Genomic DNA, 56,749 nt, shown 5'->3' with positions numbered 1-56,749 from the left:
CCGGTCCATCAGGAGCCCGTGCAGCCGGGCCGAGCGGTGCGCCAGCTTTTCGGTGTGCTCGTTCTGGCCCAGGCTGCGCGGGCGCGGCACGTCGATCGGCACGATCTCGGCGATCCGCCCCGGCCGCGGGCTCAGCACCACCACCCGGTCGGCCAGCAGCACCGCCTCGTCGATCGAGTGGGTCACGAACAGTGTGGTGGTGCCCTGTTCCATGTGGATCCGCTGCAGCTCGCCGGTCAGTTCCTCGCGGGTCAGCGCGTCCAGGGCGGAGAACGGCTCGTCCATCAGCATCACCCTCGGGCGCTGGATCAGCGACCGGCACAGCGACACCCGCTGCTGCATGCCACCGGAGAGCTCGTGCGGCATGGTCGTCTCGAAGCCCTCCAGGCCGGCCGTGGCCAGCAGCCGCCGGGCCCGCTCGACGTGCTCCTTGCGCTTCCATCCGAAGATCTCCACCGGGAACAGGACGTTGTTCAGCACGTTGCGCCACGGCAGCAGGGCCGGCCGCTGGAACTGCATGGCGATCTCGCGGCGCCGGGCGGTGTCCACCGTCACCGTGCCGCCGGTCGGCTCCAGCAGGCCGGCGACCAGGCGCAGCAGGGTGGACTTGCCGCAGCCGGAGCGGCCGACGATGGCCACGAACTCGCCCTCGGCCACCTCCAGATCGATGCCACGCAACGCCTCCACCATGCCCCGGCGGCCGGTGAAGGTGCGCGACACGCCATCGAGCCGGATCATCGTCCCGTTTAGACTCACGAGCTCAGCATAAGGATGGATCCATCGATGGTCAGACGTGCCACCGCTCTGCTGCTGCCCGTGGCGACCCTGTTCACCCTTCTCGCGGCCTGGTACGTGCTGGTCCGGGTCTACGACGTGCCGCCACAGGTGGTGCCGTCGCCGGAGACCATCGGCAGCGAGCTGGCACGCCTCCCGGACTACCTGGCGAAGCAATCGTGGTACACGTTTCGGGAGGTCTGGTTCGGCTTCGGCATCGCGGTCGTGATCGGTGTCCTGCTGGCCCTGGCGATCACCTCGTCGCCCTTCGTCGACCAGGCGGTCTCCCCGATCCTGATCGGCTTCAACGCCATTCCGAAGATCGCCATCGGCCCGATGCTGGTGATGTGGTTCGGCTTCGGCATGGCGCCCAAGATCTTCGTGGTGGTGCTGCTCTGCTTCTTCCCGATCGTGCTCTCCACCGCGGCCGGGCTGCGGGCGGTGCCGTCCGAGCTGATCGAGCTGACCCGGTCCCTGGAGGCCTCCCGGATCAAGACCTTCCTGAAGGTACGGGTCCCGTGGGCGCTCCCACAGTTCTTCACCGGTCTGAAACTGGCCATCTCGCTGGCCTTCGTCGGCGCGGTGGTCGGCGAGTTCATCGGCGGCGGGCGGGACGGCATCGGTTACGTGATCGTCTCCGCCAAGGCGCAGATCCAGACCGGCCTGGCCTTCGCCGGCATCTTCCTGCTCGCGTTGATGAGCATCTTCTCGTACTACCTGGTGGTCGCGCTGGAACGGGTGCTGCTGCCGTGGGCCCGGGAGACCACCTCCTAACTACAGTGGCGGCATGTTGAGCGAGGTCGAGCAGCGTGCCTATCGTCTGCTGGTGCGGCTCGGCCGGGCCGGGGCCGCCGACCTCGTCGCCCACGGCGCCGTCCCACCGGGCCAGGCCGAGACGGTCCTGGAGTCGTTGCGGGCCCACGGGCTGACCGGTGCCGGGCCGGTCCACCAGCCGCTGCCCGCCGACGTCGCCCTCGGTGACGCGCTGCTGCGCCGCCAGCAGGATCTGCGCAACGCCCAGCAGGTGGTGGCGGCACTGAGCGAGGAGTACCGCGCGCACACCCGCCGCCGCGACGCCGAGCACCTGGTCAGCCTGGTGGTCGGGGCCGGGCCGCTGCGGCAGCGGCTGCGCGAGATGCAGAACGACGCCCGCCGGGAGATCCTCTGGTTCTGCCGGGCCAACCCGCTCGCCATGGCCGGGACCGAGAACGACGAGGAGGGATCGGCGCTGGCCCGTGGTGTCCGGTACCGGGCGATCTACGAGCGGGAGCTGCTCGACAAGCCCGGTGAGCTGGACAGCATCCTGGAGTCGGTGGCCGCCGGCGAGGAGGCTCGGACACTGCCCACCCTCCCGGTCCGGCTGGCCATCGCGGACCGGGAGCTGGCCATCTGCCCGCTGGTGCCGGACGAGTCCCGGGGTGTGGGCGAGCCGACCGCCGCCCTGATCCGGTCCAGTGAGCTGCTCGACGCCCTGGTGGCGCTCTTCGAGAGCTATTGGGAGCGGGCCACCCCGCTCGGCGCCCCGGGCCCGCCGGCCGTCGACACGCTGCTGCTGTCGCTGGTGGTGGCCGGGATGCCGGACAAGTCGATCGCCACCCATCTCGGGGTGAGCAAACGGACCGTCCAGCGGCGGATCGATCGTCTGATGGACCAGGCCGGTGTGGACTCCCGCACCGGCCTGGCCTATCAGGCGGCCCGCCGTGACTGGCTCACCGATCAGCCGCGACCGTAGGCCCGGATCACCGTCTGCTTCAGGGTGTTCCCGGCGGTGTCGGTGGCGGTCACCCGCAGCGACACCGGGGTCCGGCCGGGTGTGACCAGCGCGGTGCCGGCGAGCACCACGGCCGGTCGCCACACCCGGCCGTCGTCGGAGGAGACCTCCACCTTCAGCGACTTCAGCTTGGCGCTGAAGTCCAGCCGGACCCCGAGCGGCAGCACCCGGTAGTCCACCCCGAGCAGCGGTAGCGCGCCCGCCTTCGCCGACGTGAACGTCCACTCGGTGTCGGTCGACGTGCCGTACACCCACTCCGCGTCCGACCGGCCGGTGGTGACCTTGAACCGGTAGGCCGCCCGGCCGGAGGTGGTCGTCACGTCGGCGGTGCCGGCCGCCCCCTCGTGGATCAGCGTGCCGTCCCGCCACAGCCTCGCGGTCACGCCGTCGGCCGGGTCGGCGGGCTGGGCATGGCCGTCGCCGTCGACGAATTCGGCCACCCGCAGCCGCAGCACGTCCCCGGCCCGGGTCGAGCCCAGGTCGGCCGGACGGACCACCGGGCCACCCCACGATTCGGTACGGCTACCCGCCCGGTAACTGACCGGCTCCTCGACAAAACCGCCCTTGAGCTGGCCGAAGCCGTTCCACGGGTAGGCGCTGTGCACCATGTGCTGCCACACCGTGTCGCCGGCCGACACCCACTCCTCACGGACCGACGGGGTACGAACCGACCGGGACGAGTCGTTCCAGCTGTACTCCTGCCACGGACGCCAGCCGAACCGCTGCTCCCGCACCCGTGGCTCACCGCCGTTGTGGGCGTACGACGTGCTGATCCGCATGCTGTTGGCAGCTGTCACCCTGTGCTTGACCTGAGCCGGGATCTGCCCCTGGACGGCCTGGAACACGTCGTACAGATAAGGGTCGTCGGTGGTCAGAGTCAGGGTCAGCGAGCCCTTCCGCCGAAGCTTCGGCCCGTCCTCGTACGGCACCTGCGCGGTCACGATCGGCAGCCGCTCGGTGAGCATCGGATTCCACGCCGACCAGGCGCTGTACCCGGCCGGCTGGACCAGCACCGCCACCGCCGCGCCCCCGGCGACGGCCCGCGCCACCTGGTCGGCCGGCGCCTGATCGGTCGCGTCGATCACCACCGCCTTGCCACGGAGGTTACCGGCGTTCTGCTCGGCCACCTCGTACCGCCGGGTGCCGGCCACCGCCGGTGAGTCGGACAGCAGATGGATGTCCAGGCCGTCGGCCCGCGCGGCCGGTGCGGACAGCTGCCACCGGGAGGAGAACTCGAACGATCCCTTCCGGACCTTCGCCGTCGGGGTGGTGTTGACCGCCCGCATTCCGGCGAAGTGCATCACCCCGTGCGAGATCGACCGGCCGCTGCCGGTCACCCGGTGCGCGTAGTAGCTGAGGATCGACCGCTGCTCGGCCGGTTTCGGTGTCTCGATGATGATCGGCTTCCCCTTGCGGGCGTCCAGCACCACCTCGGTGTCGCCCTTGATCTCCAGCTCCGGCAGGACCACGTAGGCCACCTCGTCGGCGCCCGGCCGCAGCTCGATCAGGCCGGTCAGGATGTAGGTGCCGTCCTGGAGCGCGAAGGTCTCGCCGTCCCGCGACAGCGAGCCGAGGACGTCGAACCGGCCGTCGTCCCCGAAGATCGTCAGCGCCGGTACGTGGATCGGGGCCCCGGCGGCGTCGACCGCGCGCACCCGCACCTCGCGGGACGGCCCGTCCACGATCCCGCCGACCGCCGTGGTCACCTGAACCCCGGCGGCGGTGCCGGTCAGCCAGCCGCTGATCTGCATCGGCCGGGCCTTCGCCAGATCGAGGGTGACGGTCACCGCGGCGACACCACCGGCCGGCACGGTCACCGACGCCGCGCTCACCGACACCGCCGACGGCCCGCGCAGGGCGAGGGTCACCGTGGAGGTTCCCGCGTTCCGATATTCGACGGTACGGGTGACCGGCCCGGTCCCCGCACCGAGCACGTGCCGGCCGAAGTCCGCGACCGGGGTGGCGGTGACCTGCTGGGTGGTCGCCCGGGTCAGGTCGACCCGTCCCGCGCCCTGGTCGTAGACGGTCGCGTCCGCGCCGGTGACCGCGGTGCTGACCAGGGTCTCCTTGAGGCGCGCGCCGGTCCAGTCCGGGTGCTGCTGGGCCAGGATCGCGGCCGCGCCGGCCACGTGCGGGGTGGCCATCGAGGTGCCGTCGGCGGCGGTGTACCGCGCGTCCACCGGCTCACCCATCGTGGTCCCGGCCGCGCGGGCCGCCACGATCCCCACTCCGGGGGCGGTGATCTCCGGCTTCAGGCCCAGGTCGCCGAGGCGCGGGCCACGGCTGGAGAACGGGGCCGTCCGGTTCTCCCGGTCCACCGCGCCGACGGTCAGCGCCCGGGCCGCCGCACCCGGGGTGCCCACACTGGACGCGGCGCCCTCGTTGCCGGCCGCCACCACGAACAGGGTTCCGGTCGACGCGGACAGCTCGTCCACCGCCAGGCTCATCGGGTCCAGCCCGTCGGTGGCCGACCCGCCCAGGCTCATGTTCACGATCCTCGCGCCCGAGTCGACCGCCCACTGCATGCCGGCGATGATCTCCGACTCGTAGCCGTACCCGTCGTCGCCGAGCACCTTGCCGATCAGCAGTTCGGCGCCGTGCGCGACACCCTTGCGGGTCCCGCCGGAGGCCGCGCCGCTGCCCGCGACGGTGGCCGCCACGTGCGTGCCGTGACCGAACCGGTCCACCACGTCGGCGCTGCTGCTGAAGTTCGCGGCCGCGGTGATCCGGCCGGCCAGGTCCGGGTGCCCGGCGTCGACGCCGGTGTCCAGCACCGCCACCTTCACCCCGCGCCCGTCCAGACCGGACTTCCAGGCGTCCGGGGCGCCGATCTGGGCGGTGCTGCGGTCCAGCACCGGCGCGACCCGCCCGTCCAGGAAGATCCGCTGCTCGCCGGCGGTCCGGGCGGTCTGCGTCCGGGTCCGCCAGAACTCCGCCAGCGAGTCCTTCGCCGGCCGGATCGCCACCGCGTCGATGCTGGTCAAGGCGGTTCCGGTGGTACGCATCCCGGCGCCGCCACCGGTGACGATCAGCGGGAGGGTGCCGGTCGTGGTGTCGCCGTAGCCGTCGGCGAGCAGCCGCTCGACGTCGAACAGGTCGGCGTCCACCCGGCCGGCCCGGATCAGCGGGATCGCGTCCGAGGGCACCACCCGCAGCCCGCCGCCGGTCTCCAGGGTGTGGAAGGTGACCCGCTCGCGGCCCGGCGCCGGGGTGACACTGGCGGCGCTCCGCCCGTCGACCCCGCGTCCTATTCGTACGGTGTCGCCGGTGACCAGGGTGAGCACCCGCTCCGGCGTTCGTTCAGTGGCCCGCGGGGGCGGGGATGGCGGGGATGGCGCGGCTGACGCCGGGGCCGGCATCGCCGCGACGCCGACCAGGACGCCGGCCAGCAGTCGACCGAACATGGGCACTCCTTAATGCGTTGTTCACTGCACGCATCATCGGATCCCTTTCTTGTCACGCATGTTTCGTCGCCCTGACGACCCCTGGCCATGGCGCGATGTGGACACGCGGTGTTCGGCTCACGGGCGTGGGGGGGGGGGGGGGGGGGGGGGGGGNNGGTGCGCTCCGCGCCGCAAGTCACCACACGCCGGCGGGTCACTCGGCGGCGAGGTTGCCGGTGATCGAGTTCCGGACCGCGCGCCGGGCCGGGATGATCGACGCGGTCAGGGCGGCCACCGTCGCGATGGCGAGCAGCACGGCCAGCCGGTCCCACGGGACGACCAGCTCCATGGCGTCGCCCTCGCCGGCCACCGAGCCCAGGGCGGACCGGGTGATCGCCATGCTGAGGAGCGTACCGATGATCGTCCCGGTCAAGGCCATCACCAGCGCCTCCGCCGACAGCGACAACCGCAGCTGCCGCCGGGTCAGCCCGATCGCCCGGAGCATGGCGTTCTCCCGGGTGCGCTCCACCACCGACAGGGTCAGCGTGTTCGCCACCCCGACCAGCGCGATGATCACCGCCAGGGACAGCAGCGCGGTGACGACCGCGAGGGCCTGGGCGAGCCGCTCGTTCAGCCGGTCCACATACCCCGCCTTGTCGTAGACGGTCGCCGACGGGAAACTGCTGACGGCCTGTTCCAGAGCGGCCTTGGCCACACCGTCCGGCAACCCCGGAGCCGGATCCACCTGTACGTCGATCAGGAACGGTTGCTCGTACACAGTGGTGAAGTCCTCGGCGGTGAGCCAGACCGTCCCGGTCCCGGCGCGTACCCCGGCCACCGCGAACGTCCGGCCCTCGACCGTGACCGAACCGCCCACGGCGAGCCCCAGATCCGCGGTGACCAGCGCCGAACCCGGTGGCGGCGCGTCCCGGCCGGCGGTCAGGATCTCGCGGCCGTTGTCGAAGTCGGAAGCCTGGTACGCCGGGTGGACCGCCCCGGCCGCCGGGCTCTCCCGCAGCGCGCCGACCAGCTCATCGGGCAGCAGGGTGGTGTCGGTGGAAGCGGCCACCAGGAACTTCGCGAACATCTTCGCGTCGGCCTGCCGCTGGTTCGGGGCCTCGGTGCTCTTCGCGATCAGGGTGAACGTGGCGATCAGGGTGACCCCGACGACCAGCGCGTTGGTGGTGGTGGCGATCCGGCGCGGGTTGCGCACCGCGTTGGCCAGCGCCAGCGACACGGTCGCCCCGCCCAGCAGGCCCAGCGGCCGGCTCAGCAGCCGGATCACCGCCGGCACCAGGATCGGGCTCAGCAGCAGGAACCCGATCACCGCGGCCAGCGCGCCGGCGACCACCAGCGCCACCTGGTTCGCCACCGACAGCAGCCCCGCGCCGGCGACGCCGGTGAGCACCCCGAAGACCGTCCGGACCCGGCCGACCGGGCGGGCCACCTGCACCGCCGCGTCACCGAGCGCGGCCACCGGCGGCACCGCGGTCCCGCGCCAGGCCGGCAGCATCGCCGACACCACCGTCACACCGACCCCGACGGCCAGCGCGATCAGCACCGTCCAGCCGGAGATCACCGGGGTGATCCCGGTGGGCGCGCCGACCGAGGCCAGCATCGACGGCAGCCCGGACGCCAGCAGCACACCGGCCGCCAGACCCAGCACCGAACCGCCGAGACCGACCACCGCCGCCTCCAGCACCACCGACCGGAACACCTGGCGACGGGTCGACCCGACCAGCCGCAGCAGCGCCGTCTCCCGGGTGCGCTGGGCCAGCACGATGGTGAACGTGTTGGCGATCACGAACGCCGCCATGCACACCGCGATCAGACCGAACCCGAGCAGGGCGTTGCGGAACTCGTCGGCGTTACCGACAGCCGCGTTCATCGCCGACCGTACGAGCTGGTCGTGGGTCCGGGCCTCGGCGCCGACGGCGGCGGTGATCCGGGACGCCAGCTCCTCGGGGGAGACCCCGGCGTCGGCCGAGACCACGATCGAGGGCGCCGGATAGCCGGTCATCGCCGCCATGTCCGGCGTAGCCATCACGATCAGCGCGCCCTGGGTGTCGAACCCGCCCTTGGTGCTGGCGGTGAGCCCGACCAGCCGGTACGAGCGGGCCTCGCTGCCGAAGTCGCTGACCCGGATCTCCGCGCCGACCCGGAAACCCTCCCGGTCCGCGGTACGCCGGTCCAGCACCACCTCACCGGCGGCGGCCGGCATCCGGCCCTCGACCGCCTCGATCGACTGCAGACCGGGGTCGAACGAGGTGTTGACCGCCCGATGATCGCCGCGCACCTTCCGGGAGCCGTCGCCGGACGACAGCCCGATGTTGTAGATCGACCACACCGGCTCGGCCGCCCGCACCCCGTCGATCGCGCGCACCCGCCGGACCAGCGCGTCCGGATCCTGATCGGAGGAGATCGACTCGACCGACACCCCGACGTCGACGTTGCGGTACTGGACGGCCGCCTGCCCGGTCAGCGAGGCGGCCAGCCCGTCGGTGAACATCAGACTGCCCGACACGAAGGCCACCCCGAGCACCACGGACAGGGACGAGAGCAGCGCGCGGGTGAGATTGGCCCGGGCGGTACGCAGCACCAGCGTCAGCATCGACGTCACCGCCCCGACCGCTCGGCGGACTCCAGCATGGCCATGATCTCGTCCGGGGACGGGCTGTCCAGGGCGGCGGCGTACCGGCCGTCCCGCAGGAACACCACCCGGTCACAGCGCGCCGCCGCGTGCATGTCGTGGGTCACCATCACCACGGTCTGGCCCAGCTGGGAGACCGCGTCCCGCAGCAGCCCCAGTACCTCGTGCCCGGACCGGGAGTCCAGGTTGCCGGTCGGCTCGTCGGCGAACACCACCCACGGCCGGGTGATCAGGGCCCGCGCCACGGCGACCCGCTGCTGCTGGCCACCGGACATCTCCGACGGCCGGTGGCTCAGCCGGTCGGTCAGGCCCACCGCCGCGACCACCTGGTCGAACCACCGCCGGTCCGGTCTCCGGCCGGCGATCGCCAGCGGCAGCAGGATGTTCTCCTGCGCGGTCAGCACCGGCAGCAGGTTGAACCGCTGGAACACGAACCCGACATGGTCCCGGCGCAGCAGGGTCAGCTTCTCGTCGTTCAGCGAACCCAGCTCGGTGTCACCGATCCGGACCGAGCCGCTGGTCGGCTGGTCCAGCCCGGCCAGGCAGTGCAGCAGGGTGGACTTGCCGGAACCGGAGGCGCCCATGATGGCGTGGAAGCGGCCGGCCTGGAACGAGACGTCCACCCGGTCCAGGGCGCTGACCGCGGTCTCCCCGGTGCCGTACACCTTGGACAGGCCGGTGGCTTGCAGAGCGGGCATCAGGTGCTCCCGTACGTCGATGATCAGTGACGTCGTCGACGCTATGGATCATTCGGGGGCACCGGATCCGACCTGGTGATGGTCTCCGGCGTACGACTCAGGTCGTACTTCTACGACTTGGGGATGACCAGGCCCGACTCGTACGCCCAGACCACCGCCTGAACCCGGTCCCGCAGCTGGAGCTTCGCCAGGATCCGGCCCATGTGCGTCTTCACCGTCGCCTCGGCCACCTGCAGCCGGGCGCCGATCTCGACGTTCGACAGGCCCTGCGCCACCAGCAGCAGCACCTCGGTCTCCCGCTCGGTCAGATCCTCCGGCGCGGTCCGGGCCAGCGACTCCGGGCCCAGCTGCCCGGCGAACCGGTCCAGCAGACTCCGGGTCACCCGCGGCGCCACCACCGCCTCACCACCGGCCACCACCCGGATCGCGGACAGCAGCTCGTCCGGCGGCACACTCTTCAACAGGAACCCGCTCGCCCCCGCCCGCAACGCGGCGAACGCCTCCTCGTCGGTGTCGAACGTGGTCAGCACCAGCACCCGCGGCCCCGGGCCGGCCGCACAGATCCGCCGGGTCGCCGCCACCCCGTCCAGCACCGGCATCCGCAGATCCATCACCACCACATCCGCTTCGGTGGTCTGCAGCAGCCGCAACGCCTCCGCCCCGTCCCCGGCCTCACCGACCACCGTGATGTCCGGCTGGTAGTCCAGCACCAGCCGGAACCCGGCCCGCACCAACTGCTGGTCGTCCACCAGCACCACCCGGATCACACCGTCACCGCCCGAACCACCCGTTCCGTCTCACCGGACAGCGGGATACGGGCACGCACCCGCCAGCCACCACCCAGCAGCGGCCCGGCGTCGAACGTCCCACCGTAGAGCAGCGCCCGCTCCCGCATGCCGACCAGCCCGTGCCCACCGGAGACCGGCGCGCGACCGGCCCCGTCGTCGGACACCTCCACATCCACCGCCCCCGCCGAATACCGCACCCGCACGATCGCCGTGGACCCCGGCCCACCGTGTTTCAGCGTGTTCGTCAGCGACTCCTGCACGATCCGGAACAACGCCAGCGCCACCCCGTCCGGCATCCGCGGCGCCGTCCCCTCCTGCCGCAGATCCACGGCCAGCCCCGACGCCCGGGCCCGCTCCACCGCCGCGGCCACCCCACCCGGCGTCGACGACCCGGTCTCCAGCCCGTCGTCGGTGGCCCCACGCAGCATCCGCACCAGCTGCCGGATCTCCTCCAGCGCGTCCCCACCGGTGGCACTGATGATCCGCAACGCCTGCCGGGTCCGCTCCGGATCACGATCCAGGGCGTACTCCCCACCGTTCGCCTGAAGAACCATCACCGACAGCGAATGCGCCACGATGTCATGCAACTCCCGGGCGATCGCGGCCCGCTCCTCAGCCACCGCCAGCCGCGCCGACTGCGCCCGCTCCCGCTCCACAGTCAGCCGCCGGTCCTCGGCCGTGGCCCGCCGCAGCCGCAGAAACCGGGTGCTCAACCCGGCCGCCCACACCATCGCCGCGAGCGGAATCAGCCGCCAGGTGGTGTCAAAGGTCTCCCCGAAACTGAGGTGTGCCCAGCCCGGCGGCCACGCCGACCGCCCACTGAGCAGAACCCCCGCCCACAGCAGCGCGGCAACCCCGCCACCCACCATGGCCCGGACCGTGGCGGCATGCGCGACCACGGCGTACGAGGCCACCGCGAGCGCCCACAACAGCATGCCCTCGTGCAGATAACTGTCCTCGACGACAACCGGCATGACGAGCCCGGTGAGCACCATGACGGCCCCGAGCACCACCAGCGGATGCCGCCGCCGCCCCAACAGCGCGACCCCGACAAGAACCCCGAAGACCAGCCCACCCACCCGGAACTGATGCCACCACCAGGTGGACAGCCCGGCAACCCCGACAGCCACCCCGACATCAACGACAACAGGCGCCCAACCCCACCGCCGACCAGCCTCCATGCCTGGCGACAATAGCGACCACCCCACCATCCCGGCCCCGTTCAGCCTTCACCCCGTACCACCAAGTCGGTGTCGCGGCACGGCCCTAACGGTCACGATGCTGACCATTAACCGGCTTAACGGCCCAGATCACGACCCGTAAGCCGGGTCAGTCCGGCCAGGTCCAGCCCGGGCGCGGGTCGGCCGGAAACGGCTGAGGCCCCAGATAGCGCCGGTAGGCCGCGTGGATCCACGCGGTTTCGGTCTCCGGCGGGAAGACGAGATCGGCAAGGGCGACCTCACCGCTCTCCTTCGGCGACCGGCAGGTAGCGGTCAGACCACGATTCTCGTTGTCATAGTCGATGCCGGTGACGGTCACCGGAACACCGAGCAGAGTGGCCGTCGTGGGCAGCGTGGTCTGCTCACTGATCACGGTGAGAAAGGCCGTGTACTACTCGTCGTCGCCATACGCGTCCACGACGATGATCTCGATCGCGGCGTCCAGGTCGGTGGATCTGGGCATGGTTTCGAGCGTAGACCGGCCCCCTGACACGGCGGAAAAGGCAGAACGGCACAAACGACGCCCCTACGCTCCCGGGCCGGATTCGAACCTGCGCTTTCGCCTCCGGAGGGCGACGCTCATCCGTCGGTTCTGTCAGCTGTTCGGGCGGGCCCAGGTGTGGCTTGCCGCGTTCCAGGTCTTGCCTGTCGCTCGACCCGACAGGGCCGGGTCAGCGAATTCACCGATCGTGTGGAGGAGCAGACCGAAATCGTTGGGGACTCCGTCGGTCAGGCGTTGTTTGCGGAGCCAGGCCGACCAGCGGGACTGAGCGAGAGGCGCGTAGTCGCCCAGCACCTCGGCCAGTGAGGTGAGCCGTGCGTCGCGATGTCCGGCGACCGTCCTGATCGCCGTTGTCAGTTCGTCGCCGTCGATGTCGTGGCGCCGGGAGAGGGAGTGGACATCGACGAAGTCACGCCAACGGGTGTTCGCGGCCCCACGTTGGAGAGCTGTGACCAGCTTCTCGGCGTGCACCATGGCGAGCGGGTAGCCGGTGATCCGGATGGTGCCGTCGAGCAGCCGGGGAAGCGTTACCAACTGGGGTTCCGGCCAGATCGGGTCGCCGACGTTGATGTCTACGTGAAAGGTCAGGCGCGCCGCCGCAAGCTGAGCCGTGAGTGTGACCCGGACACCGCTGTACTCGTCCTGGTCGCGGATGATCTCCGCAGTGGCCGCATCGGCGTCTATGACGAGGCCGTCGTCGATCGTCGTGCTTGCGATGCTTCGTACCAGAGCAAGCACGTGTTCGACCTCGTTGGAGAGGTGCAGCCCCTGGAAGTCAACGTCGCGGGTCGGACGTCGCACATCAAGAGCCGCAAGCAGAACCCCGCCTTTGAGTACGAGCCGATCGGCATGTTCGGACTCGGCCAAGCGTGCGAGGAAGCCTTCCAGGGCGTAGAGCTGATGCAGCTCGTCGGTCGGACGTCTGTTTCTGCGTGCCAGATTCTGAAGATCCAGATATGCCCGGCCAGCGGCGGTAGCGCGGGTCGGCCGGTCGTTCACAGCAGGATCTCCATGGCTTCTCGAAGTGTCCGTTCAGCGCGCGGGAAGTGTCGGGCCATTGCTAGCAGCTCTGATGGTGAGGATCCGTGCCGGCTGAGCCAGCGTCTCAACGCCCCATAGACGAGTTCGGTGCCTTCCCGGTGACGCAGCCGGGCAACATCGATGATGCTCCGTGGTGCGTCGTACAGGCCGATGGAGGTCTGCTCGTCCAATGAGATCGTGCTCCGCCCGATCTCGAAGGTCGTGAGCTGGAAGTGGTGCCAGGTCACAGGTGCCTCAACCACCGGACGGTGGGCGCCTCGTGGGAGCGCCACGTCGATCGTCGACGGAATCTCGTCAGTCAACCCGTGCCGGGCCAGCGCGGTGGTCAGGCACAGTGTTGCCCGCGGCGCTCGCCGGCCAACAGTCAGAAGATCGACATCGACGAGGCTATCCGTATCGGTACGGCGAAACAGCCCACGATCGATGACCTCGATGACCTCGTCATCCCGGAGCCGATACAGCTGACGATCGGACAGCCCACCTCGGCGCGCTTCGGAATAGGTGAACGTGACGGGAAGCCCGCGAAGAGCGTCGTCCCGGCTGACTGCCACGGAGGAAATCCTACACACCTAGACCATGTCTGTAGAGATATTCCTCCGGATGGATGAACCTGGCCAGAGGTAAGCCGACGGTTCACGGGCCGACGGGAAGGTGATGCTGCCGAAGAGAAATTGGGCCGGACCAACCCGCCGACCGCAACCACCGGGATGGTGCGGGGGTCCGGGGGCGGAGCCCCACAGCGCGGAGTCTGAGGCTCGGGCCTCAGGGCCAGAAAAGCACGATGGGCACCGGTCAGCGCTTTCCGCTGACGTAGGTGCCCAATCACATCGTGCCCCCGGCAGGATTCGAACCTGCGCTTTCGCCTCCGGAGGGCGACGCTCTATCCCCTGAGCTACGGGGGCTCAGTGGTTAGAACCCTAGCAGGTCGATCTGCGGCTCCGCGAACGGGTTCGGTGCCGGTGTCGCGGGGGTGGCTGTCCGGGGATAACGACAACTACGTGCATCGATGTGCCCTTTGTCGGCGCGGGTCACCGCCGCGTCCGACGAGTCCTGTTTTGCGCCGGGGGGCGATTCATGGCCGTGATGTTTCCTGACGGGTTCCGGGTCGCGGGTTTTCCGGTGGCCCGGGTGAATGTCCTGGACTGTGGGGCTCTGCGGCTGTCCCGGACCCGCTGCTATTCCAGCGGGGTGATCAACGAGTTGCCGGGTGAGTCCGCCTACCGCCTGCTCTGGCTGATCGAGGGGCGGGTGGATCTGATGCGGGGATTGGCGTCCCGGTCGCTGCGGTCGGCGGATGTGGTGTTCTCGGACGCGTCGGTGCCGCTGGCCTGTGACATCCGCCCGGGGGAGGCGAACGCGGACTGGCTGAGTGTGCGGATTCCGCAAGGTCTGCTGGCGGGTGGCCGGCCGGTGGCGGAGGCCCATCACATCTCGGTGCGGCAGTTGCACAAGCTGTTCCACCGGCGTGGGCTGACGGTGTCGAGCTGGATCCGGGAGCGCCGGCTGGCGGGCTGGCGGCGGGCTCTGGCCGACCCGTCGAATCGGGGCCGGTCGGTGCAGGGGCTGGCCCGGGATTGGGGTCTGCACAGTTCCGCGCATGCGAGCCGGCTGTTCCGGGAGGCGTACGGCATCACTCCGGCCGCCTATCGCCGACGTGTGCGCTGACGGTCAATGTCCGTGCCGGGATCCGCGCTTTCGGTGCGGGTGTTCCTGCCAACATCCTTTCCGTCATCTTTCAACGGGGAGGAAACACCATGAAGAAGAGGATTCTGAGCTACCTGGGTGCGGCGGGCGATCGCTTCCACCGGGCTGGTCGGGGCGACCGTTTCGCCGGCTCTCGCGGCCGGCGGTTGCAGCTCGGCGTCGAATCCGACCCTCCAGGTCTGCGTCAATCACGGCGACGACGGCAATTCGACCCGGGGCGATTTCTATATCAACCGTGCGCCGGACTCCAGCGTCTACACCTACCGGACCGCCTTCGTGGTGAACGACGTCCAGCGGCCGCTCGGGCCGTCCACCCGGATCACCAGCAGCGGCCGTAAGTGCTGCACCTACGTCAACCTGCAGACGCTGCCGGTCTCCACCAAGACGGTGAAGAACCGGGTCTACATCTACACGTCCTCCGGGGCGCTGCACATGTGGCTGGACAGCCCGGCGATCTCGGTCCGGAACTGATTCCGCGCCGCCGCATGAATCGGGCCCGGTAGCCGATCGGCTACCGGGCCCGAGACATGTTCCAGAATCGTTCAGGAAGCCTGAATCTGCTCCAGAAGCTGCGTCATCGCGGTGATCTCGTATTGCTGCGTCGACACCATGGTCTCGGCGATCTCGGTGACGTCCGGATCCTTCGACAGTTTCAGGATCTCCTGCGCCATGTGGATGCCGCCCAGGTGGTGCTGGCGCATCATGGTCAGGAACAGGATGTCGACCTGTTTGCCCTCGGCCTGCCGCAGCTCTTCCATCTGCTGCGGGGTGGCCATCCCGGGCATCAGGCCGTCCTGCAGCGACTCGGTGCCGCCGGGCATCCAGGCCATCAGCGGCTGGCTCCCGTTCGGGTCGAGGCCCCACCCTTTCAGCCAGGTCTGCATGATGTTGACCTGGCCGTGCTGGGTGAGGGCGATGTCCATGCCGATGGTGCGCACGTCACCGTTGGTGGCCTTGGCGTACGCCACCATGCCCATGTCCACGGCCTGCGCGTGGTGCAGGGACATGTCTCGGATGAAGCCGGCCTCCGGCGAGGTGTCGCCGGGGTGGCCGGGCTGCTGCGGGAACAGCAGCCCGATCCCGAAGCCCACGAGGAGGGTGACTGCGGCCACCAGGACGTGGGACACCAGGCTGGGGACGCGCCGCTTCGGTGCTGCGGCCGCCGGGGCGGGGCCATCGGTGACGACGGCGTCCGACTGAGTCGTGGGCATGTCGATTCCTACTGTCAGGCGACCGGAGCGGTCCCCGTCTGGGTCACGCCGCCGGAGCACGGGATGCCGGGCTCCATCGACGCGTTCTGGCTCAGCACCCGGATGAACTCGTCGATGCGCGGGTCCGCGGCGGAGTCGACGGTGAGCTGGTAGCCCCACGCCTGCAGCGAGATGTTGCTGGTCTGGGCCGGGAACGGGCTGAGCATGGTGAAGCCCTTGGCCTTCACCTTGGTGGCCAGGCTCTCCACCTGGTCGGCGGCCAGACCGGGCTTGTAGGTGATCCAGACCGCGCCGTGCTCCAGGCTGTGCACCGCGTGCTCGTTGGGCACCTGGGCGTCGTAGACGTCACCCATGCAGTTCTGCCAGCGGGCGTTGTGCTCGCCGCCGACCGGGGGGTTCAGCTTGTAGGTGATGGGGCCGGTCTTGTGGTCCCGCGCGGTGAGGGACTTGTCCTCGTTGTCGCGGTAGTTGACGATGCCCTGGATGGCGGCGGCCCGGTCCTCCCAGGGGGTGCCGGTCTCCTTGTCGGACTTGACGGAGGCGAAGACGCCCCAGCCGATGATGCCGACGGCGACGAGGACCACCACACCGGCGACGGCGATCGGGCCCCAGTTGGTCCCACCCGCGGCCTTGACCGGGGTGATCGGCTTGCGGCCTTTCTTGCCGCCGCCCTTGCCGCCCTTGCCGGCCGGCCGGTTCGCGCCACCTGGCCGTCCTCCGGCGGGCTTGCCCGCGGGCGGCTTACCCTGGCCGGTGGTCTTGTCGACCTTGACGGTGGACGGGACCCGTTCGGGCCCCGGGGTGCTCATGCTCATCGTGCCTCGTCGATTCGTCAAAACGGGAAGGGGCGGGGCTCGGGTGGCCGCCGAACGCCGAAGTCTACCCCCGATAGCATGGCTGAGTGACTCCCGCCAACCTTGCTGACACCGTTCTCTCAGCCGCTCGTGCCGTTTTCGAGACGCGCGGGCTCGATGTCTCGCTGCTGCCCGCCACCACGACGGTGGAGCGGCCGCGTAACGCCGAGCACGGCGACTACGCGTCCAATCTAGCTCTCCAGGTGGGCAAGAAGGCAGGTGTCGCACCGCGTGAGCTCGCCGCGGCGCTGGCCGAGGAGCTGGGCCGCCGGGCGGAGATCGCGGCGGTGGAGATCGCCGGTCCGGGTTTTCTGAACATCCGGCTGGACAACGCCGCGCTCGGTGCGATCGCCGGGCTGGTGCTGGGGGCCGGTGCGGCGTACGGGCGAAATGACGCTCTTGCCGGGGAGAAGGTGAACCTGGAGTTCGTCTCGGCGAATCCGACCGGCCCGATCCACCTGGGGCACACCCGGTGGGCGGCGGTGGGTGACTCGCTGCGCCGGGTGCTGAGCGCCGCCGGGGCCGAGGTGACCAGCGAGTACTACGTGAACGACGCGGGCGTCCAGATGGACAAGTTCGCCCGGTCGCTGTTCGCGGCGGCGAACGGTGAGCCGGCCCCCGAGGACGGGTACGGCGGCGACTACATCGCCGAGATCGCACAGCGGATTCTCAGCGTGGATCCAGGCTTGGCGGGTCAGCCGGCCGAGACCGCCCTGCCGATCTTCCTGGCCCGCGGCTACGAGCTGATGCTCGCCGAGATCCGGGAGAGCCTGAACCGGTTCGGGGTGCACTTCGACGTCTGGTTCTCCGAGCAGACGCTGCACGGCGGCGGCGCGGTCGAGCACGCCATCGAGGAGCTGCGCAAGCAGGGCCACATCTTCGAGGACGGCGGCGCGGTCTGGCTGCGCACCACCGACTTCACCGACGACAAGGACCGGGTGCTGATCCGGTCGAACGGTGAGAAGACCTACTTCGCGGCCGACGCGGCGTATTACATCAACAAGCGGGAGCGCGGCTTCGACCGCTGCATCTACCTGCTCGGCGCCGATCACCACGGCTACATCGGCCGGCTGAAGGCGATCGCGGCGTGTGCCGGCGACGACCCGAAGAAGAACATCGAGATCCTGATCGGCCAGCTGGTCAACCTGGTGCGGGCCGGGCAGCCGGTGCGGCTGTCCAAGCGGGCCGGCAACATCATCACGCTGGACGAGCTGGTCGAGGCGGTCGGCGTGGACGCCGCGCGTTACTCGCTGGCCCGTTCCTCCACCGACTCGATGCTGACGCTGGACATCGAGGAGATCACCAAGAACTCCAGCGACAACCCGGTCTTCTACGTGCAGTACGCGCACGCCCGGATCTGCTCGCTGCTGCGCAACGCCGAGGAGAAGAAGGTCGCGCGCGGTGGGGAGTACGACCCGGCGCTGCTCTCCCACGAGCGCGAGCGCAACCTGCTGAAGACCCTCGGCGACTTCCCGGCGGTGGTGGCCACCGCGGCCGAGCTGCGTGAGCCGCACCGGATCGCGGTCTACCTGGAGGAGCGGGTGGCCACCGACTACCACCGGTTCTACGACGCCTGCCAGGTCCTGCCGAAGGGCGACGAGCCGGTTTCCGAGTACGCCGCACCCCGCCTGTGGCTGATGGAGGCCACCCGTACGGTGCTCGCCAACGGTTTGGACCTCCTCGGGGTCTCCGCTCCGGAGAGGATGTAGTCATGCGCGCACACGAGGCCGGGGCCCTGCACGGTGACCTCGGCAGCCGCGGGCCGGCCTGGCTGCGGAACCCGGAGGACGTGAACGCCCTGGTGCCGCAGCTGTGGCCGCGGACCGTCACCCGTACCGGCGCCGGGTCTCTGGAGATCGGTGGCGTGGGTGTCGCCGAGCTGGCCGCCGACTACGGCACTCCGGCCTACCTGCTGGACGAGGACGATCTGCGGGCCCGCTGCCGGGACTTCGGGGCCGCCTTCGCCGACGCGGACGTCTACTACGCCGGCAAGTCGTTCCTCTGCAAGGCGGTGGTCCGGATCGTCGACGAGGAGGGGCTCTTCCTCGACGTCTGCTCCGGTGGCGAGCTGGCGGTGGCGCTGGCCGCCGGGTTCCCGCCGGAGCGGATCGGCTTCCACGGCAACAACAAGTCGGAGTCGGAGCTGCGCCGGGCGCTGGACGCCGGGGTGGGCCGGATCATCGTGGACTCGTTCCACGAGATCGCCCGGCTGAGCGCGCTGGCCACCGAGCTGAACAAGCGTCCCGGGGTGCTGCTCCGGGTCACTGTGGGTGTCGAAGCTCACACTCACGAGTTCATCGCGACCGCCCACGAGGACCAGAAGTTCGGGTTCTCGCTGGCCGGTGGCGCGGCGTTCACCGCGGCCGCGCGGATCCTCGACGAGGGTGTGCTCGACCTGCGCGGCCTGCACTCGCACATCGGCTCGCAGATCTTCGACACCAGCGGGTTCGAGGTGGCCGCCCGGCGGATCCTGGAGTTGCAGGCGCAGATCCGGGACGCGCGCGGGGTGGAGCTGCCCGAGCTCGACCTGGGCGGTGGCTTCGGGATCGCGTACACCACGCAGGACGACCCGTCGACGCCCGGCGATCTGGCCAAGCGGATCAACAAGATCGTCGAGTCGGAGTGCGAGCTGGCGTCGCTGCGCAAGCCGAAGCTCTCCATCGAGCCGGGCCGGGCCATCGTCGGCCCCGCCGTCTTCACGCTGTACGAGGTGGGCACGGTCAAGGACGTCGACGGCATCCGCACCTACGTGAGTGTGGACGGCGGGATGAGCGACAACATCCGGACCGCGTTGTACGACGCCTCCTACTCGGCCACGATCGCCAACCGGAGCAGCACGGCGGAGCCGATGCTCGCCCGAGTGGTGGGAAAACATTGTGAGTCCGGGGACATCGTCGTGAAGGATGAATTCCTGCCCGCCGACGTGCAGCCCGGAGATCTTCTCGCCGTTCCGGGGACCGGCGCCTATTGCCGGAGCATGGCCAGCAACTACAACCACGTTCCTCGGCCGCCCGTGGTGGCGGTCCGCGACGGCGCCGCCCGCGTCATCGTGCGGCGGGAGACCGAGGACGACCTGCTTGCATTGGATGTGGGATGAGCTCCGTCAAGTCGATCCGCCTGGCCCTGCTCGGCTGCGGAGTCGTCGGTACCGAAGTGGTCCGGCTGCTCCACGAACAGGCCGAGGACCTGACCGCCCGGATCGGCGCCCCGCTGGAGCTGGTCGGCATCGCGGTGCGGCGGCTCGGCCGGGAGCGCGGTGACCTGCCGGTCGACCCGTCGCTGTTCACCACCGACGCGCTCGGCCTGGTCAAGCGGGACGACGTGGACGTGGTGATCGAGGTGGTCGGCGGGATCGAGCCGGCTCGCACCTGGCTGGTCGAGGCGCTGCGCGCCGGCAAGAGCGTGATCACCGCGAACAAGGCGCTGCTGGCCGAGGACGGTGGCGCGCTGCACGACGCCGCCGCCGAGGGTGGCGCGGACCTCTACTACGAGGCCTCGGTGGCCGGGGCCATCCCGCTGCTGCGCCCGCTGCGTGAGTCGCTGCACGGGGACAGGGTGACCGCGGTCACCGGCATCGTGAACGGCACCACCAACTTCATCCTCTCCTCGATGGCGTCCACCGGCGCCGGCTTCAACGAGGCGCTGGAGGAGGCGACCGAGCTGGGATACGCGGAGGCCGACCCGACCGCCGACGTGGAGGGCTTCGATGCCGCCGCGAAGGCCGCCATCCTGGCCTCGCTGGCGTTCCACACCCGGGTCACCGCCGCCGACGTGTTCCGGGAGGGCATGACCGGGGTGACCGCCGGTGACATGGCCAGCGCCCGGGAGATGGGCTGCACCATCAAGCTGCTCTGCATCGCCCAGCGCACCGCTGATTCGGTGTCGGTGCGGGTGCATCCGGCGATGATCCCGCTGACCCACCCGCTGGCCAGTGTGGGCGATGCCTTCAACGCGGTGTTCGTCGAGGCCGAGGCGGCCGGGCCGCTGATGTTCTACGGCCGGGGGGCCGGGGGCCGTCCGACCGCCAGCGCGGTGCTCGGCGACATCGTGGCGGCCGCCCGCAACAAGCTGACCGGCACCAGGGCGCCGAGCGAGAGCAACTACGCCGAATTGACGGTACGCCCGATCGGCGAGTCGATGACCCGCTATCACATCAGCCTCGACGTGGCCGAGAAGCCGGGTGTGCTGGCGTCGGTGGCCGGGGTGTTCGCCCAGAACGAGGTCTCCATCGCGACCGTTCGGCAGTCCGGTCGTGCGGATGACGCAAAACTGGTCATCGTCACCCACAGTGCCCCGGATGCCGCTCTGGCCGCCACGGTTGAGGCGTTGTCGCAGCTGGACATCGTCAGGTCGATCGCCAGCGTGCTGCGCGTCGAGGGAACGCCGTCCTGAATAATGGCCCGCGAATCCCGAAGATTGAACTTTGCAGTGAGGAGACGGCCATGTGGCGGGGCTTGATCGAGGCGTACCGGGACCGGCTGCCGGTCACCGACGCCACTCCGGTGGTCTCGTTGCACGAGGGGAACACCCCGCTGGTGCCGGCCCCGGTGCTGTCCCAGCGGACCGGCGCCGACGTCTACCTGAAGGTGGAGGGCGCCAACCCGACCGGTTCGTTCAAGGACCGGGGCATGACGATGGCCGTCTCCAAGGCCGTCGAGGACGGCGCCAAGGCCATCATCTGCGCCTCCACCGGCAACACCAGCGCCTCCGCGGCGGCGTACGCGGCCCGGGCCGGCATCACCTGCGCGGTGCTCGTCCCGCAGGGCAAGATCGCGCTCGGCAAGCTGGCCCAGGCACTGGTGCACGGCGCCCGGCTGCTCCAGGTGGACGGCAACTTCGACGACTGCCTGGCGCTCGCCTCCAAGCTGTCCCAGGACTACCCGGTCGCGCTGGTCAACTCGGTGAACATCTTCCGCCTGCACGGGCAGAAGACGGCCGCCTTCGAGATCGTCGAGGCGCTCGGTGACGCCCCGGACATCCACTGCCTGCCGGTCGGCAACGCCGGCAACATCTCCGCCTACTGGATGGGCTACCAGGAGGACCGGGCGGCCGGGAACACCACCCGTCTGCCGAAGATGTTCGGCTTCCAGGCCTCCGGCGCCGCCCCGATCGTGAACGGTCAGGTGGTGGAGAACCCGTCGACGATCGCCACCGCGATCCGGATCGGCAACCCGGCCAGCTGGACCAAGGCGCTCGACGCCCGGGACGCCTCGGGCGGTCTGATCTCGGCGGTCACCGACCGGGACATCCTCAACGCGTACCGCCTGCTCGCCCGTGAGGTGGGCGTCTTCGTGGAGCTGGGCAGCGCGGCCAGCGTGGCGGGTCTGCTCCAGCAGTCCGCGGCGGGGCTGATCCCGGCCGGCTCGCGGGTGGTCTGCACGGTGACCGGGCACGGTCTGAAGGACCCGGAGTGGGCCATCTCCACCGCCCCGTCGCCGACCGTCATCGCCAACGACGCCCTGATCGCGGCGAGGGCCCTCGACCTGGCCTGATCATGTCGGCGCGGAGAGAACCCTAGGTTTCCGCGGTTTCGCCAGGGGCCGCGGCCCGGTCTGACAGACTGGTCGCGGCCTCGTCGGCTGCCTGGCACCCCGCTTCGCGGACCAGGAGTTCCATCGCCTGGGCCACGATGGCGAGTTCCTCGGCTGAGAGCCGGCTGAGGATTTCGCGCTGCTTCGCCACCCCTGCCGTGATGATGCCCTCGATGATTTCAGTGCCCGCCTTGGTGAGTCCGATCCGGCGTACTCGCCGATCGTTCCGATCCTCCGCGCGCGTGACCAGGTCCTGCACCACCAGGCGGTCGACCATGCCGCTGAGCGCCGCGGCGCCGACCCCGATCATCCGGGCCAGCTCACCGCCGGCCAGCGTGCCGTGCCGGGACAGCAACAGCATGATCTTGAGCTGCGACATCGTCAGGTGCGACGAGAAGAGCGGATCCGACCGGTCGCCGGCGAACAGATGCTCCAGCTGGATCGACGAACCCATGATGTCCGCGATGAGCTTCTCTTTCTGGCTCAGCGCCCGCTCCTTGCTCGTGTTTCCAACCTGTGTCGGACGGTACCAGGGAGCCCTGGCGAAAACCGTTTGTTCGTGTCATGCAAACTATCAGTATCGACCGAACCATTCTCGGGGGAGCGCCCATGTCAGCTCTGACACGGCTTAGCCTTGCCAACCGAGGTCTCGTCGCCCTGATCGCCCTGGTGATCAGCGGCTTCGGAATCTATGCGATCCCGTCACTCAAGCAGCAGCTCTTTCCCTCGATCGAGCTGCCCGCCGCGTTCGTCAGCGCGGTGCTGCCCGGAGCCTCGCCGGAAGCCGTCGAGTCCCAGGTGACCAAGCCGATCGAGGACGCGGTCAAGGGCATCGACGGCATCGACAGCGTGACGTCGACCTCCCGGGAGAACGTCTCCAGCGTCGTGGTGCTCTTCGAGTTCGGCACGGACATCGAGTCCGCGGTCAACCAGGTCACCACCTCGGTCAACCGGATCCAGTCGCAGCTGCCGGAGAGCGTCGACCCGACGATCTTCGCGGGCAGCACCGACGACATCCCGGCGATCGTGCTGGCCGCCTCCGGCGGCACCGACGAGGCCGACCTGCTCAACCGGCTCAACGAGACGGTGGTGCCGGAGCTCAACGGCATCGAGGGGGTCCGCGACACCCAGATCACCGGCGCCCGCGCCGAGCAGGTCGTGATCACTCCGGATCTGGCCAAGATGGGCGCGGCCGGCGTCAGCCCGGCGTCGCTCACCCAGGTGCTGCAGGCCAACGGCCTGTCCATCCCGGCCGGCGCGGTGATCGAGGGCGACAAGTCCCTGACCGTGCAGGTGGGCACCCCGATCACCTCGGTGGACCAGCTCAAGGACGTCTACCTGACCGGCTCGCGGAGCACCGTCCAGCTCGGTGACGTGGCGGCGGTGGAGAGCAAGCTGCCGGCCGCCGAGTCGTTCACCCGCACCGACGGCGTGGACAGCCTCGGCATCGCGGTCACCGCCCGCCCGGACGGCAACCCGGTCTCGATCTCGCACGAGGTGCGGGACATGCTCGACCAGCTGCAGAAGGACTCCGGCGCCACCCTGACGGTGATCACCGACCAGGCGCCGTTCGTGGAGAAGTCCATCGAGAGCCTGACCACCGAGGGCCTGCTCGGCCTGGTGATGGCGGTCGTGGTCATCCTGGTCTTCCTGCTCAGCGTCCGCTCCACCCTGGTCACCGCGGTCTCCATCCCGCTGTCGGTGCTGGTCGCGCTGATCGCCCTGTGGATCGGCGACTACACGCTGAACCTGCTCACCCTGGGCGCGCTGACCATCGCGGTGGGCCGGGTGGTCGACGACTCGATCGTCGTTCTGGAGAACATCAAGCGGCACCTGGAGTACGGCGAGGAGAAGACCCAGGCGATCCTCGGAGCGGTCCGTGAGGTCACCGGCGCGGTGGTCGCCTCCACGCTCACCACGGTCGCCGTCTTCGCCCCGATCGCTCTGGTCGGCGGTCTGGTCGGGCAGATCTTCTCGTCCTTCGCGATCACCGTGACGGTGGCGCTGCTGGCCTCGCTGGTGGTCGCCCTGACCATCGTGCCGGTGCTGGCCTACTGGTTCCTCAAGCCGCCGGCCGAGGGCGCCGACACCGAGGCGATCCGCAAGGCCGCCGAGGAGAAGGAGCTGCGCAGCCCGCTGCAGCGCGCCTACCTGCCGGTGATCCGGTTCGCCACGGTCCGGCGCTGGACCACCATCGCGATCGGTCTGGTGGTGCTGGGCGGCACGGTCTTCCTCGGCCGCGGTCTGGAGACCAACTTCCTGGACCAGTCCGGGCAGGACAGCATCACGATCAGCCAGGAGATGCCGGCCGGGACCAGCCTGGCCGCCACCGACGAGGCCGCCAAGAAGGTCGAGGGGGTGCTCAAGGCCCGCGCTGAGATCAGCACCTACCAGGTGACCGTCGGCGGCAGCTCGGCCAACCCGTTCGCCGGTGGTGGCGGGGCCGCCACCGCGTCGTACAGTGTGGCGCTCGCCGAGGACACCGACGTCGAGGAGATCTCCGACAAGCTGCGTGAGCAGTTCGACCAGCTGACCGACGCCGGAGTGATCAAGATCGGTCAGGACAGCTCGGGTCTGGGCAGCAGCGGACTGTCCGTGCGGGTGTCCGCGGCCGAGACCGGGGTGCTCGCCACCGCCACCGAGCAGGTCCGGGCCGCGATGGCCGGGGTCAGCGGCGTCACCGACGTGGACACCAGCATGAAAGCCAGCGTCCCGAGGCTCGACGTGGTGGTGGACCGCAAGGCCGCCGCGGCCGCCGGGCTCACCGAGGCGCAGATCGGCCAGTCCGTGGCGGGCATGTTCCGCAGCGCCCCGGCCGGTCAGATCAGCGTCGACGGCGCCACCCAGGACGTGGTGATCTCGTTCGGCGCCGCCCCCACCGACCAGGCCGCGCTCAAGGCCCTGCCGCTGACCACCGCCAAGGGCATCGTCCCGCTGGACCAGGTGGCCGACATCAAGCAGGTGGACGGCCCGGAGACGGTGACCCGGGTGGACGGCGACCGCACCGCCACGGTCACCGGCGCGCTCGTCCCCGGCACCAACCTCAGCCAGGTCAACACCGACCTGACCGCGGTGCTGGGCGACCTGGAGCTGCCGGCCGGCGCGGACTACACCATCGCCGGCGTCAACGCCGACCAGCAGGAGGCCTTCGCCCAGCTGGGCCTGGCCGTGCTGGCCGCCATCGCGATCGTCTTCGTCATCATGGTCGCCACCTTCCGCAGCCTGATCCAGCCGGTGATCCTGCTGGTGTCGATCCCGTTCGCGGCGACCGGCGCGATCGTGCTGCTGAAGGTCACCGGCACCGCGCTGGGCGTGCCCGCGCTGATCGGTGTGCTGATGCTGGTCGGCATCGTGGTCACCAACGCGATCGTGTTGCTGGACCTGATCAACCACTACCGGGCCGAGGGCCTGGGCGTGCGGGAGGCGGTGATCGAGGGTGGCCGGCACCGGCTGCGGCCGATCCTGATGACCGCGATCGCGACCATCTTCGCGCTCATCCCGATGGCGCTCGGCCTCACCGGCGAGGGTGGGTTCATCTCCCAGCCGCTGGCCATCGTGGTGATCGGTGGTCTGCTCAGCTCCACGCTGCTGACCCTGGTCCTGGTCCCGACGCTCTACACCCTGGTGGAGGAGAGCAAGGAGCGGCGGCGGGAGAAGCGGCGGGCCAAGCGGCTCGGCAAGGGCTCGCCGCGGCACGCCGCCGACGAGTCGGGTGAGGAGCTGGTCGCGGCCGGCCGGGGCGGGAGTCACGAGGCCCGGTCCGAGGCCCGCGAGGAGGGCGGCGTGAAGTCGGCGCTGCGCGGCTTCACCGATCAGTTCGAGGTGCTCAAGATGCCGCGCAAGCCGGTGAACCCGGCCGAGTAGGCGAGTGTTCACGACGATGCCCGGCCCCGTGTGGGGCCGGGCATCGCTCGATAGGGTCGGTATGTGCCCAACTCGTTCTCGGTCCTTACCCGCAACCGTGACTTCCGCCGGCTCTTCAGCGCTGAGCTGGTGGTTTTCGGAGCCGACTGGTTCGTCATGGTCCCGCTGCTGGCGTTCCTGCCGGAGCTGACCGGGACCGGCACGATGGGCGCGCTGGTGCTGGCCGTGGACACCGGCATCCTGGCGCTGCTGCTGCCGTTCACCGGCACGGTGGCCGACCGGTTCGACCGCCGGAAGATCCTGATCGTGGCGAACATGGCGGCCTTCCTGTCGGTGCTGCTGCTGTTCGCGGTCCGGTCGGCGGCGACCGCCCCGCTGGCCCTGGTGGCGATCGGTGCGATGGCGGTGTCGAAGGCGTTCTACTCGCCGGCCGCCTCCGCCGCCCTGCCGAACGTGGTGGACCCGGGCGACCTGGCCGCGGCCAACACCATCGCGGGCTCCGCCTGGGGCACCATGACCGTGGTCGGCGCGTCCCTGGGCGGCGTGGTCAGCCAGCTGTTCAGCCCGTACGTCTGTTTCGCGGTGACCGCCGTCCTGCTGCTCGCCGGAAGCGTCCTGACCGCCCTGATCCGGCGCCCGATGCAGGCGCCGCGGGCGGGCGGGGACGAGCCGCCCCGGGCGCTCGCCGCGCTGGTCGAGTCGCTGCGCTACATCGGCCGCCGCCCGCGGCTGCGGGCCCTGGTCACGGTGAAGTCCGCGGTCGGCCTGGGCAACGGGGTGCTGACCGTCTTCCCGCTGATCGCGGCCGCGCACGGGGCCGGCCCGCTGGCTCTGGGGCTGCTCTTCGCGCTGCGCGGGGCGGGTGCCCTGATCGGCCCGCTGGTGATGCGCCCGGTGCTGAACCGGCCGGCCTGGCTGCTGCCCGGCCTGGCCCTGTCGATGGGCCTGTACGGCATCGGCTACCTGGGGGTGGCCTTCGCCCCGTGGTTCTGGCTGGTGGCGGCCCTGGTCTTCGTCGCGCACTTCGCCGGCGGCAGCAACTGGGTGCTGTCGAATTTCGCGTTGCAGGGTGAGGTGCCGGACGCGCTGCGCGGGCGGGTGTTCGCCACCGACATGATGCTCGCCACTCTGGCCATCGCGGTCAGCCAGCTCGGCGCGGGCGCGGTGATCGCCAGCGTCGACCAGCGGTGGATCATCGCGGGGTGCGCGTCCATCACGCTGACCTACGCGGTGCTGTGGCGGATCGCCACCCGGCGGTTGCCGCACTCCACCGAGCCGGCATTCGGGACTGCCGGTACCGGGGAGCGCCCGCTGAAATGATCAAGCCCTAGCATGTGACGATGGGTTTGTCCTTCGTCACCGAACCGGTCTCCGTCAGCACGCCGGCGACCAGCGCCAACCTGGGCCCCGGCTTCGACGCCCTGGGCCTGGCCCTGACGCTGTACGACGACCTGACCGCCCGGGTCACCGAGGACGGCTTCACCGTGGCGGTGAGCGGCGAGGGCGCGGGCGACCTGCCGGCCGGCGCCGACCATCTGGTGATCCGCTCGATGCTGGAAACCTTCGACGAGGCCGGGCAGCGCCCGCCGGGGATCGCGCTGGAGTGTGTCAACCGGATCCCGCAGGCGCGCGGGATGGGCAGCTCGTCGGCGGCCATCGTCGGCGGTGTGCAGCTCGCCCGCGGCCTGATCAGGAACGGTCTTGAGCTGATCGACGACGAGGCCGCTCTGCGGATCGCGGCCCGGATCGAGGGCCACCCCGACAACGTGGCCCCGTGCCTGCTCGGCGGCTTCACCATCGCCTGGACCGAGGAGGGCGGGGCGCGGGCGGTCCGGCTCGCGACGGACCCGGGCGTACGGCCGACGGTTTTCATCCCGGCCGAGGTGGGGTATACGGCGACCGCGCGCGCCGCCCTGCCGGCCGAGGTCCCGCACCGGGACGCGGCCTTCAACGCCGGCCGGTCCGCGTTGCTCACCCACGCGCTCACCACCGACCCGTCGCTGCTGCTGCCGGCCACCGAGGATCGGCTGCATCAGGGGTACCGCGCCGCGGGGATGCCGGCCACCGCCGCTCTGGTGGCCGGGCTCCGGGCGGCCGGGGTGGCCGCGATGGTCAGCGGCGCGGGTCCGACCGTGCTGGCGTTGACCGAGGTCCCGGCCGGTTTCCAGGCCGGCGCGCACTGGCGCGGCGAAGTGCTGGGCGTGGATGACGCCGGTGCTCGTGTGAAAGGGGGTATGGTGGAACACGCCGAGCGGGGCCCTGTTGCCGCAGGTCGCACGAGTTGACTACGCTCAAGACCTAGCACAGCCGCGAAGCAAGCGATCTCTGCGGTTCGGCGCACCCCCGAGATTTCCGGGTCAGCTGACCTATCTCATCTCTCATCAAGGCACCCGCCGAGCAGCAGTCGATATCGCTGCACTCGCCGAGACCTACCCGTCAAGCCCTGACGGGCAGGGATACCGGTCGAGCTGCCGTGCTGCACCAACTCCCGCGCCGCTGTTGCGAAGCGGGTTCCGAGGGCACCCGGCCCACGCTGCAGTTCCGGGTGATCTCGGGCTTTTTCCGACGGAAGGAATCCATTGAGCGACACCACCGACGTGACGTCGGGTGTTTCTGACGTCGCTGACGGCGCCGGCACCACCGCGACCGCTACGAAGCGCCGCCGTGGCGGCACCGGGCTGTCCGCGATGCTGCTGCCCGAGTTGCAGAGCCTCGCCGCTTCCCTCGGCATCTCCGGCACCGCCCGGATGCGCAAGGGTGAGCTGATCGCCGCGATCACCGAGCGCCAGAGTGGCGGCGCCCCCGCCGCCGCTGCCTCCGAGCCGGCCCCGCGCCCGCGTTCCAACAGCGCCGAGGCCGTCGCCGCGGCTCCGGCCCCGGTCCAGGCCGCCCCGGCCGAGGTGGCGCAGACCGCGGCCGCCCCCACCGAGACGGCTCCGGCCGAGCGTCCCGCGCGGAGCCGCCGTGAGCGTGCGTCCCGCGAGCCGCGTGAGGCCCGCGAGCCGCGTGAGACCCGGGAGTCCGCTCCGCGGGAGCAGCAGCCGGCGGCCGTGGAGGCCGCGCCGGCCCCGGTGGTCGCCGAGGCGCCCGCCGCCACCGCTCCGGCCACCGAGGCGCCCGCCGAGCGCCCGGAGCGGGGCGACCGTGAGCGCGGCGAGCGGGGCGAGCGCAACCGCGACCGGCAGCGCAACCAGCGCGACGGTCAGCAGCGTGACGGCCGCCGTGACGAGCAGCAGCGTGACGACCGTGGGGACCGTGGCAACGACCGCGGCCCGCGTTCGGACCAGGGTCACGACGACGACGACAACGACTCCGAGGGCGGTCGCCGGAGCCGGCGCAGCCGTTTCCGGGACCGTCGCCGCGGCCGGGACCGGGACGACAGCCCGCGTGAGGACAACCGGCGTGAGGGCCGGGAGCCGCACGTGGCCGAGGACGAGGTGCTCGTCCCGGTGGCCGGCATCCTGGACGTGCTGGACAACTACGCGTTCGTCCGCACCACCGGATACCTCTCCGGCCCGAACGACGTCTACGTCTCGATGTCGCAGGTCAAGAAGTACGGCCTGCGCCGCGGCGACGCGGTCACCGGCGCCGTCCGGTCCGCCCCGCGTGAGGGTGGCAACGACGGGCAGCGGCGGGACAAGTACAACCCGCTGGTCCGGCTGGACACCATCAACGGCATGGAGCCGGACGAGGCCCGCCGCCGTCCCGAGTTCTACAAGCTCACCCCGCTCTACCCGCAGGAGCGCCTGCGGCTGGAGACCGAGCCGCACATCCTCACCACCCGCATCATCGACCTGGTGATGCCGATCGGTAAGGGGCAGCGGGCGCTGATCGTCTCGCCGCCGAAGGCCGGTAAGACGATGGTGCTGCAGGCCCTGGCCAACGCGATCACCCGCAACAACCCCGAGTGCCACCTGATGGTCGTGCTCGTGGACGAGCGGCCCGAAGAGGTCACCGACATGCAGCGCACGGTGAAGGGCGAGGTCATCGCGGCCACGTTCGACCGTCCGCCGCAGGACCACACCACGGTCGCCGAGCTGGCGATCGAGCGGGCCAAGCGCCTGGTCGAGCTGGGCCACGACGTGGTCGTGCTGCTCGACTCGGTGACGCGGCTCGGCCGGTCGTACAACCTGGCGGCACCGGCCTCCGGCCGGATCATGTCGGGTGGTATCGACTCGACGGCGCTCTATCCGCCGAAGCGGTTCCTCGGTGCGGCGCGCAACATCGAGAACGGTGGCTCGCTCACCATTCTCGCGACCGCGCTGGTGGAGACCGGCTCGATGATGGACACGGTCATCTTCGAGGAGTTCAAGGGCACCGGTAACGCCGAGCTCAAGCTGGACCGGAAGATCGCCGACAAGCGGATCTTCCCAGCCGTGGACGTCTCCGCCTCCAGCACCCGCAAGGAGGAGATCCTCCTGGGCAAGGAGGAGCTGGCGATCGTCCACAAGCTCCGCAAGGTGCTCAGCTCGCTGGAGACCGGCGCGGCTCTGGACCTCCTGATGGACCGGCTCAAGCAGACCCGGACCAACATCGAGTTCCTGATGCAGATCGCCAAGTCGACGCCTGGCGAATAATCGCACAAATGTGACGCAGCCCACCCAATCGGGTGGGCTGCGTTGTTTTTGTCGCACAACTTGTCTGATTCGGCCCATCAGGGGTCGTGCGAACCTCCGGTATCCCATCCCTCGACAGTCCGGAGGCGCCCGATGATCGTGCCCGGTTACCGGGACTGCCCGGTCGAGCCCTGGGACCCGGGCACACCGGTGGATCCCGGCGAGGCCGAGGACTTCCTGCGCCGGTGTTACACCGAGAACCCGCGCCTCGGTCCGGTCGAGCCACGGCTCGCCATCATCCGGGCGCAGATCGCCGCGACCGGCACCTACGTGCACACCACCGACGAGCTGACGCACGGCGCGAAGATGGCCTGGCGCAACGCGAGCCGGTGCATCGGGCGGCTCTACTGGCGCAGCCTGATGGTGCTGGACCGGCGCCGGGCCCGGACCGCCGACGAGATCTACTCGCTGCTCGTCCAGCACCTGCAGGCCGCCGGGAGTGCGCAGATCCGCCCGGTGATCAGTGTCTTCGCCGCGGCCCAGCCGGGCCGGCCGCACGCCCGGGTGTGGAACGAGCAGCTCATCAGATACGCCGGCTACCGGGCCGAGAACGATCAGACGGTCGGTGACCCGCGGCAGATCGGATTCACCGAGGCGGTCCAGGGTTTCGGGTGGCAGGGCAAGGGCGAGGCGTTCGACGTGCTGCCGCTGGTGATCGAGACACCGGCCGAGGGGGTCCGGGTCTACGAACTCCCCGAGCGGGTCATCCGGGAGGTGCCGTTGAGTCATCCCGAGTTCGGCTGGTTCGCCGAGCTGGGGCTGCGCTGGCACGCGGTGCCGGCCATCGCCAACATGCGCCTGACCATCGGCGGGGTGAACTATCCGCTGGCCCCGTTCAACGGCTGGTACATGGGTTCCGAGATCGGCTCCCGCAACCTGGCCGACGCCGACCGCTACGACCTGCTGCCTCTGGTCGCCGACCGGATGGGGCTGGACACCAGCCGCGAGTCGACGCTCTGGCGGGACCGGGCGCTGGTCGAGCTGAACCGGGCGGTGCTGCACAGTTTCGAGCGGGCCGGGGTGAAGATGAGCGACCACCACACCGAGTCGCGGCGGTTCGTCACCCACCTGGCCAACGAGGAGAAGGCCGGCCGGCGGGTGCCCGCGGACTGGAGCTGGATCGTCCCGCCCATCTCCGGCGGCATCACGCCGGTCTTCCACCGCTACTACGACGAGTTCGACGAGCGGCCCGCGTTCTATCTGGACGACGAGGCGGCGGAGCTGGCGAAGGGCTGCCCTAGGCGAACTCGTTGACCGCGAAGTCGTCCCGGTGCCGCCACGCCGCGGTGGTCCGGACATGACCGGCCCGCACCCACTTCAGCAGCTTGTGCGGGAACTCGGCCTGCGGGATCCGGCCGGCCACCCGGACCACGAAGCCCTCGGACCGCTCCGCGTCGCGCTGGGCGGACCAGGCGGCCCGCGCCTCGGACAGGCTGCCGCCCCGGTAGAGCACCGGAACCATCGGCAACTCCAGGCGGCGGGCCCAGTCGACGGTGTCGTCCCAGCCGAGCAGCGTGTCGGTCTCGTCCCAGATGCCGAAGACCAGGAACACCCCGGGCAGATCGGTGTACGGCACACTGCGGCGAGCCCACATCGACTCGCCGCAGACCCGCCAGTCGTCGGGTATCCGGTACGACGTCATCGCCCACAGCGCTTTCGCCGGACGGTCCCAGGGCTGGGTGCCGGAGTCGAGGGAGCGGGCGTACATGCCGTCACGGGTGAAGGTGAGGTTGCCGCCGTCCATCTTCTCGGTCACCACGAGCTCGCCATCCAGCCAGGACAGATCGTGCTGAATCCGGTCGTCGGCGGATGCTCCCGGTGAGTCGGGCAGATGGAACGTCCGCGGGTACTTCACCCTAGAAATCTCCCTCCGCCACCTGAAAGACCGTCAGGCCGAGCTGCCGCCACATGCGTACCACCTGCTGACGGTCGTCGAACACCCCGACGATCCGCCAACGATCTCTGACCTCCTGGTCGAAGATCTCCCGCTTGACGATCGAGTCCTTGCGGCTGTCACCCTCCGGGCGCATGAACAGACCTTCGTACGGCACACCGACGAACAGCTCCAGCCACGCCTCGGTCTCCGCCCGGCACACCGCGTCCCGGCCGGAGCAGAAGACGATCGCGTGCCCGGCGGCGTGCATCGCCCGCACCGCGGTGATCACCGCCGGGTTCGGCTCGTCCTCACCCACCCGATTCCAGGCGTACGGGCTGCGATGGCCCATCAGCGCCACCGTCCCGTCGATGTCGACGAGCACCGCGGCCGGCAGCTCCGGGTCGGGCCGGTAGACCACACCCGGACCGCCCGGGTCGACGAACGGCACCGGCAGCGGCAGGTTCCGGCCGGCCAGATAGCGGTCGTGCATGCGGCGGATCGCGCCCTCGCCGACCTGATCCTCCTCGGGCCGGCCGGCGTCGCGCCGCACACACTCGTCCACCGGGACGTCGGTGAAGTCGTGCACCTCGAACGACGCGTGGTGCCGCGCCGCCATCTCGGCCCACTCCCGCACCGTCTTGGCGCGCAGGTTGGTGTCGTCGACGATGACACTGCCCCGGGACCGCAGCAGCGCCTCGACCGCCGCCCGCTGGGCCTGGGTGACCTGCGCCTCGGCGTGCTGGGTGAAGAGCCGGCGGCCGTGCAGCATGCGCCGCAGGTCGTCGCGGTTGACCCGGACCACGTCCGGCTGGAGCTTGCGCGCGAACGTGGTCTTGCCGGACGCCGGCAGGCCCCGGGTGATCAGTAGCCGTGTCACTTCGTCTCTGCTTCCTTGACGGCCGGCCGCACGCGCTGCCACAGGCCGGGACGGTAGTCCCTGCCGTCGAGACGCAGGAACAACTCGGCCCGGTACGCGGTACGCAGCGCCTCGGCCGCGAACTCCTTGCGGCCCCAGCCCTCGGGCAGTGCCGCGACGATCTTCTCGAAGGTGGACTCGACGGCTGCCGCCAGCTCCTCCACCTCGCCGGTCAGCCCGGTGGCGACACCGGTGACCCAGGTGTGGAACTCGTCCGGGAGCGGCTCGACGAGCGCCCCCAGATCGCCGCCGACGGCCAGGATCTCCCAGACGGTACGCGGGGTGAGACCCGTGACCAGGCGGTGCAGCCGTACATAATCGGCGTATTTGATCTTGACCCTCTGGTCGGCCTCGGTGAAGTGCACCACCAGGCCCTCACGCCCGTCCCGCGGTGGCGCGGCGAGCGCCTCGGCCAGCGTCGCGTAACCGAAGGTCTGCACCACCGGCCCCGGCCAGTCCGGCACCGCGGACGGCCCGTGACTGCGGCCGGTCGCGATCTCCACCGCGCCGAGCAGGATCAGATCGTCCATGCCCCGGTAGTCGATGACGATCCGGTTGTCCGGGTAGACGATCTCGACGAGCACGGTCAACCCCGGCGGCGGCACGAACGACGGGTACCGCTCGCGGAGCACCGCGGTGGCGTGCCGTGCCTGGTCGGACGCGAAGGAGCCCCGGGTGGCCACCGCCCAGCCGGTGCCGTCGTGGTAGAGCACACCCAGGCTGCCGTCGGCCTTGTCGGTCACCGTCACCGTGGCGTCCGGGTCGAGCCGGGGCGCCTGACTCTGGTCGTGGTTGAAGAACTTCGGGAACGGCCGCGCGGCGATCCGCCCCCGCCCGTCCACCACCAGACCGCGGCAGGCCAGCGTGACCGGCGTCCACGCGCCGCTGAACTGGCAGGCCTCGGTGTAGTTGTAGATCACGAACGGCAGTGTGGGGTGGCACTGCGTCCGGACGAGTCCGCTGTCGATCGCTTCGGCCAGCCGGGCCGGATCGAGGACGTCGTGGAGCAGCGTCATCACGGTGCCTTTCAGGAGTGGGAATGCCGGGAGGGACGCTCACGTTAACCAGGGCGAACCCAGTTGCGCCTCCTGATTTCCAGCTGTAGTGGGGGGCATGGCAGACTGGTACATCGGCCAGTAGGGGTTCCGGTTCACGCCTTTCCAGCAGGAGGGCGACCCGGCGGCCCGTTGTATCGAGAGGGACCGAGAAGACATGAAGAGCGGCATCCACCCCGAGTACGCGACCACCGAGGTCGTCTGCTCCTGCGGCAGCACCTTCACCACCCGCAGCACCGCCAAGGGCGGCGAGATCCGCGTCGAGACCTGCAGCGCCTGCCACCCGTTCTACACCGGCAAGCAGCGCGTCCTCGACACCGCGGGCCGGGTTGCGAAGTTCCAGGCGAAGTACGCGAAGGTCACCGCCGCGAAGAAGAAGTAACTGCTTCAACGGCGCCCGTCCCGGTTCTCGGGGCGGGCGCCGTTCGCATGTCGGTCCGCCGGTCACTTCTTGGGAGAGTTCGATGAGCAACGACCGTTTGAACACGCTTCTCGCCGAGTACGTGGACCTGGAGAGGCGGATGGAGGACCCGTCCATCCACTCCGACCAGGCGCTGGTCCGGCGGGTCGGCCGGCGGTTCGCCGAGCTGGCGCCGATCTACGCGGCCAACCAGGAGCTGGAGGCGGCCCGCGCCGACCTGGCCGCCGCCAAGGAACTGGCCGCCGAGGACTCCAGCTTCGCCTCCGAGGTCGACGCGGTCGCCGCGACACTGCCCGCGCTGGAGGAACGGCTCGGCGAGATGCTGATGCCGCGCGACCCCAGCGACGCCAAGGACGTGATCATCGAGATCAAGGCGGGCGAGGGTGGCCAGGAGTCCGCGCTGTTCGCCGGCGACCTGCTGCGCATGTACACCCGGTACGCCGAGAAGCGCGGCTGGGTGGTCGAGGTGATCGACTCGCAGGAGTCGGACCTCGGCGGGGTCAAGGACATCTCGGTCGCCGTCAAGACCAAGGGCGTGCCCGAGGGCGGCCACGGCGTCTGGTCCCGGATGAAGTGGGAGGGTGGCGTGCACCGGGTGCAGCGGGTGCCGGTCACCGAATCCCAGGGCCGCATCCACACCTCGGCGGCCGGCGTGCTGGTGCTGCCCGAGGCGGAGGACGTCGACATCGACATCCAGGCCGGTGACCTGCGGATCGACGTCTACCGCTCGTCCGGCCCGGGTGGCCAGTCGGTCAACACCACCGACTCCGCGGTCCGGATCACCCACCTGCCCACCGGCACCGTGGCGAGCTGCCAGAACGAGAAGAGCCAGCTCCAGAACAAGGAGGCGGCGATGCGGATCCTGCGCTCCCGGCTGCTGGCCCAGGCCCAGGAGGCGGCCGACGCCGCGGCCGGGGACGCCCGCAAGGCCCAGGTCCGGACGGTGGACCGGTCGGAGCGGGTACGCACCTACAACTTCCCGCAGAACCGGATCACCGACCACCGGATCGGCTACACCGCGTACAACCTGGATCTGGTCCTCGGCGGTGAGCTGGACGGGGTGCTGGACGCGCTGGCCGCGGCGGACCGGGAGGCCCGGCTCTCCGGCGACACCGAGATGACCCGGCGCTGATCAGGGCCTGATCAGGCTCTCAGGCGATCCGGTAGACCACCAGCCGGTCGGTTCCCTGGCACGCCAGGATCCGGCCGGCTCCGGAACACCGGAGGTCGCCGCCCTGCCCGATCGTGCCGAGCAGGATCGACCGGCCGGTCCGCAGATCGAGCCAGGTCAACACCGAGCGGGTGAACTCCACCGGCATCGGCAGCCGCAGCAGCGCGAACCCCTCGCTGAAATCCCAGGACACCAGCCAGCCCCGGGCCGGGGCGCCCCGGACCTGCCCGGTGGCCGCCTCCCGTAGCACCGTGCTGCTGTCCCGCAACCGGGAGCTGTCCAGCAGCACGTCGTCGCCCGGCAGCATCCCGTGGGCGGGCTGGCCGTCGCTGCCCCACCGCGGCTTGCCGGTCCACGGGTCCACCGTCTGGTAGCCGCTCTCCGAGGTGAGACAGACCAGCGGACCGCAGTCCTGCACCCAGACGTAGCCCGCCGCGTCGAGCGACCAGAGCCGCTCCAGCGTGTCGATCCGGTAGGCGGTGGCCGTCCCGGTGCCCCCGGCTGCACCGCTGTTCCGGATCTCCAGCAGCAGGCCCGAGGTGGTGGACAGCGAACTGCCGTCACCGGTCTCCGGTGACCCCTCGACCCAGGGCAGGGTCCGCTCCAGCAGCAGCGTGCCGGTGTCGAAGTCGAGCAGGGTGATGTCGCCGGTCCCGGTGGCGACGACGACCCGGGCCGGCCGGGTGCCCTCGAACTGCACCTGCGTGTTCGTCCCGGCGCCGGAAGGCACCGCCCGCTCCCAGACCACGGTCCCCTCCCGGGCCCGGACCATCCGGATCCGTTCCGGTGAGCTGGACTCCCCGATCTCGGCCAGCAGAACCGTGTCCGGCCCGGAGGCCAGCGAGAACCCGCCGGGGTGCTGCCACAGCGTCGCGCCGGTGGCCGTGTCGACGGCGGTCATCGTGCCGCCGAAACGCGTCAGACCCTGGCCGCCCTCCGGGAAGTCCACCAGTGCGGTCCGCTGGTCACCGGGCACCAGCGTCACCCCGGCCGCCTTGCTCGTCTCCAGCCCGCCGAGCTCCTCGCCGACCTGGCGGTTCCAGTGGAGCGTCCCGGTCGCCGCGTCGTGCACGGACAACTCCGCCCGCTCATCGAAGACCCGGTGCAGGAGGACCCGGTCCCCGACGACGGACGCCATGTCGGACTGGGCGAACGGCATCGACCACAGCTCACGGATCTGTGGCCGGCCCGGCCGGGCCGAAGCGCCGAGCGCCACCACGCACAGCACCGCGAGACCGGCCAGCACCAGCCGCCGGACCGTGCCGTGCCGGAACTCGGCAGGACGCTCCGGGTCGTTGGCCGGGCCGTCGCTGAGGTCGCCGAGTTCGATCACCGGCGTCGTCATACGGTGGGTTTCCGGCTGGCCGCGGCGGCGGCCAGCGCCGCGCTCAGCCCCCGGCCGTTCGAACCCACCTCGGACCAGCCCGACGCCACCCCGATCGGGGTGCCCGGCACCAGGGCCTGCCAGTTCTCGGCGTGTGCGGCCGCCCCGATCCGGCGGGACACCTCGGCCGCCTGGTGCGGGCCGGCACCCGGCAACACCAGCACGAACTCGTCACCGGCGAACCGGGCCACGAAGTCACCGCGGCGCATCACCCGGTGCAGCACCCCGGCGATCCGCTGCAGCACCAGGTCACCGGAATGCCGCCCGTGCCGCATGTTGATCGTGGTGAAGCCGACCACGTCACAGATGCCGACCGCGGCCCGCTCACCCCGGGACAGCAGCGAATCCACATAGCGCTCCAGCTGCCGCCGGTTCGGCAGGCCGGTCAGCGGGTCGGTCAGGGTCTCGTCACCGTACCGGCCCGGATCCCGGTGGGTCTCCTGGGCGTCCAGCCGGGCCGCCACCCCGTCCAGATAACCGTCCCGGAGCTGGTCGATGCGCAGGGCGGCGAGCCGGAAGGCGTACCGGTCGGCGGCGTGCGCGGCCGCGTGGTCACCCGCGCTGGAGTGGCAGATGCTGCGCAGCCGGGCCGCCTCCGGAGCGCCGAGCGTCTCCGCCGACACCGGCACCGCCTCCAGCATGGCCAGCGCCTGCTGCGGGCGGCCGGCCGCGATGGCCAGGCACACCGAGCCGAGATGCCGCAGGTCCCGGGTGCGGGCGCTGTCCCCGCCACCGGTCAGCCAGCGGGCCGCGTCGGAGGCGGTCGACTCGCCCAGCGCGGCCCGGCGGGCCAGGGCGTAGCCGTACACCGTGCGGCTGCCCGGCCGCAGCTGGTCGGTGGCGACGTAGCGGGACAGCTCGGCGTCGATGTCGCGCAGCACCCGCAGACAGCCGTCGGTGTCGCCCTGATGGTCCAGCGCGACCGCGTTGCGCAACCGGATGCCCGGCGCCGCGAAGACCTCCGGGGGCAGGCCGGCCGCCGCGCCCACCTCGCGGGCCTGCTCGATGGCGATCAGGGCCTGACCGTGGAAGCCGAGGTACGAGTAGGCCATGGCCAGGTCGTGCCAGCCCCAGGCGGTGTCGGTGTCCCGCTCCGGCACCGCGGCCAGCGCCCGGGACGCCTGCACCAGGTGGGTGACCCCGCGGTCCAGGTTGCTCTGCAGGTGCGCGCCGAGGGCGGCGAAGGCGTGCATCTGGCCGCGCAGGTAGGGATCGGGCACCTCGCGGACGGCCTCCGCGGCGGCGGCCATCGCGGCCGCCAGCTCGGCCACCCGGCCCAGGTTGATCAGCGCGCCGAAGCGCTGCACCAGCACGTACGCCCGGGTCGCCGGGTCGGTTGCGGAGTCCAGCACGTCGTCGAGGATCGGCAGCGCCGCCGCCGACTTCCCGTGCTGCAGGAGGTGGCCGGCACGGCGCAGCTCATCGACGTGTTCCGCGAGCTGGTCCAACCAACTCACCAGGCGCCTCCCAGACCTCGGGGCATCGCTCTCGCGCATCCGTGGAACGGGCCCATCCGAGGAATGTGGCCCGCCGACGACTCCACGCACGCGAGGTCTCATGATTATGCCGTGACACCGCGACACGAACACCCCCGCGAGGACACGGATCGGACCCGCTTGGCGCCCGAGTTGGCAGCGGCCACCGTCGATCTCGGCGCGGCCGGGGTCGCGTCGCCCCGTGTCGACGCCGAACTATTGGCCGCTCATGTGCTGGGTGTGCCGCGCGGACGGCTCCTGCTGATCGACACGATCCGGTCCGCCGAGCTGTCCCGGTTCCGGGATCTGGTCGCCCGGCGGGTCCGCCGGATCCCGTTGCAGCATCTGCTCGGCACCGCCGCGTTCCGCTATGTGGAACTCGCGGTCGGCGACGGGGTCTTCACCCCGCGCCCGGAGACCGAGCTGCTCGCCGGCTGGGGGATCGAGCGGACCGGGCCGGGCGCGGTGGTGGTCGACCTCTGCAGCGGCAGCGGCGCCATCGCGGTGTCGGTCGCCGACGAGACGAGGGCCGGGCGGGTGATCGCCGTCGAGCGGTCGCCGGCCGCGCTGACCTGGCTGCGCCGCAACACCGCCGGGCACCCGGTGGTCGAGGTGGTGGCCGGGGACGTGACCGATCCGGGGCTGCTGCCCGATCTGCGTGGCGCGGTGGACGTGCTGCTGTGCAATCCGCCGTACGTGCCGGACGGCACCGAGGTCCCGCCGGAGGTGTCCGGGCACGATCCGGCCGAGGCGGTCTTCGGCGGCGGCGACGGCCTGGTGGTGATCCGGCCGGTCATCGAGCTGGCCGCCCACCTGCTCAAACCGGGCGGATCGTTAGGAATCGAACACGATGACGTGCATGGTACGGCCGTTCCCGGCCTGCTGCGGGCGGACGGCCGGTTCGACGAGGTGACCGCGCACGACGATCTCACCGGCCGTCCGCGATTCGCGACAGCCCGCCGCCGGTGAGACACCGTTGAGTCGCATGGCACACTGCATCACGTGATGCTCTACGACTGCGCCACCGTCACGGACCGGGACCGTGGCGTCGCCGCCGCTGTCGAGGCGGCCAAGAGCGGCGAGCTCGTGGTCTTCCCCACCGACACGGTCTACGGCGTGGGCGCCGACGCGTTCACCTCGCACGCCGTCACCCAGCTGCACCACGCCCGCGGCTCGGACCGCCGGGTGCCGCCGCCGGTGCTGGTCGGCTCCCGGCACACGCTGGACGGGCTGACCTACTCGCTGCCGCGGGCCGCCCGGGAGCTGGCCGACGCGTTCTGGCCCGGCGCGCTGACCATCATCGTCGAGCACTCGCCCAGCCTGACCTGGGATCTCGGCGACACCGGGGGAGCGGTCGCGGTCCGGATGCCGCTGCACCCGGTCGCCCTGGAGGTGCTGCGCGAGGTCGGCCCGATGGCCGTCACCACCGCCAACAAACTCGGCTCACCCGCCCCGCTGACCGCCGACGAGGCCCGCGACCAGCTGGAGTACGCGGTGCGCGTCTACCTGGAGGCCGGCCCGGCCCTGGACCCGGCTCCGAGCACGATCGTGGACGTCACCGGTGACGTGCCGCGGGTGCTGCGGGCCGGTGCGATCCCCCTCGAGAAGCTTCGCGACGTGGTTCCGGACATCATCGATGGGCAGGACTGATTTGGCACCGTTCACCGTTCTGCACGTCTGCATGGGCAACATCTGCCGATCCCCGATGGCCGAGCGCCTGCTGGCGCGCGCCGTCCGGGACCGGGCCGGTGGCGCCGACGACGGCCTGCTGCGCAGTGTCAGCGCCGGCACCGGCGGCTGGCACGAGGGCGAGGAGATGAACCCGCCGGCCGCCCGGCTGGTCCGCGCCCGCCGGGGCACCGACGAGGGGTTCCTCGCCCGCAAGCTGCGTGGTGACTTCATCGACGAGGCCGATCTGATCCTCACCGCCACCGCCGATCAGTACGACTACGTGGTCGCGCTCCGCCCGGACGCCGCCGCCCGCACCTTCGTGCTCGGCGAGTTCGGCCGGCTGCTCGGCGGGGTGGACCAGTCCGCGCTGCCGCCGGCCGAGCCGAAACCGGAGGCCCTGCGCGCCCGGGGCGCCGCGATCGTCGAGGCGGTGGCCGCGCTGCGAGGCTCGGACGCCCCGCAGCCCGGCGACGACCTGGACGATCCGTGGGGCCGGGGCGACCAGACGTTCCAGCGGGTGGCCGACGAGATCGAGGACACCACGATGCCGCTCGCCGCGTCGCTGCTTCCGTGAGCGCCGGGAAGATCGCGCTGCCGGATCCGGAGGGCCTGCGCCGGGCGGCGGAGATCCTGCGGGCCGGCTCGGTGGTGGCCTTCCCCACCGAGACCGTCTACGGGCTGGGCGCCGACGCCTTCTCCGAGGAGGCGGTCGGCGCGATCTACCGGCTGAAGAACCGGCCCACCTGGAACCCGCTGATCGTGCACGTGGCCGATGCGGAGGCGGCGCGGGATCTGGCGCACGAGTGGCCGGACCTCGCCGTCGATCTCGCCGAGGTCTTCTGGCCCGGCCCGCTCACCCTGGTCGTGCGCCGGGCCCCGCACCTGCCCGGGATCGGGGCCGCCAACGACACCGTGGCGGTCCGGGTGCCGGCCCACCCGGTCGCCCTCGACCTGTTGCGGGCCGCCGGCCTGCCGCTCGCCGCGCCCAGCGCGAACCGGTCCGAGGGCATCTCGCCGACCACCGCCGAGCACGTGCTGCGCAGCCTGCCGAAGGTGCCGCTGGTGCTGGACGGCGGCGCGTGCCCGTGGGGCATCGAGTCGACGGTCCTCGACGTGACCGGTGACGTGCCGCGGCTGCTGCGGCCGGGCGCGCTCGGCCTGCGGGTGCTGCGGGACGTCACCGGCCGGATCGCCCTGCCCGAGGCGGAGACCGCGGACGGTGCGGCCCGTGACTCGCCGGGGATGAGCCGGCGGCACTACGCCCCCCGCGCCCGGACCCTGCTCCGCACCGACGTCCGCGACGTCGAGGGCCTGGCCGGGCCGGTCGGCACCCTGACGTACGAGGGCAGCGACGGCACCGAGGTCCTCTCCGCCGACCCCCGGGAGTACGCCGCCGACCTGTACGCCGCCCTGCACCGCCTGGACGACGCCGGGTACGCCACCATCGTCATCCAGGAACCGCCGGGCACCGAGGACTGGCTGGCCGTCCGGGACCGGCTGTCACGCGCCGCCGCCTGACGCCCCGGCCGGCACCGGTCGCTCGCCGTCCGAGGTCTCCGCGGTCCGGGTGATGTTGCGGGCCATCCCGTTGAAGACGATGCCGTGGAAGGGCAGCACCGACGCCCAGTAGAGGTGCCCGGCCAGCCCGCGGGGCAGGAAGATCGCCCGCTGCCGGTAGACGCTGCCGCCCTCCGGGGTGGCCTCGGCCCGCATCTCCAGCCAGGCCCGCCCGGGCACCCGCATCTCGGCGCGCAGCCGCAGCAGCTCGCCGGGCTCGATCTCCTCGACCCGCCACCAGTCCAGGGCCTCGCCGACCCGCAGCCGGTCCCGGTCCCGTCGGCCGCGGCGCAGCCCGACCCCGCCGGCCAGCCGGTCCAGCCAGCCGCGCACCGACCAGGCCAGCGGGAACGAGTACCAGCCGTTCTCCCCGCCGACCCCCTCGATGACCCGCCACAGCCGCTCCGGTGGGGCGCTCACCGGGCGGGACCGCTCGTCCACGTAGATGCTGCCGCCGGACCAGTCCGGGTCGCTGGGCAGCGGCTCGGCGGCGGCGTCCCGGCCCGCGGCACTGGTCCAGCGGGTCTCCACGTCGGCGTCGCGGATCTTGCCGAGGGCCAGGCGCACCGACTCGTCGAAGCCCAGCGGCGCCGGGCCGCCGAGCAGTTCGGCCAGGTCGTTCTCGTGCGCCACCGCCTCGTGGATCAGGCTGCCGACCAGGGGGCGGGCGATGCTGTTGGGCACCGGCGTGATCAGGCCGACCCAGTGCGCCGACAGCCACGGGCTGAGCAGGCGGACCGGCACGATGATCCGGCGGGGGAGCCCGGCCACCCGGGCGTACCGCTGCATCATCTCGGCGTAGGTGAGCACGTCCGCACCGCCGATGTCGAAACCGCGGCTCACCTCGGGCCGCAGCGTCGCCGCGCCGATCAGGTAGCGCAGCACGTCCCGGACCGCGATCGGCTGGATCCGGTTGCTCACCCAGCGGGGCGTGACCATGGCCGGCAGGCGCTCGGTCAGGTAGCGCAGCATCTCGAAGGACGCCGAGCCGGATCCGATGATCACCGGGGCCCGCAGCACCGCCGTCGGCACCCCGCTGTCCAGCAGGATCCGGCCCACCTCGGCCCGGGAACGCAGGTGCGCCGACGGCTTGTCGTCCGGGTCCGGTTCCGGACCGCCCAGGTAGACGATCCGGCCCACGCCGGCGTCCCGGGCCGCCGCCGCGAAGACGGTCGCCGCCTCCCGGTCCCGGGCCTCGAAGTCGGGCCGGCCCAGCGAGTGGATCAGGAAGTAGGCGACGTCGACCCCGGCCATCGCCCGGCGCAGGGCGTCCGGGTCGAACAGATCGCCCTCGACCACCTCCACCCGGCCGGACCAGGGCACGTCACGCAGCCGGCCGGCGCTGCGGGAGAGACAGCGGACATCGTGGCCGGCGTCCAGCAGCCGGGGCGCCAGGCGCCCTCCGATATAGCCGGTCGCGCCGGTGACGAGGCAGAGCATGGTGTGGAGTCCCTCCTGTATCGGGAGACCGAAGTTGTCCCGTACCTGAGACTGTGCCCGCCGGGCGGGTGGGCGAAGCCATATGCTCACTTCCGGCACATTCCTCGATCGCGGGAGGCCAGGTGGAGGGCACCTTCTGGGGCCCGGATTTCGCCGCGCTGGAGCGTGACGACCCGGAGATCGCGGCGGTGCTGCTCGGCGAGTTGGCCAGGCAGCGGGTCACCCTGAACCTGGTCGCCAGCGAGAGCCCCACCTCACCGGCGGTGCTGGCCGCGCTCGGCTCGACACTCGCCAACAAATACGCCGAGGGCTATCCGGGCCAGCGCTACTACGGCGGCTGCGAGCAGGTGGACCGGGCCGAGGAACTGGCCGTCCAGCGGGCCCGGGAGCTGTTCGGCGCCGACCACGCCAACGTCCAGCCGCACTCCGGCGCCTCGGCGAACCTGGCGGCGTACGCGGCCCTGGCCGAGCCCGGCGACCCGGTGCTGGCGATGGGGCTGCCGCACGGCGGGCACCTGACCCACGGCAGCCGGGCCAACTTCTCCGGCCGGTGGTTCCACCCGATCGCCTACCACGTGGACCCGGACACCGAGGAGATCGACTACGACGAGGTACGCGAACTATCCCTCGCGCACCAGCCGAAACTGATCATCTGCGGGGCGATGTCGTACCCCCGGCTGATCGACTTCGCCCGGTTCCGCCGGATCGCCGACGAGGTCGGCGCCTATCTGATGGTCGACGCGGCGCACTTCATCGGGCTGGTGGCCGGGCGGGCGGTGCCGTCCCCGGTGCCGTACGCCGACGTGGTCACCTCGACCACCCACAAGGCCCTGCGCGGCCCGCGCGGCGGTCTGATCCTGTGCCGCTCGGAGCTGGCCCAGCGGATCGACAAGGCGGTGTTCCCGTTCGCCCAGGGCGGCCCGATGATGCACGCGGTGGCGGCGAAGGCGGTGGCCTTCCGGGAGGCGTCCCGGCCGGCTTTCCGGGCCTACGCCGAGCAGGTCGTCCGGAACGCCCGGGAGCTGGTGGCCGCGCTGGCCGAGGAGGGGATGCGACCGGTCGCCGGTGGCACCGACACCCACCTGGCGGTGCTGGACCTGAGGGCGCTGGGGGTCAGCGGGCGCGACGCCGAGCAGCGCTGCGAGCGGGCCGGGATCTCGGTCAACCGCAACGTCGTCCCGTACGACCCGGTCCGGCCCGCCATCGCCTCCGGGATCCGGATCGGCACACCCGCCGTCACCACTCAGGGGATGGCCGAACCGGAGATGCGCCGGATCGCCCTGCTGCTGGCCACGGCGGTCCGCGCCGACCCGGGGACCCCGGCCGGCGCGGACGCCCTGACCGGGGTCCGGGACTCGGTGCGGGAGCTGGCCGGGGAGTTCCCGGCCTACCTCCCGGAGCTGGTCACGACCCGGTAGCGGCGGTCTCGGCGGCCCGGCGCTCGTCGCGCCGGTTGGCCGCCAGGCTGGTGAAGGTCACGGTGGCCAGGGTGAGCACGATGACGGCCAGCGACAGCGGGGTCGGGATGACCGGCAGCCAGGTCCACACGTCGTGCGCCCAGTGCAGCACCAGCTTGACGCCGATGAAGGCCAGGATCACGCCGAGGCCGTAGTCCAGGTGCCGCAGCTGGCTCAGGGCGTTGCGCAGCACGAAGTAGAGCGCCCGCAGGCCGAGCAGGGCGAAGACGTTGGTGGCGAAGACGATGTACGGGTCACTGGTCACGCCGTACACCGCGGGCACCGAGTCGACGGCGAACACGATGTCGGTCATGAAGACGGCGACCACCACCAGCGCCATCGGGGTGAGGGTCAGCTTGCCGGCCTGGCGGATGGTCAGCTTGGAGCCGTGGTACTTGTTCGTCACCGGCATCAGCCGGCGCAGGATCTTGACGCTGCGCATGTCGTCGATGTCGACGGCCTTCTCCTCGTCCGAGGCCGCCTCCCGGATCACCTTGATCGCGGTGAGCAGCAGGACGCCGCCGAAGAGCAGGAAGGCCCAGGTGCCGGAGCTGATCACGGCGGCGCCGGCGGCGATGAAGATGGCCCGCAGCACCAGTGCGCCGACGATGCCGAAGAGCAGGACCCGCTGCGCGAGCTCCTTGGGTACGGCGAAGGCCGTCAGCAACAGCATGAAGACGAAGAGGTTGTCGACCGAGAGCGACTTCTCCACGATCCAGCCGGTGAAGAACTCGATCGACGGGGTGGATCCGTAGAGCGGCCAGATGATCAGGCCGAAGACCACCGGCAGAGCCAGGTAGAAGACGGTCCAGCCGACCGCCTCCTTCATCGGCACGTCGTGTGGCCGGCGCGTGATGAAGAAGTCGAGAGCGAGCAGGACCACCAGCAGGACCAGCGTCACCGTCCAGAGCATCGGTGAGCCGATGGACTGGATCGGGGCGGCCAACAGGGTTTCAGATCGCATGGCGGGTTCCTCCTCGAACGCATGCGTCATCGTTCGAGGTCTTCCTCACCCGCCGGCTGAACCGGTGAGCGCCCGTCCGAGGGTCCTATGGAGGACCCGTACTGACCGGAGCGGACTATCGAGGTACTCCCCCCGCCGAGAACGATACGGCGGTTTCCGCGCGGTGCCGAATCGGGGTTGGTCACAGCTCCCGGACCGGTGATTCCCTCAGGTCGTGCCGCGGGGGACCGAACACCCCCGAAGGTATCTTCGGTGCGGGTCCCGTCCGGCCGGGCGGAACCCGACGAGGAGGCGAGATGAGTACGGCGACCCACGAGCCGCACCCGCTGGCCGCCCGGCTGCGTCATCTCCCGACGCCGCTCGCGGTCTCCGGTGTGGTGCTCGTCCTGGCGTCGATCGCCGGGTGGGTGGTGGACGGCGGGTTCGGCGCGATCGGGGCCGCGGTGGGGGTGCTCATCGCCGCCGGCGGGTACGCGATGTCCGCGATCACCGTCGCGTGGGCCGACTGGATCAGTCCGAAACTCGTCCTCACGGTCGGGCTGGCGTGTTATGTGTTCAAGATCTCTCTGCTCGGCCTGGCTCTGCTCGGTGTGCTCCGGCAGGACTGGCCCGGTGGCCGGATGATGGCGATCGGGATGGCGGTGGCCATCGTCGCCTGGGTCGCGGCCCAGACCTGGTGGACGGCGCGGGACCCGATCCCGGCGGTGCCACCCCGTCCGGTGGACGGTTAGGCGCCCGGGTCGTCCGGTTTCCGCGCGTCGTCCCGCGAGTTTGCCGACTAGGAGTATTTTGGGCCTACCCGGCCCCGGCTGACGACATGGAGCGGCCGGTCGGCACCGCACGACGTCCAGTTGTGTGGGGGGTCAGTCATGGCTGCCTGCCAGCAGCTGATATCTTGCTCCCGTCATGGCCGGTGACCCGAAACCTGAACCCCCGAAGCCCCCAGAGGGGGCTGATGCGGGCTGGGCCGCCCTCGGTTACCTGCTAGGCGGGATGATCGTCTGGGGCGGCGTCGGATGGCTTGTCGATCGCTGGCTGGATCTTCCCCATGTCGGGCTGCTTGTCGGGTTGATCGGCGGTGGCACCGCCGGGGTGTACCTGATCGTGAAGAGGCTGGGAGCCTGAATCGGCCCGAGCGACGGAGGATGCAAGTTGAACCAATCGCCGCACGTGCTCGCCGCGGAGTTTCCGCCCGGGGTGGAGAGCTTCGAGTTCGGCAGCTTGATCCCGGGCCTCGCAGGCACCATGTGGGAGACCGCGTTCACCAAGGTCACCCTGCTGGTCTGGCTGAGCGTCGCCATCCTGATCGTGCTGTTCGTGTCCGCATACCGTAAGCCGCAGCTGGTCCCGACCAAGGGTCAGTGGATGGCGGAGAGCGTCTACGGACTCGTCCGGGACGGCATCGCCAAGGACATCATCGGGCCGCAGGGTGCGCGCTTCGCGCCGTACCTGACGACGATGTTCGTCTTCATCCTGCTCAACAACTTCTGGGGGATCTTCCCCTTCGCCCAGATCTCCCCGAACTCGCACATCGCTTTCCCGATTGTTCTAGCACTGTTCACCTACGTGCTCTACATCGCGGTCGGCGTGAAGAAGAAGGGTGTGGGCACCTATATCAAGGACAGCATCTGGGTTTCCGGCGCCCCGCTCTGGGTGCAGCCGATCCTGGTGCCGATCGAGCTCTTCCAGGTCATCCTGCTCCGCCCGGCCACGCTGGCGATTCGTCTCTTCGCCAACATGTTCGCCGGCCACATGATCCTGCTGGTCTTCACCCTCGGTGGTGTCGCCCTGTGGGAGAGCGCCAACATCGGCCTCAAGGTCGTGGCGTTCGGCAGCTGGGGCATGGCGATCGTGATGACCCTGTTCGAGCTCTTCATCCTGATCCTGCAGGCGTACGTGTTCACGCTGCTGACCGCGACCTACCTGCAGAGCTCCGTCTCCTCGGAGCACTGAGTCAATCCGGCGACCAGCCGGGCGCACCACCCGCTCGACACAACTGAATACCTGTCTCACCTACACGTGCGCGTGACAGTCACGCGTTCATTGCAGGAGGAACGCAATGGAAGGCTCCCTGAACGTCATCGGCTACGGCATCGCCGCGCTGGGCCCCGGCATCGGTGTCGGCCTGGTGTTCGCCGCCTACATTCAGGCGACTGCCCGTCAGCCGGAGTCCGCTGGGCTGACCCGGGTCTACATGTTCATGGGCTTCGCCGTGATCGAGGCCCTCGCGCTGCTCGGTCTGGTCCTCGCGTTCGCCCTTTCGTGACGGACCCGACCGAACCGGTCGGCGGTGAAGGGAAGTAGTCATGTTGGTATCTGCGGAAGGAAGTGGCGGCGCGAGCCTGCTGCTGCCGCCGCTTGCTGAGATCATCGTCGGCGTCCTCGCGTTCGGCGTGATCCTGTTCATCCTCACCAAGTTCGTCTTCCCGCGCATGGAGCAGATGTACCAGGCGCGCGTCGATGCGATCGAGGGTGGCATCAAGCGGGCCGAGGCCGCTCAGGCCGAGGCGAACGAGCTGCTCGAGCAGTACAAGACGCAGCTCGCCGAGGCGCGTACCGAGGCCGCTCGCATCCGCGACGAGGCCCGGGCCGACGCCGAGGGCATCCGGCAGGACGTCCTGGCCAAGGCTCGCGAGGAGTCGGACCGCATCATCGCGGCCGGCACCGAGCAGCTGGCCGCCCAGCGTGAAGCCATCGTCCGGGAGCTCCGGTCCGAGGTCGGCACGCTCGCGGTGGACCTGGCCAGCAAGATCGTCGGCGAGGCTCTCGCTGACGAGGCCCGCACCCGTGGCACCGTCGAGCGGTTCATCGCCGACCTCGACACGGCGGGACAGCGCTGATGACGTCGCCGAGCGTAAGCCGTGAGGCCTACGGCGAGGCGTCGGACCGGCTGGCCGCCGAGACCGCGTCGATCACGGCACCGCAGCTGGTGACGGTAGCCGACGAGATCCTGTCGGTGGCCGGCCTGCTGCGGTCCGATCTGCGCCTGCGCCGGGCACTGGCCGATCCGTCCCGTCCCGGTTCCGACCGTGGCGAGCTGATCAAGTCGCTGCTGACCGGCAAGCTGTCCAAGGCCACCGTCGACACGGTGAGCACCCTGGTGGCCGGCCGGTTCGCCCGTCCGTCGCTGCTGCTGGACGCCGCCGAGCACCTCGGTGTCGACGCGCTCCTCATGTCGGCCGAGCGGGACGGCAAGCTGGCCGAGGTCGAGGACGAACTGTTCCGGTTCGGCCAGATCGTCGCCGGTGACTCCCACCTGGCCTCCGCGCTGGGCGACGCCAACGCCTCGCTCAAGAACCGGGTTAAGCTGGTGGATGACTTGCTGGAGGGCAAGGCCCATGTGGTCACCGTCCGGCTCGTCGAGGTGGCGCTGACCGGGTTCGGTGGCCGTGGCTTCGAGGCTTCGCTGACCCGGCTGGTCGAGGCGACCGCCGCGAAGCGGGACCGCGAGGTGGCGTATGTGACGGTGGCCAAGCCGCTCACCGACGCCGAGGAGCAGTCCCTGGTCACGAAGCTGTCCGCCATCTACGGCCGCGAGGTGTCGGTGAAGGTGGACGTTCAGCCCACCGTTCTCGGCGGCGCGAGCGTCCGGGTCGGTTCGGATCTCTACGACGGCACGGTTCTGCGCAAGCTGAACGCGGCCAAGCAGGCGTTCGCCAAATAGCTTTTTCCCCTCGATTCCTGATCGAGAAGCCCCCTCGGCGGCGGTGACGTCCCGAGCTAGACAGAGAAGGCAGAGGATGGCCGAGCTGACCATCTCCTCGGACGAGATCCGGGGGGCGCTAGAGCGCTACGTCTCGTCCGCTACGACCGACCTCACCCGTGAAGAGGTCGGCATCGTCTCCGACGCGGGCGACGGCATCGCACACGTCGAGGGTCTCCCCTCGGTGATGGCGAACGAGCTGCTCGAGTTCGCCGACGGCACCCTGGGTGTCGCGTCGAACCTCGACGTCCGTGAGATCGGCGCCGTGATCCTGGGCGACTACGCGAACATCGAGGAGGGCCAGCCGGTCAAGCGCACCGGCCGCGTCCTCTCGGTCCCGGTGGGCGACGCCTTCCTGGGCCGCGTGGTCGACGCCCTGGGCAAGCCGATCGACGGTCTCGGCGAGATCCCGAACGAAGGCTTCCGCGAGCTCGAGCTGCAGGCGCCGAACGTGATGGCGCGGCAGCCGGTGAAGCAGCCGCTGCAGACCGGCATCAAGGCGATCGACGCCATGACGCCGATCGGCCGTGGCCAGCGCCAGCTGATCATCGGCGACCGCAAGACCGGTAAGACCACGGTCGCGATCGACACGATCATCAACCAGAAGGCGAACTGGGAGACCGGCGACCCGGAGAAGCAGGTCCGCTGCATCTACGTGGCGATCGGCCAGAAGGCCTCCACCGTCGCGAGCATCCGGGGCACCCTGGAGGCGCAGGGCGCCCTGCAGTACACGACCATCGTGTCGGCGCCGGCGTCCGACCCGGCCGGCTTCAAGTACATCGCCCCGTACACCGGCTCGTCCATCGGACAGCACTGGATGTACAACGGCAAGCACGTCCTGATCGTCTTCGACGACCTGACGAAGCAGGCCGAGGCGTACCGCGCGGTGTCGCTGCTGCTGCGCCGCCCGCCGGGCCGTGAGGCGTACCCGGGCGACGTCTTCTACTTGCACTCCCGCCTGCTGGAGCGCTGCGCCAAGCTCTCCAACGAGCTGGGTGGCGGCTCGATGACCGGTCTGCCGATCATCGAGACCAAGGCCAACGACATCTCGGCCTTCATCCCGACCAACGTGATCTCGATCACCGATGGTCAGATCTTCCTCGAGACCGACCTGTTCGCCTCGGGTGTGCGTCCCGCCGTCAACGTCGGCACCTCGGTGTCCCGCGTGGGTGGTTCGGCGCAGGTCAAGGCGATGCGTACGGTCTCCGGCCGGCTCCGGCTCGACCTGGCCCAGTTCCGTGAGCTGGAGGCCTTCTCGGCCTTCGCCTCCGACCTGGACAAGGCGTCGCGTGCCCAGCTGGAGAAGGGCGTCCGCCTGGTCGAGCTGCTCAAGCAGCCGCAGTACTCGCCGTACTCGACGGTCGACCAGGTGATCGTGATCTGGGCCGGCACCACCGGCCAGCTCGACGACATCGCGGTCTCCGACGTGCGTCGTTTCGAGCAGGAGTTCCTGCAGTGGTTCAAGCACCACAAGAACGACGTGTACACCGCGATCGAGTCGACGAACCTGCTCAGCGACGACAACATCGAGAGCCTGAAGTCGGGCGTCGTCGAGTTCAAGAAGTCGTTCCAGGGCGGTAGCTAGGTATGGCCGCCGGTCAGGTATCGGCGCTACGGCGGCGCATTCGTACCGTCAAGTCGACCAAGAAGATCACCAAGGCGCAGGAACTGGTCGCCACCAGCCGGATCGCGAAGGCCCAGGAACGGGTCAACGCCTCCCGGCCGTACTCGCTGGCGATCACCAAGGTGCTCGGCGCTCTCGCGTCGAACGCCTCGGTCGACAACCCGCTGCTGGTCGCGCGTGAGCGTGTCCAGCGGGCGGGGGTCCTACTGATCACCAGTGACCGGGGCCTGGCCGGCGCCTACAACGCCAACGCGATCCGTACCGCCGAGCAGCTGATGACTCAGCTCAAGGCGGACGGCAAAGAGGTGGCGTTGTACGTCGTTGGCCGCAAGGGCCTCGGCTACTACACGTTCCGTAACCGGCCGGTGGCCGCGAGCTGGATCGGCTTCTCCGAGCGCCCGTCGTTCGCCGACGCCAAGCGCATCGGTGACGGGCTGATCGAGGGCTTCCAGGCCGGGTCGGCGACCGAGGGGACCTTCGGGCCCGAGGGCATCGCGGGTGTGGACGAGATCCACATCGTGAGCACCGAGTTCAAGTCCCTGATGACGCAGAGCGCCAACGCGAAGCCCCTCGCTCCGGTTCAGATCGAGGAGCAGCCGGAGGAGAACTCCGGGCCGCGTGCGTCGTACGAGTTCGAGCCGGAGGCCGAGGAACTCCTCGACGCGCTGCTGCCGAAGTACCTCAACACGCGGATCTACGCGGCGTTGCTGGACTCGGCGGCCAGTGAGTCGGCCTCGCGCCGGCGGGCGATGAAGAGCGCGTCGGACAATGCGGACGACCTGCTCAAGCGGTACACGCGCGAGATGAACTCCGCGCGGCAGGCTGCGATCACCCAGGAAATCAGTGAGATCGTCGGCGGCGCCAACGCGCTGGCCGCGGCGGGAAGTGATGTGTGATGACTGCTGTTGCTGAGCCCATTAAGGCGGAGACCGCTGTCGGCCGTGTCGTCCGGGTCATCGGCCCGGTCGTCGACGTCGAGTTTCCCCGTGACGCCATGCCCGCGATCTTCAACGCGCTGCACGTTGATGTCACCCTCTCCGAGGGCACCAAGACGCTGACCATGGAGGTCGCCCAGCACCTGGGTGGCAACCTGCTCCGCGCCATCTCGATGCAGCCGACCGACGGCCTGATCCGGGGCTCCGAGGTCACCGACACCGGCGCGCCGATCTCGGTGCCGGTCGGTGACGTGACCAAGGGCCACGTGTTCAACGCCCTCGGCGAGGTGCTCAACGTCGACCCGTCGACGCTGAACGTCACCGAGCGCTGGGCCATCCACCGCAAGCCCCCGGCGTTCGCGGACCTCGAGCCGAAGACCGAGATGCTGGAGACCGGCATCAAGGTGCTCGACCTGCTCGCGCCGTACGTGCGTGGTGGCAAGATCGGCCTGTTCGGCGGCGCCGGCGTGGGCAAGACGGTGCTCATCCAGGAGATGATCATCCGGGTGGCCCGTAACTTCGGCGGCACCTCGGTGTTCGCCGGTGTCGGCGAGCGCACCCGTGAGGGCAACGACCTCATCCTGGAGATGGACGAGGGTGGCGTTCTGGACAAGACCGCCCTGGTCTTCGGCCAGATGGACGAGCCGCCGGGCACCCGTCTCCGGGTCGCGCTGACCGCTCTGACCATGGCGGAGTACTTCCGGGACGTCCAGAACCAGGAGGTGCTGCTCTTCATCGACAACATCTTCCGGTTCACCCAGGCCGGTTCCGAGGTCTCCACCCTGCTCGGCCGGATGCCGTCGGCCGTGGGTTACCAGCCCACGCTGGCCGACGAGATGGGTGAGCTGCAGGAGCGGATCACCTCGGTCCGGGGCAAGGCGATCACCTCGCTCCAGGCGATCTACGTGCCCGCCGACGACTACACCGACCCGGCGCCGGCCACCACGTTCGCCCACCTGGACGCGACCACGAACCTCGAGCGGTCGATCTCCGACAAGGGCATCTACCCGGCCGTGGACCCGCTGGCCTCCAGCTCGCGGATCCTGGCGCCGGAGTTCGTCGGCGCCGAGCACTACGCGGTGGCCCGTGAGGTCCAGCGGATCCTCCAGAAGTACAAGGACCTGCAGGACATCATCGCCATCCTCGGCATGGACGAGCTCTCCGAGGAGGACAAGGTCACGGTGCAGCGGGCTCGCCGCATCGAGCGGTTCCTGTCGCAGAACACCTACGCGGCGGAGCAGTTCACCGGCGTCCCCGGCTCGACTGTCCCGCTGAAGGAGACCATCGAGGCGTTCAAGAAGATCGCCGAGGGTGAGTACGACAACTACCCGGAGCAGGCCTTCTTCATGTGCGGTGGCCTCGAGGACCTCGAGAAGAACGCGCACGAGCTGATGAAGGGCTGACCTCAGCCCTAGTGCACGAGAGCCGCGCCGGTGTCACACCGGCGCGGCTCTTGCGTATCGTCAGCCGTCACTGTGTGTGATGATGTAAGGGCTATTCTTCGCGAACTCGGGTAACCTGGACACGGCATTCGTCCGGCAGTGGGGATTCGAGTGACCAGGTCTCAGAAGCGACGCGCGCCCGTCTGGGCCCGGCTCTGCGCCGTCCTGGGCTGCGCGCTCATGGTCGGCAGCGGTGGCATCCTGGTCACCGGGCAGGCCCTCGTCGCCAGATACACCGGGTCCATCGAGGCGGGCAGCGGCAGCCTGATCGGCGACCCGGCGGCCGGCGCCTCCCGTGGCGACAGCGACATCCGCGGCCCGCTGAACATCCTGCTGGCCGGCATCGACCCGCGCGACGACACCCAGGCCCCGCGTTCCGACTCGATCATCGTGGCGCACGTGCCCGCCGGCATGGACCAGGCCTACCTCTTCTCCATCCCGCGCGATCTCTACGTGCGGATCCCGCCGTTCGCCCAGACCGGCTTCGCCGGCACCACCGCCAAGGTCAACTCCGCGATGTCGTACGGCAGCGAGATCGGTGACGGACGGCACGACGTCGCACAGGGCTTCCAGCTGCTGGCCCGCACGGTCAGCGGGGTCACCGGCATCCACACCTTCGACGCCGGCGCGATCATCAACTTCGGCGGCTTCAAGAAGATCGTCGAGGCGATGGGCGGCGTCACCATGACCATCGACCAGAACGTGCGCTCCGAGCACCTCCAGCCGAACGGCAAACCCCGGCCCAAGCGCCCCGAGTGCCTGAACGGGGGCTGCGACCACCCGTACACCGGCCCGCAGAAGGTCTACAAGGTGGGCACCCACCACCTGCGCGCCTGGGAGGCCCTGGACTACGTGCGGCAGCGCTACGGGCTGCCCAACGGCGACTACGACCGGCAGCGGCACCAGCAGCAGTTCATCAAAGCGATGGCGCAGCAGGCGATGAGCCGGGACGTGGTCACCGACCCCACCCGGCTGCTCGCCGTCCTCGACGCGGCCGGTGACTCGCTGACCTTCGACGGTGGCGGCGACAGCGTGCTGGACTGGGGGCTGGCCCTCAAGGGGATCAACACCGAGGACATGACGATGGTACGGCTGCCGGGCGGCGGGCTGTACGAGAACGGTCGATACCTGGGTGAGCAGCTGGATCCCTCGACCGGGGAGTTCTTCCAGGCGGTGCGGGAGGACCGGATCGCGGAGTTCCTGCTGGACCACCCGAATTACGTGTCCACCGCGAGCTGAGGCGGGCACCCCGTACCACGTCGGCGTTCGCCGCCGATTAGACTTCACCCGTTCGGTTCGCAGCGTCAAAGGGAGACAGCGTGGCCAACCAGCTGCACGTCGAGGTCGTCGCCGTCGAGGAGAAGATCTGGTCCGGAGAGGCCGAGATGCTCGTCGCGCGCACCACCGAGGGTGAGATCGGTGTCCTCCCCGGCCACGCGCCGCTGCTCGGTCTGCTCAAGGAGCCGTCCCAGGTCCGGGTCAAACTCGCCGGGGGCGACCAGCTGACCTACGACGTCGCCGGCGGTTTCCTCTCGATCGACGCGAACGGCGTGACCGTCCTCGCCGAGAGCGCGACGCCCGCTACCTCCGAGTCTCGCTGACACCGGCGATGCGGGTTCTGGAGATCGCCGGAATCTGCCTCGTCACGCTGCTCGCGTTTCTCTTCGTGCTCTTCTTCCGCCGCCGCCTGCTCAAGGTCGGCGGCGGAACCATTCGCCTCCAGGTGCGGATCAACACGATCGTCCCCGGCCGCGGCTGGTCGCCCGGCATCGGCCAGTTCATCGGCGACGAGCTGCGCTTCCACCGGATGTTCAGCCTGGCGATCCGGCCCAAGCGGGTCCTCGACCGGCGGGCGCTCATCGTGGAGGAGCGCCGGCTCCCGGCCGGCCCGGAGCGGCTCACCATGCCCGGCCACTGGGTGGTGCTGCGCTGCCGCACCGGCGCCACCGATCTGGAGATCGCGATGGCCGAGACCACGGTGACCGGTTTCCTGTCCTGGCTGGAGGCCGGCCCGCCCCGCGATCCGGGCAGTCTGCGCGGCCGCCCGGTGTTCGGCCCGCGCCCCGCCGAGGGCTGACGCCGCCCGTTCCAGGGGCCGCCGCCCGTTCCTGGGGCCGAGGGCTGACGCTTGCCGGCTCCGGCTCCGAGGTCTGACGCCGCCCGTTCCGGATTGGCTGTCGTGTCGCCGCGCCGGAGTTCGTAGCGTCGGTGACATGCGGATCAGAATCGTCGACGCCTTCACCGACCGCCCGTTCGCCGGCGCGCCCGCCGGGGTGGTGGTCCTGGACGGGGACGCGTTCCCCGCCGACGAGTGGATGCAGCGGCTCGCGGTCGAGGTCAACCACGCCGAGACGGCGTTCCTGCACCGCCTTCCGGCCGGTTCAGCGGCCGACTGGGCGCTGCGCTGGTTCACCCCGGGTGCGGAGGTGGCCCTGTGCGGGCACGCCACGCTCGCGGCCACCCACGTGCTGAGCCGGGCCGGGCTGATCGGCGGACGGGCCGGCTATCAGACGCTCAGCGGGGTGCTGACCGCCTCGGTCGACGGCGCCGGTCTGATCACGCTGGACTTCCCGACCGCGCCACTGAGCCCGGTCCAGCCCGATCCGGAGCTGGTGGCCGCCCTCGGGGTGCGCCCGCTGACCGTGCTGCACACCGGCCCGTTCACCGACGACCTGCTGTTCCAGGTGGCCGACGAGGCGACCGTCCGCGGGCTGCGCCCCGACCTGCGCGCGGTGGCCCGGCTGACCCGGCGCGGGGTGATCGTCACCGCGCCCGCGGCGGATCCGGGAGCCGGCTACGACTTCGTGTCCCGGTTCTTCGCCCCGGCGGTGGGCGTGGACGAGGACCCGGTGACCGGAAGCGCCCACACCGCGCTGACGCCGTTCTGGGCGGAGCGGCTGGAGCGTACCGAGATGGTGGGTTATCAGGCCTCCCGGCGCGGCGGCCACGTCCGGGTCGCGCTGCACGGCGACCGCACCCACCTGTCCGGCCACGCGGTCACCACGATCGACGGCGACCTGCTCGTCTAGGACCTCAGTTCGTGTGGTGGTT

Annotated in this window: 52 protein-coding genes and 1 tRNA gene (1 of these 53 cut by a window edge); 33 read left to right on the top strand and 20 right to left on the bottom strand. The window is 70.5% G+C overall.

Going from position 1 to position 56,749, the window contains the following annotated elements; all coding sequences use genetic code 11:
- Window positions 1–738: the 5' portion of an ABC transporter ATP-binding protein gene (locus ACQ0O7_RS33900; RefSeq protein WP_430788329.1), read on the bottom strand. 12 nt of this gene lie to the left of the window's left edge; 738 of the gene's 750 nt are visible here — the first part of the coding sequence; it begins with the start codon at window positions 736–738; the stop codon falls past the left edge of the window.
- 45 nt (window positions 739–783) lie between these two features.
- Between ACQ0O7_RS33900 and ACQ0O7_RS33895 the strand changes: the two genes are divergently transcribed.
- Window positions 784–1,548 carry an ABC transporter permease gene (locus tag ACQ0O7_RS33895; RefSeq protein WP_430788327.1) on the top strand — a complete coding sequence of 255 codons (765 nt, stop codon included), beginning with the start codon at window positions 784–786 and terminating at the stop codon, window positions 1,546–1,548.
- A 13-nt stretch (window positions 1,549–1,561) separates the two neighbouring features.
- On the top strand, window positions 1,562–2,506 hold the full coding sequence (locus tag ACQ0O7_RS33890) for a helix-turn-helix domain-containing protein (RefSeq protein ID WP_430788325.1): 945 nt from the start codon (window positions 1,562–1,564) through the stop codon (window positions 2,504–2,506).
- Here ACQ0O7_RS33890 and ACQ0O7_RS33885 read toward each other — a convergent pair.
- The 9 genes from ACQ0O7_RS33885 to ACQ0O7_RS33845 all read right to left on the bottom strand — a co-directional run bounded on the left by ACQ0O7_RS33885 (window position 2,491) and on the right by ACQ0O7_RS33845 (window position 13,729).
- Entirely contained in the window at window positions 2,491–5,949 is a 3,459-nt protein-coding gene (locus ACQ0O7_RS33885) for a S8 family serine peptidase (protein WP_430788323.1), read from the bottom strand. The genes ACQ0O7_RS33890 and ACQ0O7_RS33885 overlap by 16 nt on opposite strands.
- 193 nt (window positions 5,950–6,142) lie before the next feature.
- Window positions 6,143–8,539: an ABC transporter permease gene (locus ACQ0O7_RS33880; RefSeq protein WP_430788321.1), complete on the bottom strand. Its 2,397-nt coding sequence runs from the start codon at window positions 8,537–8,539 to the stop codon at window positions 6,143–6,145.
- A 5-nt stretch (window positions 8,540–8,544) separates the two neighbouring features.
- The gene (locus ACQ0O7_RS33875; RefSeq protein WP_430788319.1) at window positions 8,545–9,276 is read right to left on the bottom strand and encodes an ABC transporter ATP-binding protein; all 732 of its coding nucleotides are present in this window, start codon (window positions 9,274–9,276) and stop codon (window positions 8,545–8,547) included.
- Window positions 9,277–9,386: 110 nt separating this feature from the next.
- Window positions 9,387–10,043 carry a response regulator gene (locus ACQ0O7_RS33870; RefSeq protein WP_430788317.1) on the bottom strand — a complete coding sequence of 219 codons (657 nt, stop codon included), beginning with the start codon at window positions 10,041–10,043 and terminating at the stop codon, window positions 9,387–9,389.
- A complete protein-coding gene (locus ACQ0O7_RS33865; RefSeq protein WP_430788315.1) occupies window positions 10,040–11,194 on the bottom strand; it encodes a sensor histidine kinase in 1,155 nt (384 codons plus the stop codon). The genes ACQ0O7_RS33870 and ACQ0O7_RS33865 overlap by 4 nt, the downstream gene beginning before the upstream one ends.
- 199 nt (window positions 11,195–11,393) lie before the next feature.
- Window positions 11,394–11,657, bottom strand: a complete 264-nt coding sequence (locus ACQ0O7_RS33860) for a hypothetical protein (RefSeq protein WP_430788313.1) — start codon at window positions 11,655–11,657, stop codon at window positions 11,394–11,396.
- Between the two features lie 222 nt (window positions 11,658–11,879).
- Window positions 11,880–12,785 carry a nucleotidyl transferase AbiEii/AbiGii toxin family protein gene (locus ACQ0O7_RS33855; RefSeq protein ID WP_430788311.1) on the bottom strand — a complete coding sequence of 302 codons (906 nt, stop codon included), beginning with the start codon at window positions 12,783–12,785 and terminating at the stop codon, window positions 11,880–11,882.
- Window positions 12,782–13,378, bottom strand: coding sequence for a type IV toxin-antitoxin system AbiEi family antitoxin domain-containing protein (locus tag ACQ0O7_RS33850; protein ID WP_430788309.1), 597 nt, complete (start codon window positions 13,376–13,378; stop codon window positions 12,782–12,784). The genes ACQ0O7_RS33855 and ACQ0O7_RS33850 overlap by 4 nt, the downstream gene beginning before the upstream one ends.
- 279 nt (window positions 13,379–13,657) lie before the next feature.
- Window positions 13,658–13,729, bottom strand: a tRNA-Arg gene (locus ACQ0O7_RS33845).
- A gap of 172 nt (window positions 13,730–13,901) precedes the next feature.
- On the opposite strand from ACQ0O7_RS33845, the gene ACQ0O7_RS33840 reads away from it, so the two are divergent.
- Both ACQ0O7_RS33840 and ACQ0O7_RS33835 read left to right on the top strand, forming a co-directional pair.
- On the top strand, window positions 13,902–14,492 hold the full coding sequence (locus ACQ0O7_RS33840; protein ID WP_430788307.1) for a helix-turn-helix transcriptional regulator: 591 nt from the start codon (window positions 13,902–13,904) through the stop codon (window positions 14,490–14,492).
- 117 nt (window positions 14,493–14,609) lie between these two features.
- A complete protein-coding gene (locus ACQ0O7_RS33835; RefSeq protein WP_430788305.1) occupies window positions 14,610–15,002 on the top strand; it encodes a hypothetical protein in 393 nt (130 codons plus the stop codon).
- A 71-nt stretch (window positions 15,003–15,073) separates the two neighbouring features.
- On the opposite strand, the gene ACQ0O7_RS33830 is transcribed toward ACQ0O7_RS33835, so the two are convergent.
- Both ACQ0O7_RS33830 and ACQ0O7_RS33825 read right to left on the bottom strand, forming a co-directional pair.
- Entirely contained in the window at window positions 15,074–15,742 is a 669-nt protein-coding gene (locus ACQ0O7_RS33830; protein WP_430788303.1) for a DUF305 domain-containing protein, read from the bottom strand.
- Window positions 15,743–15,756: 14 nt separating this feature from the next.
- Window positions 15,757–16,557 carry a DUF3105 domain-containing protein gene (locus ACQ0O7_RS33825; RefSeq protein ID WP_430788301.1) on the bottom strand — a complete coding sequence of 267 codons (801 nt, stop codon included), beginning with the start codon at window positions 16,555–16,557 and terminating at the stop codon, window positions 15,757–15,759.
- An 86-nt stretch (window positions 16,558–16,643) separates the two neighbouring features.
- On the opposite strand from ACQ0O7_RS33825, the gene argS reads away from it, so the two are divergent.
- From argS to thrC, 4 genes are read left to right on the top strand one after another with little or no spacing between them, the layout of a single operon-like run.
- Window positions 16,644–18,305 (top strand): arginine--tRNA ligase, encoded by a 1,662-nt coding sequence (gene argS / locus ACQ0O7_RS33820; RefSeq protein WP_430788299.1) that lies wholly within the window; start codon window positions 16,644–16,646, stop codon window positions 18,303–18,305.
- 2 nt (window positions 18,306–18,307) lie between these two features.
- Window positions 18,308–19,693: a diaminopimelate decarboxylase gene (gene lysA, locus ACQ0O7_RS33815; RefSeq protein ID WP_430788297.1), complete on the top strand. Its 1,386-nt coding sequence runs from the start codon at window positions 18,308–18,310 to the stop codon at window positions 19,691–19,693.
- Window positions 19,690–20,988: a homoserine dehydrogenase gene (locus ACQ0O7_RS33810; protein WP_430788295.1), complete on the top strand. Its 1,299-nt coding sequence runs from the start codon at window positions 19,690–19,692 to the stop codon at window positions 20,986–20,988. Before lysA ends, ACQ0O7_RS33810 begins: the two co-directional genes overlap by 4 nt.
- Window positions 20,989–21,038: 50 nt before the next feature.
- Complete coding sequence (thrC, locus tag ACQ0O7_RS33805; RefSeq protein WP_430788293.1) at window positions 21,039–22,088, top strand: threonine synthase; 1,050 nt, start codon at window positions 21,039–21,041, stop codon at window positions 22,086–22,088.
- A gap of 22 nt (window positions 22,089–22,110) precedes the next feature.
- Here thrC and ACQ0O7_RS33800 read toward each other — a convergent pair whose 3' ends face one another.
- Entirely contained in the window at window positions 22,111–22,506 is a 396-nt protein-coding gene (locus ACQ0O7_RS33800; RefSeq protein ID WP_430788291.1) for a MarR family transcriptional regulator, read from the bottom strand.
- Window positions 22,507–22,736: 230 nt separating this feature from the next.
- Here ACQ0O7_RS33800 and ACQ0O7_RS33795 point away from each other — a divergent pair, with 230 nt between their 5' ends.
- From ACQ0O7_RS33795 to ACQ0O7_RS33775, 5 genes are all read left to right on the top strand, one after another.
- Window positions 22,737–25,991, top strand: a complete 3,255-nt coding sequence (locus ACQ0O7_RS33795; protein ID WP_430788289.1) for an efflux RND transporter permease subunit — start codon at window positions 22,737–22,739, stop codon at window positions 25,989–25,991.
- A gap of 63 nt (window positions 25,992–26,054) precedes the next feature.
- Window positions 26,055–27,311, top strand: a complete 1,257-nt coding sequence (locus ACQ0O7_RS33790; RefSeq protein WP_430788287.1) for an MFS transporter — start codon at window positions 26,055–26,057, stop codon at window positions 27,309–27,311.
- 20 nt (window positions 27,312–27,331) lie between these two features.
- On the top strand, window positions 27,332–28,276 hold the full coding sequence (gene thrB / locus ACQ0O7_RS33785; protein WP_430788285.1) for a homoserine kinase: 945 nt from the start codon (window positions 27,332–27,334) through the stop codon (window positions 28,274–28,276).
- A 294-nt stretch (window positions 28,277–28,570) separates the two neighbouring features.
- Complete coding sequence (gene rho, locus ACQ0O7_RS33780) at window positions 28,571–30,568, top strand: transcription termination factor Rho (RefSeq protein WP_430788283.1); 1,998 nt, start codon at window positions 28,571–28,573, stop codon at window positions 30,566–30,568.
- A 132-nt stretch (window positions 30,569–30,700) separates the two neighbouring features.
- A complete protein-coding gene (locus ACQ0O7_RS33775) occupies window positions 30,701–31,861 on the top strand; it encodes a nitric oxide synthase oxygenase (RefSeq protein ID WP_430788281.1) in 1,161 nt (386 codons plus the stop codon).
- On the opposite strand, the gene ACQ0O7_RS33770 is transcribed toward ACQ0O7_RS33775, so the two are convergent.
- Genes ACQ0O7_RS33770 through ACQ0O7_RS33760 form a run of 3 tightly spaced genes read right to left on the bottom strand, consistent with a single transcriptional unit; the run spans window position 31,845 to window position 34,415 of the window.
- Window positions 31,845–32,462 (bottom strand): RNA ligase family protein, encoded by a 618-nt coding sequence (locus ACQ0O7_RS33770; RefSeq protein WP_430788279.1) that lies wholly within the window; start codon window positions 32,460–32,462, stop codon window positions 31,845–31,847. The two genes, ACQ0O7_RS33775 and ACQ0O7_RS33770, sit on opposite strands and share 17 nt — an antisense overlap.
- A 1-nt stretch (window position 32,463) precedes the next feature.
- Window positions 32,464–33,360, bottom strand: a complete 897-nt coding sequence (locus ACQ0O7_RS33765) for an AAA family ATPase (RefSeq protein WP_430788277.1) — start codon at window positions 33,358–33,360, stop codon at window positions 32,464–32,466.
- Window positions 33,357–34,415, bottom strand: a complete 1,059-nt coding sequence (locus ACQ0O7_RS33760; RefSeq protein WP_430788275.1) for an RNA ligase — start codon at window positions 34,413–34,415, stop codon at window positions 33,357–33,359. Before ACQ0O7_RS33760 ends, ACQ0O7_RS33765 begins: the two co-directional genes overlap by 4 nt.
- 196 nt (window positions 34,416–34,611) lie before the next feature.
- Here ACQ0O7_RS33760 and rpmE point away from each other — a divergent pair, with 196 nt between their 5' ends.
- Together rpmE and prfA are read left to right on the top strand one after the other, a co-directional pair.
- Complete coding sequence (gene rpmE, locus ACQ0O7_RS33755) at window positions 34,612–34,836, top strand: 50S ribosomal protein L31 (protein WP_430788273.1); 225 nt, start codon at window positions 34,612–34,614, stop codon at window positions 34,834–34,836.
- 82 nt (window positions 34,837–34,918) lie between these two features.
- Window positions 34,919–36,007, top strand: a complete 1,089-nt coding sequence (gene prfA, locus ACQ0O7_RS33750) for a peptide chain release factor 1 (RefSeq protein ID WP_430788271.1) — start codon at window positions 34,919–34,921, stop codon at window positions 36,005–36,007.
- 19 nt (window positions 36,008–36,026) lie between these two features.
- Here the strand turns inward: prfA and ACQ0O7_RS33745 are convergent, their stop codons facing one another.
- The gene (locus tag ACQ0O7_RS33745; protein ID WP_430788269.1) at window positions 36,027–37,391 is read right to left on the bottom strand and encodes a PQQ-binding-like beta-propeller repeat protein; all 1,365 of its coding nucleotides are present in this window, start codon (window positions 37,389–37,391) and stop codon (window positions 36,027–36,029) included.
- Complete coding sequence (locus ACQ0O7_RS33740; RefSeq protein WP_430788267.1) at window positions 37,388–38,887, bottom strand: diguanylate cyclase domain-containing protein; 1,500 nt, start codon at window positions 38,885–38,887, stop codon at window positions 37,388–37,390. The genes ACQ0O7_RS33745 and ACQ0O7_RS33740 overlap by 4 nt, the downstream gene beginning before the upstream one ends.
- A gap of 111 nt (window positions 38,888–38,998) precedes the next feature.
- Between ACQ0O7_RS33740 and prmC the strand changes: the two genes are divergently transcribed.
- The 4 genes from prmC to ACQ0O7_RS33720 are packed head-to-tail and all read left to right on the top strand — an operon-like array spanning window position 38,999 to window position 42,094.
- Window positions 38,999–39,874 carry a peptide chain release factor N(5)-glutamine methyltransferase gene (gene prmC / locus ACQ0O7_RS33735; RefSeq protein WP_430788265.1) on the top strand — a complete coding sequence of 292 codons (876 nt, stop codon included), beginning with the start codon at window positions 38,999–39,001 and terminating at the stop codon, window positions 39,872–39,874.
- A 36-nt stretch (window positions 39,875–39,910) separates the two neighbouring features.
- Window positions 39,911–40,555: an L-threonylcarbamoyladenylate synthase gene (locus ACQ0O7_RS33730; RefSeq protein WP_430788396.1), complete on the top strand. Its 645-nt coding sequence runs from the start codon at window positions 39,911–39,913 to the stop codon at window positions 40,553–40,555.
- Between the two features lies 1 nt (window position 40,556).
- The gene (locus ACQ0O7_RS33725) at window positions 40,557–41,150 is read left to right on the top strand and encodes a phosphotyrosine protein phosphatase (RefSeq protein WP_430788394.1); all 594 of its coding nucleotides are present in this window, start codon (window positions 40,557–40,559) and stop codon (window positions 41,148–41,150) included.
- Window positions 41,147–42,094 carry an L-threonylcarbamoyladenylate synthase gene (locus tag ACQ0O7_RS33720; RefSeq protein WP_430788263.1) on the top strand — a complete coding sequence of 316 codons (948 nt, stop codon included), beginning with the start codon at window positions 41,147–41,149 and terminating at the stop codon, window positions 42,092–42,094. Before ACQ0O7_RS33725 ends, ACQ0O7_RS33720 begins: the two co-directional genes overlap by 4 nt.
- On the opposite strand, the gene ACQ0O7_RS33715 is transcribed toward ACQ0O7_RS33720, so the two are convergent.
- On the bottom strand, window positions 42,077–43,573 hold the full coding sequence (locus tag ACQ0O7_RS33715; protein ID WP_430788261.1) for an SDR family oxidoreductase: 1,497 nt from the start codon (window positions 43,571–43,573) through the stop codon (window positions 42,077–42,079). The two genes, ACQ0O7_RS33720 and ACQ0O7_RS33715, sit on opposite strands and share 18 nt — an antisense overlap.
- Window positions 43,574–43,695: 122 nt before the next feature.
- On the opposite strand from ACQ0O7_RS33715, the gene glyA reads away from it, so the two are divergent.
- Window positions 43,696–44,991: a serine hydroxymethyltransferase gene (gene glyA, locus ACQ0O7_RS33710; protein ID WP_430788259.1), complete on the top strand. Its 1,296-nt coding sequence runs from the start codon at window positions 43,696–43,698 to the stop codon at window positions 44,989–44,991.
- Here glyA and ACQ0O7_RS33705 read toward each other — a convergent pair.
- Complete coding sequence (locus tag ACQ0O7_RS33705; RefSeq protein ID WP_430788257.1) at window positions 44,978–45,994, bottom strand: TerC/Alx family metal homeostasis membrane protein; 1,017 nt, start codon at window positions 45,992–45,994, stop codon at window positions 44,978–44,980. The two genes, glyA and ACQ0O7_RS33705, sit on opposite strands and share 14 nt — an antisense overlap.
- Before the next feature lie 296 nt (window positions 45,995–46,290).
- On the opposite strand from ACQ0O7_RS33705, the gene ACQ0O7_RS33700 reads away from it, so the two are divergent.
- The 13 genes from ACQ0O7_RS33700 (at window position 46,291) to ACQ0O7_RS33640 (ending at window position 56,727) form a co-directional block, all read left to right on the top strand.
- On the top strand, window positions 46,291–46,725 hold the full coding sequence (locus tag ACQ0O7_RS33700; RefSeq protein WP_430788255.1) for a hypothetical protein: 435 nt from the start codon (window positions 46,291–46,293) through the stop codon (window positions 46,723–46,725).
- Window positions 46,726–46,900: 175 nt separating this feature from the next.
- On the top strand, window positions 46,901–47,119 hold the full coding sequence (locus tag ACQ0O7_RS33695) for an AtpZ/AtpI family protein (RefSeq protein WP_430788253.1): 219 nt from the start codon (window positions 46,901–46,903) through the stop codon (window positions 47,117–47,119).
- 27 nt (window positions 47,120–47,146) lie between these two features.
- A complete protein-coding gene (gene atpB / locus ACQ0O7_RS33690; RefSeq protein WP_430788251.1) occupies window positions 47,147–47,947 on the top strand; it encodes a F0F1 ATP synthase subunit A in 801 nt (266 codons plus the stop codon).
- A gap of 106 nt (window positions 47,948–48,053) precedes the next feature.
- Entirely contained in the window at window positions 48,054–48,260 is a 207-nt protein-coding gene (atpE, locus tag ACQ0O7_RS33685; RefSeq protein WP_430788249.1) for an ATP synthase F0 subunit C, read from the top strand.
- 40 nt (window positions 48,261–48,300) lie between these two features.
- Window positions 48,301–48,834: a F0F1 ATP synthase subunit B gene (locus tag ACQ0O7_RS33680; RefSeq protein ID WP_430788247.1), complete on the top strand. Its 534-nt coding sequence runs from the start codon at window positions 48,301–48,303 to the stop codon at window positions 48,832–48,834.
- Window positions 48,834–49,658 (top strand): F0F1 ATP synthase subunit delta, encoded by an 825-nt coding sequence (locus ACQ0O7_RS33675; protein WP_430788245.1) that lies wholly within the window; start codon window positions 48,834–48,836, stop codon window positions 49,656–49,658. The genes ACQ0O7_RS33680 and ACQ0O7_RS33675 overlap by 1 nt, the downstream gene beginning before the upstream one ends.
- Before the next feature lie 76 nt (window positions 49,659–49,734).
- On the top strand, window positions 49,735–51,282 hold the full coding sequence (atpA, locus tag ACQ0O7_RS33670; protein WP_430788243.1) for a F0F1 ATP synthase subunit alpha: 1,548 nt from the start codon (window positions 49,735–49,737) through the stop codon (window positions 51,280–51,282).
- Window positions 51,283–51,284: 2 nt separating this feature from the next.
- A complete protein-coding gene (locus tag ACQ0O7_RS33665; RefSeq protein ID WP_430788241.1) occupies window positions 51,285–52,217 on the top strand; it encodes a F0F1 ATP synthase subunit gamma in 933 nt (310 codons plus the stop codon).
- Complete coding sequence (gene atpD, locus ACQ0O7_RS33660; protein ID WP_430788239.1) at window positions 52,217–53,659, top strand: F0F1 ATP synthase subunit beta; 1,443 nt, start codon at window positions 52,217–52,219, stop codon at window positions 53,657–53,659. The genes ACQ0O7_RS33665 and atpD overlap by 1 nt, the downstream gene beginning before the upstream one ends.
- A 219-nt stretch (window positions 53,660–53,878) precedes the next feature.
- On the top strand, window positions 53,879–54,937 hold the full coding sequence (locus ACQ0O7_RS33655) for an LCP family protein (RefSeq protein ID WP_430788392.1): 1,059 nt from the start codon (window positions 53,879–53,881) through the stop codon (window positions 54,935–54,937).
- A gap of 80 nt (window positions 54,938–55,017) precedes the next feature.
- Complete coding sequence (locus ACQ0O7_RS33650; RefSeq protein WP_430788237.1) at window positions 55,018–55,299, top strand: F0F1 ATP synthase subunit epsilon; 282 nt, start codon at window positions 55,018–55,020, stop codon at window positions 55,297–55,299.
- Between the two features lie 8 nt (window positions 55,300–55,307).
- A complete protein-coding gene (locus tag ACQ0O7_RS33645) occupies window positions 55,308–55,775 on the top strand; it encodes a DUF2550 domain-containing protein (RefSeq protein WP_430788235.1) in 468 nt (155 codons plus the stop codon).
- 136 nt (window positions 55,776–55,911) lie between these two features.
- A complete protein-coding gene (locus ACQ0O7_RS33640; protein WP_430788233.1) occupies window positions 55,912–56,727 on the top strand; it encodes a PhzF family phenazine biosynthesis protein in 816 nt (271 codons plus the stop codon).
- The last annotated feature ends 22 nt before the right edge of the window (window positions 56,728–56,749 follow it).

This window comes from Actinoplanes sp. G11-F43 (assembly GCF_050589265.1).
Classification (GTDB): Bacteria; Actinomycetota; Actinomycetes; order Mycobacteriales; family Micromonosporaceae; genus Actinoplanes.
This window is presented reverse-complemented; position numbering and strand designations above follow the sequence as displayed.

What these genes read in the sequence shown, in the direction of transcription:
- ACQ0O7_RS33895 (WP_430788327.1), top strand. Translation starts at nt 784, where the DNA reads ATGGTCAGACGTGCCACCGCTCTGCTGCTGCCCGTGGCGACCCTGTTC.
- ACQ0O7_RS33890 (WP_430788325.1), top strand. Translation starts at nt 1,562, where the DNA reads ATGTTGAGCGAGGTCGAGCAGCGTGCCTATCGTCTGCTGGTGCGGCTC.
- ACQ0O7_RS33885 (WP_430788323.1), bottom strand. Translation starts at nt 5,949, where the DNA reads ATGTTCGGTCGACTGCTGGCCGGCGTCCTGGTCGGCGTCGCGGCGATG.
- ACQ0O7_RS33880 (WP_430788321.1), bottom strand. Translation starts at nt 8,539, where the DNA reads ATGCTGACGCTGGTGCTGCGTACCGCCCGGGCCAATCTCACCCGCGCG.
- ACQ0O7_RS33875 (WP_430788319.1), bottom strand. Translation starts at nt 9,276, where the DNA reads ATGCCCGCTCTGCAAGCCACCGGCCTGTCCAAGGTGTACGGCACCGGG.
- ACQ0O7_RS33840 (WP_430788307.1), top strand. Translation starts at nt 13,902, where the DNA reads ATGGCCGTGATGTTTCCTGACGGGTTCCGGGTCGCGGGTTTTCCGGTG.
- ACQ0O7_RS33830 (WP_430788303.1), bottom strand. Translation starts at nt 15,742, where the DNA reads ATGCCCACGACTCAGTCGGACGCCGTCGTCACCGATGGCCCCGCCCCG.
- ACQ0O7_RS33825 (WP_430788301.1), bottom strand. Translation starts at nt 16,557, where the DNA reads ATGAGCATGAGCACCCCGGGGCCCGAACGGGTCCCGTCCACCGTCAAG.
- lysA (WP_430788297.1), top strand. Translation starts at nt 18,308, where the DNA reads ATGCGCGCACACGAGGCCGGGGCCCTGCACGGTGACCTCGGCAGCCGC.
- ACQ0O7_RS33810 (WP_430788295.1), top strand. Translation starts at nt 19,690, where the DNA reads ATGAGCTCCGTCAAGTCGATCCGCCTGGCCCTGCTCGGCTGCGGAGTC.
- thrC (WP_430788293.1), top strand. Translation starts at nt 21,039, where the DNA reads ATGTGGCGGGGCTTGATCGAGGCGTACCGGGACCGGCTGCCGGTCACC.
- ACQ0O7_RS33800 (WP_430788291.1), bottom strand. Translation starts at nt 22,506, where the DNA reads ATGTCGCAGCTCAAGATCATGCTGTTGCTGTCCCGGCACGGCACGCTG.
- ACQ0O7_RS33795 (WP_430788289.1), top strand. Translation starts at nt 22,737, where the DNA reads ATGTCAGCTCTGACACGGCTTAGCCTTGCCAACCGAGGTCTCGTCGCC.
- thrB (WP_430788285.1), top strand. Translation starts at nt 27,332, where the DNA reads ATGGGTTTGTCCTTCGTCACCGAACCGGTCTCCGTCAGCACGCCGGCG.
- ACQ0O7_RS33775 (WP_430788281.1), top strand. Translation starts at nt 30,701, where the DNA reads ATGATCGTGCCCGGTTACCGGGACTGCCCGGTCGAGCCCTGGGACCCG.
- ACQ0O7_RS33760 (WP_430788275.1), bottom strand. Translation starts at nt 34,415, where the DNA reads ATGACGCTGCTCCACGACGTCCTCGATCCGGCCCGGCTGGCCGAAGCG.
- rpmE (WP_430788273.1), top strand. Translation starts at nt 34,612, where the DNA reads ATGAAGAGCGGCATCCACCCCGAGTACGCGACCACCGAGGTCGTCTGC.
- prfA (WP_430788271.1), top strand. Translation starts at nt 34,919, where the DNA reads ATGAGCAACGACCGTTTGAACACGCTTCTCGCCGAGTACGTGGACCTG.
- ACQ0O7_RS33745 (WP_430788269.1), bottom strand. Translation starts at nt 37,391, where the DNA reads ATGACGACGCCGGTGATCGAACTCGGCGACCTCAGCGACGGCCCGGCC.
- ACQ0O7_RS33730 (WP_430788396.1), top strand. Translation starts at nt 39,911, where the DNA reads ATGCTCTACGACTGCGCCACCGTCACGGACCGGGACCGTGGCGTCGCC.
- ACQ0O7_RS33715 (WP_430788261.1), bottom strand. Translation starts at nt 43,573, where the DNA reads ATGCTCTGCCTCGTCACCGGCGCGACCGGCTATATCGGAGGGCGCCTG.
- ACQ0O7_RS33705 (WP_430788257.1), bottom strand. Translation starts at nt 45,994, where the DNA reads ATGCGATCTGAAACCCTGTTGGCCGCCCCGATCCAGTCCATCGGCTCA.
- ACQ0O7_RS33700 (WP_430788255.1), top strand. Translation starts at nt 46,291, where the DNA reads ATGAGTACGGCGACCCACGAGCCGCACCCGCTGGCCGCCCGGCTGCGT.
- ACQ0O7_RS33695 (WP_430788253.1), top strand. Translation starts at nt 46,901, where the DNA reads ATGGCCGGTGACCCGAAACCTGAACCCCCGAAGCCCCCAGAGGGGGCT.
- atpE (WP_430788249.1), top strand. Translation starts at nt 48,054, where the DNA reads ATGGAAGGCTCCCTGAACGTCATCGGCTACGGCATCGCCGCGCTGGGC.
- ACQ0O7_RS33680 (WP_430788247.1), top strand. Translation starts at nt 48,301, where the DNA reads ATGTTGGTATCTGCGGAAGGAAGTGGCGGCGCGAGCCTGCTGCTGCCG.
- ACQ0O7_RS33675 (WP_430788245.1), top strand. Translation starts at nt 48,834, where the DNA reads ATGACGTCGCCGAGCGTAAGCCGTGAGGCCTACGGCGAGGCGTCGGAC.
- atpA (WP_430788243.1), top strand. Translation starts at nt 49,735, where the DNA reads ATGGCCGAGCTGACCATCTCCTCGGACGAGATCCGGGGGGCGCTAGAG.
- ACQ0O7_RS33665 (WP_430788241.1), top strand. Translation starts at nt 51,285, where the DNA reads ATGGCCGCCGGTCAGGTATCGGCGCTACGGCGGCGCATTCGTACCGTC.
- atpD (WP_430788239.1), top strand. Translation starts at nt 52,217, where the DNA reads ATGACTGCTGTTGCTGAGCCCATTAAGGCGGAGACCGCTGTCGGCCGT.
- ACQ0O7_RS33655 (WP_430788392.1), top strand. Translation starts at nt 53,879, where the DNA reads ATGGTCGGCAGCGGTGGCATCCTGGTCACCGGGCAGGCCCTCGTCGCC.
- ACQ0O7_RS33645 (WP_430788235.1), top strand. Translation starts at nt 55,308, where the DNA reads ATGCGGGTTCTGGAGATCGCCGGAATCTGCCTCGTCACGCTGCTCGCG.
- ACQ0O7_RS33640 (WP_430788233.1), top strand. Translation starts at nt 55,912, where the DNA reads ATGCGGATCAGAATCGTCGACGCCTTCACCGACCGCCCGTTCGCCGGC.